The organism is Thioclava sp. NG1, from assembly GCF_003122275.1.
GTDB lineage: Bacteria > Pseudomonadota > Alphaproteobacteria > Rhodobacterales > Rhodobacteraceae > Thioclava > Thioclava nitratireducens.
This window is the reverse complement of the sequence record NZ_QFBB01000007.1, coordinates 1-55314: the sequence shown is the minus strand read 5'-3', so window position 1 is coordinate 55314 and position 55314 is coordinate 1. Positions and strand designations below refer to the sequence as shown.

At 64.2% G+C, this 55314-nt stretch carries 57 protein-coding genes, 1 tRNA gene and 1 pseudogene (1 of these 59 only partly in view); 30 read left to right on the top strand and 29 right to left on the bottom strand.

Features of this window, described 5'->3' with window-relative positions:
- The 5 genes from DEM26_RS14320 to pdxH form a co-directional block, all read right to left on the bottom strand.
- Positions 1–1161: the 5' end (the start) of a vitamin B12-dependent ribonucleotide reductase gene (locus DEM26_RS14320; RefSeq protein ID WP_109172683.1), read on the bottom strand. 2499 nt of this gene lie to the left of the window's left edge; only the first 1161 of its 3660 coding nucleotides appear in the window; its start codon is at positions 1159–1161; its stop codon lies beyond the left edge, outside the window.
- A 523-nt stretch (positions 1162–1684) separates the two neighbouring features.
- Positions 1685–1761, bottom strand: a tRNA-Pro gene (locus DEM26_RS14315).
- A gap of 40 nt (positions 1762–1801) precedes the next feature.
- The gene (locus tag DEM26_RS14310; protein ID WP_109172682.1) at positions 1802–2293 is read right to left on the bottom strand and encodes a DUF192 domain-containing protein; all 492 of its coding nucleotides are present in this window, start codon (positions 2291–2293) and stop codon (positions 1802–1804) included.
- Complete coding sequence (locus DEM26_RS14305; protein WP_075775745.1) at positions 2263–2799, bottom strand: cold-shock protein; 537 nt, start codon at positions 2797–2799, stop codon at positions 2263–2265. Before DEM26_RS14305 ends, DEM26_RS14310 begins: the two co-directional genes overlap by 31 nt.
- 139 nt (positions 2800–2938) lie before the next feature.
- Positions 2939–3562 carry a pyridoxamine 5'-phosphate oxidase gene (gene pdxH, locus DEM26_RS14300; RefSeq protein WP_088720183.1) on the bottom strand — a complete coding sequence of 208 codons (624 nt, stop codon included), beginning with the start codon at positions 3560–3562 and terminating at the stop codon, positions 2939–2941.
- A 165-nt stretch (positions 3563–3727) separates the two neighbouring features.
- On the opposite strand from pdxH, the gene fabI reads away from it, so the two are divergent.
- The 7 genes from fabI to trpE all read left to right on the top strand — a co-directional run bounded on the left by fabI (position 3728) and on the right by trpE (position 10990).
- Positions 3728–4549, top strand: a complete 822-nt coding sequence (gene fabI, locus DEM26_RS14295; protein ID WP_075775648.1) for an enoyl-ACP reductase FabI — start codon at positions 3728–3730, stop codon at positions 4547–4549.
- Position 4550: 1 nt separating this feature from the next.
- Complete coding sequence (locus tag DEM26_RS14290; protein ID WP_075775649.1) at positions 4551–5168, top strand: LysE family translocator; 618 nt, start codon at positions 4551–4553, stop codon at positions 5166–5168.
- Positions 5169–5178: 10 nt separating this feature from the next.
- Positions 5179–5685, top strand: a complete 507-nt coding sequence (gene gpt, locus DEM26_RS14285) for a xanthine phosphoribosyltransferase (RefSeq protein WP_075775650.1) — start codon at positions 5179–5181, stop codon at positions 5683–5685.
- Between the two features lie 3 nt (positions 5686–5688).
- A complete protein-coding gene (locus tag DEM26_RS14280) occupies positions 5689–6207 on the top strand; it encodes a DUF2127 domain-containing protein (RefSeq protein WP_075775651.1) in 519 nt (172 codons plus the stop codon).
- A 172-nt stretch (positions 6208–6379) separates the two neighbouring features.
- On the top strand, positions 6380–7561 hold the full coding sequence (locus tag DEM26_RS14275) for an aminotransferase (RefSeq protein WP_088720182.1): 1182 nt from the start codon (positions 6380–6382) through the stop codon (positions 7559–7561).
- Positions 7562–7625: 64 nt separating this feature from the next.
- Positions 7626–9467: a peptidylprolyl isomerase gene (locus DEM26_RS14270; RefSeq protein WP_109172681.1), complete on the top strand. Its 1842-nt coding sequence runs from the start codon at positions 7626–7628 to the stop codon at positions 9465–9467.
- 11 nt (positions 9468–9478) lie between these two features.
- On the top strand, positions 9479–10990 hold the full coding sequence (gene trpE / locus DEM26_RS14265; protein WP_109172680.1) for an anthranilate synthase component I: 1512 nt from the start codon (positions 9479–9481) through the stop codon (positions 10988–10990).
- 37 nt (positions 10991–11027) lie between these two features.
- Here trpE and DEM26_RS14260 read toward each other — a convergent pair whose 3' ends face one another.
- Positions 11028–12911 (bottom strand): divergent polysaccharide deacetylase family protein, encoded by a 1884-nt coding sequence (locus DEM26_RS14260; protein ID WP_109172679.1) that lies wholly within the window; start codon positions 12909–12911, stop codon positions 11028–11030.
- 181 nt (positions 12912–13092) lie between these two features.
- Here DEM26_RS14260 and DEM26_RS14255 point away from each other — a divergent pair, with 181 nt between their 5' ends.
- From DEM26_RS14255 to lexA, 6 genes are all read left to right on the top strand, one after another.
- Complete coding sequence (locus tag DEM26_RS14255) at positions 13093–13686, top strand: anthranilate synthase component II (protein ID WP_075775655.1); 594 nt, start codon at positions 13093–13095, stop codon at positions 13684–13686.
- An 8-nt stretch (positions 13687–13694) separates the two neighbouring features.
- Positions 13695–14717: an anthranilate phosphoribosyltransferase gene (trpD, locus tag DEM26_RS14250; RefSeq protein WP_075775656.1), complete on the top strand. Its 1023-nt coding sequence runs from the start codon at positions 13695–13697 to the stop codon at positions 14715–14717.
- Positions 14714–15511, top strand: a complete 798-nt coding sequence (gene trpC / locus DEM26_RS14245; RefSeq protein WP_109172678.1) for an indole-3-glycerol phosphate synthase TrpC — start codon at positions 14714–14716, stop codon at positions 15509–15511. The genes trpD and trpC overlap by 4 nt, the downstream gene beginning before the upstream one ends.
- On the top strand, positions 15508–15993 hold the full coding sequence (moaC, locus tag DEM26_RS14240; RefSeq protein WP_075775658.1) for a cyclic pyranopterin monophosphate synthase MoaC: 486 nt from the start codon (positions 15508–15510) through the stop codon (positions 15991–15993). The genes trpC and moaC overlap by 4 nt, the downstream gene beginning before the upstream one ends.
- A gap of 2 nt (positions 15994–15995) precedes the next feature.
- Positions 15996–17180 (top strand): molybdopterin molybdotransferase MoeA, encoded by a 1185-nt coding sequence (locus DEM26_RS14235; RefSeq protein ID WP_109172772.1) that lies wholly within the window; start codon positions 15996–15998, stop codon positions 17178–17180.
- 91 nt (positions 17181–17271) lie between these two features.
- Entirely contained in the window at positions 17272–17988 is a 717-nt protein-coding gene (gene lexA, locus DEM26_RS14230) for a transcriptional repressor LexA (protein WP_109172677.1), read from the top strand.
- Between the two features lie 109 nt (positions 17989–18097).
- Here lexA and DEM26_RS14225 read toward each other — a convergent pair whose 3' ends face one another.
- Positions 18098–20221 (bottom strand): ComEC/Rec2 family competence protein, encoded by a 2124-nt coding sequence (locus DEM26_RS14225; RefSeq protein WP_109172676.1) that lies wholly within the window; start codon positions 20219–20221, stop codon positions 18098–18100.
- 113 nt (positions 20222–20334) lie between these two features.
- Between DEM26_RS14225 and gltX the strand changes: the two genes are divergently transcribed.
- The 7 genes from gltX (at position 20335) to DEM26_RS14190 (ending at position 27375) form a co-directional block, all read left to right on the top strand.
- Complete coding sequence (gene gltX, locus DEM26_RS14220) at positions 20335–21729, top strand: glutamate--tRNA ligase (RefSeq protein ID WP_109172675.1); 1395 nt, start codon at positions 20335–20337, stop codon at positions 21727–21729.
- Positions 21730–21808: 79 nt separating this feature from the next.
- Positions 21809–23104 carry a citrate synthase gene (gene gltA, locus DEM26_RS14215; RefSeq protein ID WP_075775661.1) on the top strand — a complete coding sequence of 432 codons (1296 nt, stop codon included), beginning with the start codon at positions 21809–21811 and terminating at the stop codon, positions 23102–23104.
- A gap of 188 nt (positions 23105–23292) precedes the next feature.
- Positions 23293–23655, top strand: coding sequence for a DUF1284 domain-containing protein (locus DEM26_RS14210; RefSeq protein ID WP_088720176.1), 363 nt, complete (start codon positions 23293–23295; stop codon positions 23653–23655).
- Positions 23656–23878: 223 nt separating this feature from the next.
- On the top strand, positions 23879–24553 hold the full coding sequence (locus tag DEM26_RS14205; RefSeq protein ID WP_088720175.1) for an SDR family NAD(P)-dependent oxidoreductase: 675 nt from the start codon (positions 23879–23881) through the stop codon (positions 24551–24553).
- Positions 24554–24688: 135 nt separating this feature from the next.
- A complete protein-coding gene (gene surE, locus DEM26_RS14200) occupies positions 24689–25474 on the top strand; it encodes a 5'/3'-nucleotidase SurE (protein WP_088720174.1) in 786 nt (261 codons plus the stop codon).
- Positions 25471–26127, top strand: a complete 657-nt coding sequence (locus DEM26_RS14195; protein WP_075775665.1) for a protein-L-isoaspartate(D-aspartate) O-methyltransferase — start codon at positions 25471–25473, stop codon at positions 26125–26127. The genes surE and DEM26_RS14195 overlap by 4 nt, the downstream gene beginning before the upstream one ends.
- 54 nt (positions 26128–26181) lie before the next feature.
- Positions 26182–27375 (top strand): LysM peptidoglycan-binding domain-containing M23 family metallopeptidase, encoded by a 1194-nt coding sequence (locus tag DEM26_RS14190; protein WP_075775666.1) that lies wholly within the window; start codon positions 26182–26184, stop codon positions 27373–27375.
- A gap of 50 nt (positions 27376–27425) precedes the next feature.
- On the opposite strand, the gene DEM26_RS14185 is transcribed toward DEM26_RS14190, so the two are convergent.
- Positions 27426–27851, bottom strand: coding sequence for an Lrp/AsnC family transcriptional regulator (locus tag DEM26_RS14185; RefSeq protein ID WP_075775667.1), 426 nt, complete (start codon positions 27849–27851; stop codon positions 27426–27428).
- 121 nt (positions 27852–27972) lie between these two features.
- Between DEM26_RS14185 and rocF the strand changes: the two genes are divergently transcribed.
- From rocF to DEM26_RS14170, 3 genes are all read left to right on the top strand, one after another.
- A complete protein-coding gene (gene rocF / locus DEM26_RS14180) occupies positions 27973–28899 on the top strand; it encodes an arginase (protein WP_088720172.1) in 927 nt (308 codons plus the stop codon).
- Positions 28899–29954 carry an ornithine cyclodeaminase gene (locus DEM26_RS14175; protein WP_088722554.1) on the top strand — a complete coding sequence of 352 codons (1056 nt, stop codon included), beginning with the start codon at positions 28899–28901 and terminating at the stop codon, positions 29952–29954. The genes rocF and DEM26_RS14175 overlap by 1 nt, the downstream gene beginning before the upstream one ends.
- A gap of 68 nt (positions 29955–30022) precedes the next feature.
- A complete protein-coding gene (locus tag DEM26_RS14170) occupies positions 30023–31333 on the top strand; it encodes an NAD(P)/FAD-dependent oxidoreductase (protein ID WP_109172674.1) in 1311 nt (436 codons plus the stop codon).
- 39 nt (positions 31334–31372) lie between these two features.
- Here the strand turns inward: DEM26_RS14170 and DEM26_RS14165 are convergent, their stop codons facing one another.
- The 4 genes from DEM26_RS14165 to DEM26_RS14150 form a co-directional block, all read right to left on the bottom strand.
- Complete coding sequence (locus tag DEM26_RS14165) at positions 31373–32215, bottom strand: ATP-binding protein (protein WP_075775671.1); 843 nt, start codon at positions 32213–32215, stop codon at positions 31373–31375.
- Positions 32212–33075 carry a twin-arginine translocase subunit TatC gene (gene tatC, locus DEM26_RS14160; protein ID WP_075775672.1) on the bottom strand — a complete coding sequence of 288 codons (864 nt, stop codon included), beginning with the start codon at positions 33073–33075 and terminating at the stop codon, positions 32212–32214. Before tatC ends, DEM26_RS14165 begins: the two co-directional genes overlap by 4 nt.
- A complete protein-coding gene (tatB, locus tag DEM26_RS14155) occupies positions 33072–33686 on the bottom strand; it encodes a Sec-independent protein translocase protein TatB (protein WP_088727732.1) in 615 nt (204 codons plus the stop codon). Before tatB ends, tatC begins: the two co-directional genes overlap by 4 nt.
- Positions 33687–33763: 77 nt before the next feature.
- On the bottom strand, positions 33764–33991 hold the full coding sequence (locus DEM26_RS14150) for a twin-arginine translocase TatA/TatE family subunit (protein WP_075775674.1): 228 nt from the start codon (positions 33989–33991) through the stop codon (positions 33764–33766).
- A 187-nt stretch (positions 33992–34178) separates the two neighbouring features.
- On the opposite strand from DEM26_RS14150, the gene DEM26_RS14145 reads away from it, so the two are divergent.
- The 3 genes from DEM26_RS14145 to DEM26_RS14135 all read left to right on the top strand — a co-directional run bounded on the left by DEM26_RS14145 (position 34179) and on the right by DEM26_RS14135 (position 35921).
- Positions 34179–34571: a helix-turn-helix transcriptional regulator gene (locus DEM26_RS14145; protein ID WP_075775675.1), complete on the top strand. Its 393-nt coding sequence runs from the start codon at positions 34179–34181 to the stop codon at positions 34569–34571.
- A gap of 40 nt (positions 34572–34611) precedes the next feature.
- Positions 34612–35256: a MarC family protein gene (locus tag DEM26_RS14140; RefSeq protein WP_088724853.1), complete on the top strand. Its 645-nt coding sequence runs from the start codon at positions 34612–34614 to the stop codon at positions 35254–35256.
- 71 nt (positions 35257–35327) lie between these two features.
- Complete coding sequence (locus tag DEM26_RS14135; protein ID WP_109172673.1) at positions 35328–35921, top strand: retropepsin-like aspartic protease family protein; 594 nt, start codon at positions 35328–35330, stop codon at positions 35919–35921.
- A gap of 232 nt (positions 35922–36153) precedes the next feature.
- On the opposite strand, the gene DEM26_RS14130 is transcribed toward DEM26_RS14135, so the two are convergent.
- From DEM26_RS14130 to DEM26_RS14085, 10 genes are all read right to left on the bottom strand, one after another.
- Complete coding sequence (locus DEM26_RS14130) at positions 36154–37389, bottom strand: glycerate kinase type-2 family protein (RefSeq protein ID WP_109172672.1); 1236 nt, start codon at positions 37387–37389, stop codon at positions 36154–36156.
- A gap of 194 nt (positions 37390–37583) precedes the next feature.
- Positions 37584–38708 carry a c-type cytochrome gene (locus DEM26_RS14125; RefSeq protein ID WP_075775679.1) on the bottom strand — a complete coding sequence of 375 codons (1125 nt, stop codon included), beginning with the start codon at positions 38706–38708 and terminating at the stop codon, positions 37584–37586.
- Entirely contained in the window at positions 38689–39999 is a 1311-nt protein-coding gene (gene soxC, locus DEM26_RS14120) for a sulfite dehydrogenase (protein ID WP_075775680.1), read from the bottom strand. The genes DEM26_RS14125 and soxC overlap by 20 nt, the downstream gene beginning before the upstream one ends.
- A 59-nt stretch (positions 40000–40058) precedes the next feature.
- Positions 40059–41750 carry a thiosulfohydrolase SoxB gene (soxB, locus tag DEM26_RS14115; RefSeq protein WP_088720165.1) on the bottom strand — a complete coding sequence of 564 codons (1692 nt, stop codon included), beginning with the start codon at positions 41748–41750 and terminating at the stop codon, positions 40059–40061.
- Between the two features lie 155 nt (positions 41751–41905).
- Positions 41906–42766, bottom strand: coding sequence for a sulfur oxidation c-type cytochrome SoxA (gene soxA, locus DEM26_RS14110; RefSeq protein ID WP_088720164.1), 861 nt, complete (start codon positions 42764–42766; stop codon positions 41906–41908).
- Between the two features lie 114 nt (positions 42767–42880).
- Positions 42881–43207, bottom strand: a complete 327-nt coding sequence (gene soxZ / locus DEM26_RS14105; protein WP_075775683.1) for a thiosulfate oxidation carrier complex protein SoxZ — start codon at positions 43205–43207, stop codon at positions 42881–42883.
- 28 nt (positions 43208–43235) lie between these two features.
- Positions 43236–43658 (bottom strand): thiosulfate oxidation carrier protein SoxY, encoded by a 423-nt coding sequence (gene soxY, locus DEM26_RS14100; RefSeq protein WP_075775684.1) that lies wholly within the window; start codon positions 43656–43658, stop codon positions 43236–43238.
- A gap of 37 nt (positions 43659–43695) precedes the next feature.
- Positions 43696–44172 carry a sulfur oxidation c-type cytochrome SoxX gene (soxX, locus tag DEM26_RS14095; protein WP_075775685.1) on the bottom strand — a complete coding sequence of 159 codons (477 nt, stop codon included), beginning with the start codon at positions 44170–44172 and terminating at the stop codon, positions 43696–43698.
- A 234-nt stretch (positions 44173–44406) separates the two neighbouring features.
- Complete coding sequence (locus DEM26_RS14090; RefSeq protein WP_075775686.1) at positions 44407–44961, bottom strand: thioredoxin family protein; 555 nt, start codon at positions 44959–44961, stop codon at positions 44407–44409.
- 25 nt (positions 44962–44986) lie between these two features.
- Positions 44987–45724, bottom strand: coding sequence for a cytochrome c biogenesis CcdA family protein (locus DEM26_RS14085; protein ID WP_233243118.1), 738 nt, complete (start codon positions 45722–45724; stop codon positions 44987–44989).
- 111 nt (positions 45725–45835) lie between these two features.
- Here DEM26_RS14085 and DEM26_RS20690 point away from each other — a divergent pair, with 111 nt between their 5' ends.
- From DEM26_RS20690 to DEM26_RS14070, 3 genes are all read left to right on the top strand, one after another.
- Positions 45836–46321 (top strand): hypothetical protein, encoded by a 486-nt coding sequence (locus DEM26_RS20690; protein WP_233243116.1) that lies wholly within the window; start codon positions 45836–45838, stop codon positions 46319–46321.
- Positions 46322–46533: 212 nt separating this feature from the next.
- Positions 46534–46842: an ArsR/SmtB family transcription factor gene (locus DEM26_RS14075; RefSeq protein WP_075775687.1), complete on the top strand. Its 309-nt coding sequence runs from the start codon at positions 46534–46536 to the stop codon at positions 46840–46842.
- A 42-nt stretch (positions 46843–46884) separates the two neighbouring features.
- Positions 46885–47931, top strand: coding sequence for a YeeE/YedE family protein (locus DEM26_RS14070; protein ID WP_109172671.1), 1047 nt, complete (start codon positions 46885–46887; stop codon positions 47929–47931).
- A gap of 681 nt (positions 47932–48612) precedes the next feature.
- Here the strand turns inward: DEM26_RS14070 and DEM26_RS20885 are convergent.
- The 5 genes and pseudogenes from DEM26_RS20885 to DEM26_RS14045 form a co-directional block, all read right to left on the bottom strand.
- A pseudogene (locus DEM26_RS20885) lies at positions 48613–49614 on the bottom strand (recombinase family protein); the annotation flags it as partial.
- Positions 49615–49620: 6 nt separating this feature from the next.
- Positions 49621–49812, bottom strand: coding sequence for a hypothetical protein (locus tag DEM26_RS20215; RefSeq protein WP_146194465.1), 192 nt, complete (start codon positions 49810–49812; stop codon positions 49621–49623).
- A gap of 280 nt (positions 49813–50092) precedes the next feature.
- Positions 50093–50428, bottom strand: a complete 336-nt coding sequence (locus DEM26_RS14055; protein WP_109172670.1) for a hypothetical protein — start codon at positions 50426–50428, stop codon at positions 50093–50095.
- A gap of 107 nt (positions 50429–50535) precedes the next feature.
- Positions 50536–50976: a hypothetical protein gene (locus DEM26_RS14050; RefSeq protein WP_109172669.1), complete on the bottom strand. Its 441-nt coding sequence runs from the start codon at positions 50974–50976 to the stop codon at positions 50536–50538.
- Positions 50977–51076: 100 nt separating this feature from the next.
- Complete coding sequence (locus tag DEM26_RS14045) at positions 51077–51565, bottom strand: hypothetical protein (RefSeq protein ID WP_109172668.1); 489 nt, start codon at positions 51563–51565, stop codon at positions 51077–51079.
- A 622-nt stretch (positions 51566–52187) separates the two neighbouring features.
- On the opposite strand from DEM26_RS14045, the gene DEM26_RS14040 reads away from it, so the two are divergent.
- Positions 52188–53744: a hypothetical protein gene (locus DEM26_RS14040; protein ID WP_109172667.1), complete on the top strand. Its 1557-nt coding sequence runs from the start codon at positions 52188–52190 to the stop codon at positions 53742–53744.
- A 24-nt stretch (positions 53745–53768) separates the two neighbouring features.
- Here the strand turns inward: DEM26_RS14040 and DEM26_RS14035 are convergent, their stop codons facing one another.
- On the bottom strand, positions 53769–54389 hold the full coding sequence (locus tag DEM26_RS14035; protein WP_109172666.1) for a DNA-binding protein: 621 nt from the start codon (positions 54387–54389) through the stop codon (positions 53769–53771).
- A 243-nt stretch (positions 54390–54632) separates the two neighbouring features.
- Positions 54633–55314: IS3 family transposase (locus DEM26_RS14030; RefSeq protein WP_109172665.1), on the bottom strand; the 682-nt coding region annotated here is incomplete at its 5' end.

Below are 55314 nucleotides of genomic sequence, written 5' to 3'. Positions count from 1 at the left end.
TTCCGAGTCCCAATCGGTGTCGTAGGTCGGGAATTCGATCGAGCTGTAGCCCTGCCGTGCATATTGCAGCACGCGGTTGATGTAGGTCTCCGGGATCATCACGCGCTTGGCGGATTTGATCGCGGCTTTCAGCGCCTCGTTCTGAGTCGGATCGACCGAGGTCTCGTCGGAGCCGTCGAATTCGCGGATCGCGGCGAAGATGCCGTTCAGCTCGCGCTCATGCAGTTTGGAGCCCGCGACCAGCGAGGCCACTTTCTGCTCTTCGATGACCTTCCAGTTGACGAATTCCTCGATATCCGGGTGATCCATGTCGCAGATCACCATCTTCGCTGCGCGGCGCGTGGTGCCGCCCGACTTGATCGCGCCCGCCGCGCGGTCGCCGATCTTGAGGAAGCCCATCAGGCCGGAGGATTTACCACCGCCCGAGAGGCTCTCGCCTTCGGCGCGCAGGCTAGAGAAGTTGGTGCCCGTGCCCGAGCCGTATTTGAACAGGCGCGCCTCGCGGACCCAGAGGTCCATGATCCCGCCCTCTTTCACCAGATCGTCCGAGACCGACTGGATGAAGCAGGCATGGGGCTGGGGATGCTCGTAGGCCGAGGTCGAGGAGGTCAATTTGCCGGTCTTGTGATCGACATAGAAGTGGCCCTGACCGGGACCGTCGATGCCGTAGGCCCAGTGCAGGCCGGTGTTGAACCATTGCGGCGAGTTCGGCGCGGCCATCTGTTCGGCCAGCATGAAGCGCATCTCGTCATAGTAAGCCTGCGCATCAGCTTCCGTGGTGAAGTAGCCGCCCTTCCAGCCCCAATAGCACCAGGCACCGGCGAGACGGTCGAACACTTGCTTGGCCGAGCTTTCGCCCGTGAAGCGCGCCTCTTCGGGGAGTTGGTCCAGCGCCTCTTCATCGGGAACCGAGCGCCACAGGAATTCCGGCACGCCCTTTTCCCTGACCTTCTTCAGCGCCGCCGGGACGCCGGCCTTGCGGAAGTATTTCTGCGCCAGAACGTCCGAGGCGACCTGGCTCCAACCGCTGGGCACTTCGACCGACTCGTTACGGAACACCACCTTGCCGTCGGGATTGCGAATCTCGGATGCGGTCGTCGTGAACTCCAGCGCGCCGTAGGCGCCGGTTTCGTCGGTGGTGAACTTGCGTTCGATCTTCATTGCCCTGTCCCCGTTTGCAGTCAGTCAAATCCGGTGTCGGCGGGAGCCGCAGAGAACAGAAAGCCCGGACCTCGCAGTCGACACCGCGAGGGCTGCGCGCCCCGGATTCGGGGGTGCAATGTCCGAAATCTGTCCCTTGGCCCTAGGCTCCACTACATCTGGTGGGTTGGCCTCCGACACCACACAACCTGCCGTAGGCGCACCGAGCCGTCAACGAAACTTTCACCTTGAGTCAGTCCATTTTTCAGTTGACCGGCCCCAAGGGAAGCGGACTGCACGATTCCTCCACATTTGGTTAACGCTAGGACGCCGCGCTGCGGCACCAATAAGGGCCAAATTTCATTGAGGATTCCCGCGCGTTTGCGGCTCATCTGGGAATTTCAATCCACAGCACGCAATATCTTGTGGATAGCCGCGCCGGCTTTGCGCAAAAAATGGGCAAATTCGCGGATCGTGTCGCTAGTGCCACAATCAAGGCCTGCCACTAGATGTAGTCAGGGCCGGAATCGGCAATTTGGAGGGATGGTCGGGGCGGCGAGATTCGAACTCACGACCTTCTGTACCCAAAACAGACGCGCTACCAGGCTGCGCTACGCCCCGACGCCCTCTCCTTACAAAGAGGTTCGGCACAAGAAAAGGGTCATTCGCAGGGAAATGCGGCTTGTGCCGGATCGACGCTGGGATGCGCAAGCTCCGCACCCGGCGCGATCCCGTAGCGCGCGGCCATCCCGGCATTGATCTCGAGCACGTAGCGTACCGGCGCGCCGGAGGGAATCGGCGTGTCGTCATTGGGAGTGGTGTTCGCCGCGACCTTCACCACGCGCCCTGCCGGATCGATGAAAACCATATCGAGTGGCAGCGGCGTGTCGTGCATCCAGAAGGCGACCTCGCGCGGGCGGTCATAGATGAAGAGCATCCCTGCCCCCGCGTCCATCTCGCGCCGACCCATCAAGCCCTGCGCACGCTCTGCACTGTCATCGGCAATCTCGATGGTGAAATTCACCAACTGGCCATCCGTGCGCAGAATCGCGAGATCGTCGCGGCATTGCGCTCCGTCCGCCGCGGCGATGCCCGGCGCCAAACTCAGAAGAAGGGCGGCGCTCAGCGCCCGGATTTCAAACCAGCATCCCATGCGAGCACCTGTGCCGCCATCCGCCCCCTCTTGCCTTCGATCACCCGTAGGCACACCGCTTCGCCGGGGCTGAGATCGGCGAAGCCCGACCGACGCAGAACTTCCATGTGAATGAAAATATCCTCTTCGTTTTCGAAGATGTTGGCAAAGCCGAATCCCTTGGCCTTTTCAAACCACTTCACCCGCGCCGGTTCCAGCGGCAGGGCCGCGATATCGTCGAAACTGTTGTCACCCAAATCTTCGATCGGCGCGACGGGCTCGCCTTCCGGGGGTAAAATCTCCAAGACCTCGACCGCCTGCGCGCCGCGCGGGGTCAGCTGCATCTGGACACGAATCCGTGCGCGGTCAGCAATCGAGCCCTGGCCGAAATTGCGAAGCACATTCGCGTGTAGAAGGATATCCGGCCCCCCTTCGCCATCGACGATGAAGCCGAACCCTTTGACTGGGTCAAACCATTTAACGGTGCCGGTGACTTCGCGAGGCTCGGCCTCCGACTCCCCCAGCATCTTCCATCCCGTTTGCATACTTCGGGCTTTCCTGTTCGCATTTCCGCCCGCACCTCACTCAGGAGATGCGGTATTCACGCGACACTTCAAGAGAATTCTCAAAGTTTCAAGACCCTATGCAATTCACGAAGCGCGAGTTTCAGGGGTTTAGGCGGGTCACTTCCCACGCATCGGCAAGGGTTTGCCGGCTCCAACGGAAACGATCGTGAAGGCGAAATGCGCCGTCCGCCCAAAATTCCAACTCCAAGGGCTTGATTCTGAACCCTCCCCAGAAAGGCGGTCGTTCCGGATTTGTGCCATGACCCGCGGTCACCTTCGCGACCTCCGCCATCAGCGCGCTGCGCGAGCTCAGCGGCTCACTTTGTCGCGAGGCCCAGGCCCCGAGACGCGATTTCAAGGAGCGCGACTTGTAATAGACATCGGCCTGCGGCCCTTCCTCGCGTTCAACCATACCGCGAACCCGAATCTGGCGGCGCAATGACTTCCAATGCATCACGAAAGCAGCTTTTCCGGCGCTCTCGATCTCCTGCGCCTTCACCGATCCGTAGTTGGTGTAGAAGACGAACGCCCCGCCCGAGGGCATGTCGCGCCCCTCTATTTCCTTGAGGAGAACCATGCGCGCATTGGGCATCCCGTCCGGATCGACCGTCGCCAGCGCTATCGCATTGGGATCGTTGATCTCGGTCTCTTCGGCTTCGCTCAGCCAAGCCTGCGCGATCGCGAATGGATCGTCGCCCGCGAAAATTCCGGTTCTGTCACTCATACTCGCCTCCAGTCTGGCCCGTCGCATGGCACACCGTGCCCAACGCTCCGATCGGCAACACGATCCACACGATCATGCTTGACCGGAGGTCAGTAGCCTTGATGCGTCTTCACCTTTCGCCTAAAGCATTCGGACTTACCAGAGCGAAGCGGGGGACAACCTGACATGTCGAACAACCTGATGGCGGGCAAACGCGGGCTGATCATGGGCCTTGCGAATGACAAATCCATCGCCTGGGGCATCGCCAAGGCCCTCGCGGATGCGGGAGCGGAACTCGCCTTCTCGTTCCAGGGCGAGGCGCTCAAGAAGCGCGTGGGACCGCTGGCCGAACAGCTCGGCTCCGAGATCCTCGTCGAATGCGACGTCGCCAACGGCGACTCGATCAAGAGCCTTTTCGAGACGCTGCGCACGCATTGGGACAGCATCGATTTCGTCGTCCACGCGATCGGTTTCTCCGACAAGTCGGAGCTGCGCGGGCGCTATGTCGACACCTCGCGCGACAACTTCAAAACCACGATGGACATCTCGGTCTATTCCTTCACAGCAGTGTGCAAGGAAGCTGCTGCGATGATGAACGAGGGCGGCTCGCTGCTCACGCTGACCTATTACGGTGCCGAGCAGGTCATGCCGCATTACAACGTGATGGGCGTGGCGAAAGCGGCGCTGGAAGCCAGCGTGATGTATATCGCAGAGGACCTCGGCAAGGACGGAATCCGCTGCAACGCGATCTCCGCCGGTCCGATCAAGACGCTCGCGGCTTCGGGCATCGGCGATTTCCGCTACATCATGAAGTGGAACGAGCTGAACTCGCCGCTGCGCCGCAACGTGACGCAGGAAGAGGTCGGCAAGGCCGCGCTCTACCTGCTCTCCGATCTCGGCTCCGGCACCACCGGCGAGACGTTGCATGTCGACGCGGGCTATCACGTCGTGGGCATGAAAGCGGTCGACGCGCCCGATATCGACGTGGTCACCAAGCGGAAGGAATGAGATGACCCTCGCGGCCCTCACCGCGATCTATTTCGTGCATCTGGCCGCGGCGATGTCGCCGGGGCCAGCTGTGCTGCTGGCCGCGCGCACGGGACTGCGCGACGGGTTCCAGCGCGGCATCTGGCTCGCACTCGGGATCGGCTTGGGCGCGGTTATCTGGGCGGCGGCGGCGCTGTTCGGTCTCGCCCTCGTCTTCAAGATCGCCCCTGCCCTGCTTACCACTCTGAAAATCGCCGGCGCGGCCTATCTGCTGTGGCTCGCATACAAGATGTGGCGCCATGCGGACGATCCGATGGACGATGAGATCCCCGACCTGCCCCGCACCCGCTCGGCTCCGCGTCTGATCTGGCTCGGCATCTCGACCCAGCTCGCCAACCCGAAACCCGCCGTATTCTTCGGCACCGTCTTCCTGACCTTCATCCCGCCCTCGGCGCCCGCATGGGCCTATGCCGCGATCCTCGGCATCGTGATGTTCAACGATGCGGGATGGAACGTCATCGTCGCGCGGATATTCTCGCTCGAGAAGACGCGCGCGGCCTATCTGAACCTGAAAACCGTGATCGAGCGCTGCTTCGGCGGCCTGCTGGCGCTGCTCGGTCTGAAACTCGCTCTGAGCTGAGGAGACCCCGATGTCCGATCGTCTGCCGCATGAAAAAGGCTTCCACGTCAGCTGGGACCAAATCCACCGGGATGCCCGTGCGCTGGCATGGCGTCTCGACGGCAAGGGGCCGGGCGACGGCAGCTGGCGCGCCGTGGTAGGCATCACCCGTGGCGGCCTCGTTCCGGCGGCGATCGTCGCGCGCGAACTGGACATCCGCACGGTCGATACGATCTCGGTCAAAAGCTACAACCATCAGGAACAACGCGAAGCGCAGGTCATCAAGCCCACGCAGGAGAGCCTGATGGAAAACGGCGGCGAAGGCGTGCTGATCGTTGACGACCTCGTGGATACCGGCAACACGCTGAAGCTGGTGCGCGACCTCTTCCCGAAGGCGCAATTCGCGACCGTCTACGCCAAGCCGATGGGCGCACCGCTGGTCGACACCTTCATCACCGAAGTCAGCCAGGACACTTGGATCTTCTTCCCCTGGGACATGGCGCTGCAATATGTGCAACCCTATCGCGGCACGGACTGATCAGTGCGGTTCGGCGCACCCGGAACCCCTCTCGGGCGGTTCCTGCACTGGCTTTTCGAGGTCAGCCTGATCATCAAGGCGATCTTCGAGATTGCGGAAACGCTGTCCGGCCTCGCGCTTCTCGGGCTGCCGAAGAATGCGGTCTTCGACGCCGCGCATTGGCTGACCGCGCGCGAGCTGCGCGAGGATCCCAATGACCGCATCGCCAATGCGTTCCTCAACGCGGCCCATCACTTCTCGATCCAGACTCAGGATTTCTACGGCTTCTACTTCACCAGCCACGGCTTGCTGAAGCTGGTCGTGGTGATCCTGCTGATCCGCGGACTGATCTGGGCCTACCCGATGGCGATCGTGATGATGACCGGCTTCGTGGCCTACCAGATGTATCTCTACAGTCTGAACCATGGCGCGGGCATGCTGGCGCTGACGGTGCTGGATCTCGTGGTCATCGCGCTGACCCTACGCGAGTGGTATGTGCGGCACAGCTTCGCATGGCGCAACCACCATGAGGGACGCAGCTAGGGCGCGCTGCCCCCTTCTCTGCCTCCGTTTGCGCCTCACCCCCGAGATATTCCCGACAAGAGGAAGCGCAGCCCCCATCTTCTCGATCCAAATATCCCTGCCGGAGGCTCCCGCCTCTTGCCAAGCGCGCGGCGCTCTGCTGATCTCGCGCCGATCAGCCAAGAGGACCTTCATGCCCCATCCGCTCAACCCCGCCCTCGCCGCCACCTTCTCGCCCCCGGTCATGGAGGCGCGGCGCTGGCTCGACGGGGTCGAGTTCACCGCCGATCGCCCGCTGATCAATGTCTCGCAGGCAGCCCCCGTCGATCCGCCGCCCGAGGCGCTGCGCCAAGCCATCGCCGAGGCCGCGCTGAACGATCCGCAGGCGCATCTCTACGGCCCCGTTCTGGGCCTTCCCGATCTGCGCGCGGAACTCGCGCATCAATGGTCGCTGGCCTATGGCGGAGAGGTCGCGGCGCGTCAGGTCGCGATCACCCAAGGCTGCAATCAGGCGTTCTGCGCGACGCTGGCCACGCTCGCAGGCCCGGGCGACGAGGTGATCCTGCCGACGCCTTGGTATTTCAATCACAAGATGTGGCTCGACATGGCGGGCGTGCACACGGTGCCGCTCGCCCCCGGCGCGGGGCTACTGCCCGATCCCGAGGAGGCCGCCGCGAAGATCACCGGCAAGACCCGGGCGATCGTGCTCGTCTCGCCCAACAACCCGGGCGGGGCGGAATATCCGGCCGAGCTGCTGCGCGCCTTCGCCGATCTGGCCAAGCGTCACAAGCTCGCGCTAATCGTGGACGAGACCTATCGCGACTTCGACTCGCGCAATGGAGCTCCGCATGACCTGTTCTCCGATCCCGACTGGCCGGACTATTTCATTCATCTCTATTCCTTCTCGAAAGCCTATCGCCTGACGGGGCATCGCGTCGGCGCCATCGTCGCAGGCGAGGCGCGCCTCGCAGAAGTGGAGAAATTTCTCGACACGGTGGCCATCTGCCCCTCGCAGCTTGGTCAGATGGCAGCGCTGTGGGGGATGGTCCACCTGTCGCAATGGGTCGCGGGCGAGCGCGAGGAAATCCTGCGCCGCCGCACCGCGATGGAGGCGGCCTTCGCCGATCTGGAAGGCTGGAAGATGCTGGGCTGCGGCGCCTATTTCGCCTATGTCACCCATCCCGATCCGCGCCCCTCTCCTGATTTCGCGCAGGCTCTGGTGCGCGAGGCGGGCGTGTTGATGCTGCCCGGCACGATGTTCATGCCGCAGGGCGCAAACGGAGCCGCGCAGCAGATGCGGATCGCCTTCGCCAATGTCGACAGTGACGGGATCGCGGCGCTGCGCGACCGGCTGGCGAGCCTCGCGCGCAGCTAGCCTTGCAGGCCAGTAATCAAAGCCCTAAACAGCGCCAAAAGACAATTCCCGAGGAGGACCCCCGATGAAGATGCGCAGCCACGGCAAGAGTGTCGTCGTCTGGATCTTGCTGGCCATGCTGATCCTTGGTCTCGGCGGTTTCGGGCTACGCAGCTTCTCCGGTTCGGCCAAGTCGGTCGGCGCGGTCGGCGAGACCAAGATCACCGTGGACGATTACGCTCGCGCGCTGCGTCAGGAAATGCAGCAGCGCTCGCAGCAGCTTGGCCAGGCGGTGACGATGGCGCAGATGAAGGCGTCGGGCGCGGACCAGCGGGTGCTGGGCAAGCTGATCGGTCAGGCCGCGATCGGTGAGGGCGCGCGGCGTCTTGGCGTCTCGGTCGGCGACAAGCAGCTGCAGCAGAAGATCTACGACATCCCGGCCTTCCAGAACGCCTCGGGCAAGTTCGACCGCGAGACCTACAAGTTCGCGCTGCGCCAGCAAGGCTATTCCGAGCAGCAATTCGAAGCGCAGCTGCGCGACGATCTCGCCCGCTCGATCATTCAGGGCGCAGTCGCGGGCGGCGTGGATGCCCCCAAGCCCGTCGTGGATGCCTATACGCAATATGTCGGCGAGAAGCGCGGCTTCACTTGGGCGGAAGTGACGGAGAGCGATCTGACCAAGGCGATCCCGGATCCGACGGACGAGCAGCTCAAAACCTATTACAACGACCATATCGACCAGTTCACCGCGCCCGAGACGCGTGACATCACCTATGCCTGGCTGACGCCTGAGATGCTGGCCGACAAGGTGAAGATCGACGACGCCACGCTGAAGGCCGAATACGAGCGTCGGATCGACGAGTTCAAGCAGCCCGAGAAGCGCCTCGTGGAGCGTCTCGTCTATTCCGACATGGATGCCGCGAAAGCCGCTAAAGCGAAGCTGGACGGCGGCGCGACCTTTGCCGATCTTGCGAAGGATCGCGGCCTGACGCTGGACGATGCCGATCTGGGCGACGTGACTCGCGACGATCTGGGCAAGGCCGCCGACGCGGTCTTCTCGGCCGAAAACAACACCGTGGTCGGCCCCGTCGAGACCGATCTGGGCCCGGCGCTGTTCAAGGTGAACGGCATCATCGATGCACAGGAGACCTCGTTCGCCGACGCGCGCGACGAACTGGCGGGCGATGCCGAGGCCGAGAAGGCGCGCAACGAGATCGGCAAGATGAGTGAAAACCTGCAGGACCGTCTGGCCGGAGGCGCGACTCTGGAGGAGATGGCCAAGGAAACCGACATGGAGCTTGGCCAGATCGGTTTCACCGCCGACAGCACCGACGGCATCGCGGGCTATGACGAATTCCGCAAGGCGGCGAACGAGGCGACGACCGACGCCTATCCCGAGCTGCAGACCCTGTCGGATGGCGGCGTCTTCGCGTTGCGCCTGAACAAGATCGTGCCGCCCCAGCCCAAGCCCTTCGACGAGGTGAAGGGCGACGTGGCCGATGCGTGGCGCGCCGATCAGGTCGTGCAGGCGGAAGAGGCCCGCGCCAAGGAGATCGTCTCTGCGGTCGAGGGCGGCAAGTCGTTGGGCGAGACCGGCGTGCTGACCACCAAGGTGGCGAGCATCGGGCGCGGCGGCTATTCCGACGAACTGCCGCCGCCCGTGGTCTCGAAGGTCTTCAAGACCGAACCGGGCAAGCCGGCGCAGATCACCGCCAGCGGCAAGGTCTATGTCTTCGTCACCGACAAGGTCATCCCGGCGGATATGGAAGATGCTGACACCAAGCTGATCTCGGGTCAGATCGGCAAACAGCTGTCGAACTCGCTGGCCAATGACCTGCTCAATTTCTACGCGACCGCCGTGGAGTCGGAGGCCGGGCTCGATCTCGACAGCCAGACCGTGACCGCGGTGCAGTCGCAGATGCAGTAAGGAGGCCCGTCGTGGTCGCTCTCTCCCCCTCTTTCGAGGCGTTCGAGGAACGCTGGGCCAAGGGTGAAAATCAGTTGGTCTACGCCCGGCTCGCGGCCGATCTGGACACGCCCGTCTCGCTGATGCTCAAGCTCGCCGAGGCGCAGCCGAATTCCTTCATGCTGGAATCGGTGACCGGTGGCGAGGTGCGCGGACGCTACTCGATCGTCGGCATGAAGCCTGACGTGATCTGGGAGTGCCGGGGCGAACAGGCGCGGATCAACCGCTCGGCGCGCTTCGACGAGGCATGGGAAGATCTTCCGGGCCACCCGTTCGATAGCCTGCGGGCGCTGATCGCGGAGAGTCGCATCGACATGCCCGACGATCTGCCTGCCGCGGCGGCGGGTCTGTTCGGCTATCTCGGCTATGACACGATCCGGCTGGTGGAGAAGCTGCCGAACGTGAACCCCGATCCGTTGGGCGTACCCGACGCGATGCTGCTGCGCCCGTCGGTCGTGGCCGTACTCGACGGGGTGAAGGGCGACGTGATCATCTGCGCGCCGGCCTTCCGGTCGGCCGGTCTGTCGGCGCGCGCCGCGTATGCGCAGGCCGCCGAGCGCGTCTCGGATGCGCTGCGCGATCTCGACCGCACGCCGGTCGAGAGCCGGGATCTGGGCGAGAGCCTGCAGGTCGGCGAGATGCGCTCGAACTTCACCAAGGAGGGCTACATGTCCGCCGTGGAGACCGCGAAGGATTACATCCGCGCGGGAGACATCTTCCAAGTGGTTCCGGCGCAGCGCTGGTCGGCGCATTTTCCGCTGCCGCCCTTCGCGCTTTACCGCAGCTTGCGACGCACGAACCCCTCCCCCTTCATGTTCTTCCTGAACTTCGGAGGCTTCCAGATCGTGGGCGCGTCGCCTGAAATCCTCGTGCGGGTCCGCGAGGGCGAGGTGACGATCCGCCCGATCGCGGGCACCCGCCCGCGCGGGGCTACCCCTGCCGAGGACAAGGCGCTGGAAGAAGATCTGCTGGCCGACAAGAAGGAGCTGGCCGAGCACCTGATGCTGCTCGATCTCGGTCGCAACGATGTCGGCCGCGTCTCGAAGATCGGCTCCGTGCACCCGACCGAGAAGTTCATCATCGAGCGATACAGCCACGTCATGCATATCGTCTCGAACGTGGTGGGCGAGCTCAGCGACGATCAGGACGCGCTCTCGGCGCTGCTGGCCGGTCTGCCCGCGGGCACTGTCTCGGGCGCGCCCAAGGTTCGCGCAATGGAAATCATCGACGAGCTGGAGCCTGAGAAGCGCGGCATTTATGGCGGTGGCGTGGGCTATTTCGCGGCCAATGGCGAGATGGACATGTGCATCGCGCTGCGCACGGCGGTGGTGAAGGACAAGACGCTCTACATTCAGGCGGGCGGCGGCGTGGTCTATGACAGCGACCCCGAGGCGGAATGGCAGGAGACGGTCAATAAGTCCAAAGCGCTGCGCAAGGCCGCCGAGGATGCGGGGCTGTTCGTGGCGACACGCGGCAACGGCTGAGCACCGTCACCACAGGCGAAAAGAGAGAAACGCGGCCTTACTGGCCCGCGTTTTCCATTTTCGGCTCGGTCTCCGGGGCGGGCGCAGCTTGCGTCACGGTATCAAGTGCGAGCGCCGAGACCGGGGTGAGCGTCACCTTGTCCTGCGCGTCAACATACCAATCCTCGATCCCCTGGAACGACTCCGGCCAAGCGGACAGCATTACCACTACCGAGCCATTGCGCTCTGCTTCGAAATCGGCGCGCGCCAGCATCCGCGAGATCACGGCAGCCTTCTCGCGCCCGTCATCGATCACGCGCCAGACCTGCGCGCGCGGCAGATCGGCGGAGATCGCGATCTGGTTGGCGCTGTCGAACCCCTTCTTCTGCGTGACCACGCCCAGCCCGCTGCGCCCGAGCGCCGAGACCATCTGACGCGCGAGCGGACGGTTGTTCTGGAACTGCGGCTCCGGCGGCTCCACGACGGCGACGGCCTCGGGGATCACGTGACGCCACGCCTCGAGCGCCACCTCGACATCCTCGGGGGCGGCATTGGCGGGCAGACCGGACGCAAGGATCGCGACCTCGAACCCCGCCGCGCGGAAGGCTTTGGCATCTTCGGCAGCGCCGTCCCGGGTTGGATCGATCGCGATGGTCATCGGCAGATCGCTCGCCGTGATCGTCGCCGGATCGAGCCCGCCCTTCGCCACGCCCGGATCGATCAGAACCAGCGAAATCTCCGGCTTGTCGCCGGCTGGCGCGGGGGCTGCGAATTTCTCGATCGGGCTCAGGTCAGCCGCATCGACCTGCGCGGTCCCCGGCGCATCCTGCGCGCCGCCGCCGTTAGGTCCGTCCCCGAGGGAGGGCGGCGTCGAAGGCGTCACCTGCGGCAAGCGATCCACCACGACGCCGGGCGCTGATTTGAACCCGCTCGCGGGCTTGCCCGGCATCGAGGGCGCATCCTGCAACGAGAAGATGCGCGGCTTGGTCGGCACCGCATCCCCGCCTTGCGGGAGGGCGCGCCCAGCGGGCAGGTCCGGGCTTGCCGATGGGTCGGTCGAAATCTCGGGTTTATCCGCCTGCGCGGTGTCGATCCCCTCCCCTTCGGACGGCAACCGATCAGGTGCGGGCATGTCCGCCAAGGACGGAGTCGTTTGGGGCTCCGCTTTGGGGGGCGTCAGTTTGGCCCCGGGCAGTGCGGGCATATCGGTCGCGATGACAGCCGTATTCCCCTGATCGGCGGGCGGCGCTGCTTTCTCGGGCGCTTCGGGCGGCTGCAAGCTCACCTCCGGCAAGGCGGGCATCTCGGCTGCGGGCGCATTTTCTGCAGTCATATCCGGCTGCGCCTCGCGGGCGGCGGGCGTCGTCGCAGGTGTGTCCACTGTCGGCGCGCTCATCGCCGACGCGACATTCGGGGCTTCCGGCGATGTCTCGCGCGCAGGCGCGGGCTCGATCACCGGCGCAACCTCGGGTGCGGTGTCGGGCGCAGGCGCACCTTGCAGAGCGGAAGGCGGGGCGCTGTCCGGTTGCGCGCCCGCCTCCGGCGCGACCGGCGCGGCGAGCGCCACTGTCTCGCCTTGCGCTTCGGGACGCGGCTCGGCCATGTCGGTCGACATCTCGGGGCGCGCGGCGCTTTGAATTTCGTCGGCACTGGGCGGCGCGAGGCTTGGCTGCGGCTCTGACACGCGGGGCGCCCGGGTCGGTGCCGAGAGCGGCGCCCCGTCCGGGGTCGGCATCGCGGGCGTTCGATCGGTCGCCGGACGCGAGAAATCGGAGCCCGCGGGCAAGTCCACATTCGCGGGTTCTTCGGGCGTCGGGCTTCCGGCGAGCTTGATCTCCGCGCCGGGCTCTTTCGGGGCCGGGAAGATCAACGACATCACCGCCGTGCCGAAAACCGCGACCAGCAGACCGGCCAGCCCGCCCTTCATCACAGATCGCATCATTGCCTGCCTCCATCTTCACCGCTCTTGATACGCGGCTTTTCCCGGGGACTGCCCTTGACCCCGGCCCTTCGCTGATAGCATCTATAGCCCGACCCGATCCCCGGTTCACCCCCCTTGATAGGCGCATCCGCGCCTGACCGCATCGGGGACGCCGGGGGCCAACAAACGAAAGGGCCCGGCCATGCTGCTGCTCATCGATAATTATGACAGCTTCACCTACAATTTGGTGCACTATTTTGGCGAGCTGGGCGCCGATGTGAAGGTCTGGCGTAACGACGCGCTGAACGTTCAGGACGCGATGGGCATGGGTGCCGAGGCGATCGTACTCTCGCCCGGGCCTTGCGATCCCGATCAAGCCGGCATCTGCCTGCCGCTGGTGATGGCCGCGGCCGAGGCCAAGCTGCCGCTGTTCGGCGTCTGTCTGGGGCATCAGACCATCGGTCAGGCCTTCGGCGGGAAAGTCGTGCGCGCCTCCGAGATCGTGCATGGCAAGATGGGCGAGATCCGCCACGAGGGCAAAGGCTGCTTCAAGGGCCTGCCCTCTCCGCTGAAAGCCACGCGCTACCACTCGCTGATCGTGGAGCGCGAGAGCCTGCCCGACTGCCTCGAGATCACCGCCGAGCTGGATGACGGCACGATCATGGGGCTGCGCCATCGCGAGTTGCCGATCGAGGGCGTGCAGTTCCACCCGGAATCCATCGCCTCCGAGCATGGCCACGCGATGCTGAAGAATTTCCTGACAGAGGCAGGCGTCAGCCTGAAGGTGCCCGCATGAGCCAGCCCATGAGCGAAGCGATGAAGCCGCTGATCTACTCGGCCTCCGAAGGGCCGCTGAGCCGCGCGCAGGCGGAGATGGCCTTCGAAATCCTGTTCAACGGCGAAGCTTCTCCCGCGCAGGTCGGCGGCTTGTTGATGGCGCTGAGGGCGCGCGGGGAATCCGTGTCGGAATATGCCGCTGCCGCCGCCGCGATGCGCGCGAAATGCGTGCCGGTCAAAGCCCCCGAAGGCGCAATCGACATCGTCGGGACCGGCGGCGACGGGATGCACACGCTCAACATCTCGACGGCTGCGGCCTTCGTCGTGGCGGGCGCGGGCGTTCCGGTCGCAAAGCATGGCAACCGCGCGGCCTCGTCGAAATCGGGCACGGCGGATGTGCAGTCCGAGCTCGGCATTGACGTGATGGCGGGGCCGGAGGCGACAGAGCGCGGTCTGGCCGAGGCGAATATCGGCTTCATGATGGCGCAGATCCACCACCCCGCGATGCGTCATGTCGGGTCGGTGCGTCAGGAGTTGGGCTGCAAGACGATCTTCAACATCCTCGGCCCGCTGACCAACCCCGCAGGCGTGAAGCGACAGCTGACCGGGGCCTTCGCGCCCGACCTGATCTTCCCGATGGCCGAGACGTTGCAGATGCTCGGCTCCGAGAAGGCATGGCTTGTCCATGGCTCGGACGGCACCGACGAGATCACCATCTGCGGCACGACCGAAGTCGCCGCGCTGGAAAACGGCCGGATCGAGTCGATCCAGATCCACCCCGAGGATGCAGGGTTGCCCGTCCATCGCTTCCGCGATCTGATCGGCGGCACCGCAGCCGAGAACGCCGCCGCCCTGCGCGCACTGCTCGAGGGGGAGCCCTCGGCCTATCGCGACGCGGTGATCTTCAACGCCGCCGCCGCGCTCGTCGTGGCCGACAAGGTCTCGGACCTGAAATCCGGGGCGGAAATGGCGGCCGAGAGCATCGACAGCGGAAAGGCCAAGACCGCTCTGGAAACGCTGGCCCGCATCACGCAGGAGGTCGCCGGATGAGCACGATCCTCGACAAGATCAAGGCCTACAAGCTTGAAGAGATCAAAGCGGCCAAAGCCGCCCGCCCGCTGAGCGAGGTTGAAGCTCAGGCCATGGCGCAGGCGCCCACGCGCGGTTTTGCCAACGCCCTGACCGCGAAGGCGGAAACGGGCTACGGGCTGATCGCCGAGATCAAGAAGGCCTCGCCGTCCAAAGGACTGATCCGCCCCGATTTCGACCCGCCCACGCTGGCCAAAGCCTATGAGCAAGGCGGTGCTGCCTGCCTATCGGTGCTGACCGATACGCCGTCTTTTCAGGGCGCGCCGGAGTTCCTGAGTGCGGCGCGCGCGGCCTGCTCGCTGCCCGCGCTGCGCAAGGATTTCCTCTATGACACCTATCAGGTCGCGGAGGCCCGCGCCTGGGGCGCCGATTGCATCCTGATCATCATGGCTTCGGTCGAGGATGATCTTGCGGCTGAGCTGGAAGACGCAGCCTTTGGTTGGGGCATGGATGTGCTGGTCGAAGTGCATGACATGGAAGAGACCGAACGCGCGCTCAAACACCTGAGGTCGCCGCTTCTGGGCGTGAACAACCGCAACCTGAAGACCTTCGAGGTCACGCTCGACGTGACCCGCGAACTTGCACCGAGCATCCTCGCCGAGGGCCGCGATCTGGTCTGCGAAAGCGGCATCTTCACCCGCGACGACATGGCCGCGATGGCCGAGGTCGGCGCGCGCCGCTTCCTGATCGGTGAAAGCCTGATGCGGCAGGACGATGTCGCGGGCGCCACCCGGACGCTTCTGGAGGTCGCATGAGTCTGTCGCATTTCGACAAGGACGGTCAGGCCCATATGGTCGACGTCTCCGATAAGGACGTGACCGACCGCATCGCCGTGGCCGAGGGGCGCGTGGTGATGCTGCCCGAGACGCTGGATTATGTCCTGAAGGGCACCGCGAAGAAGGGCGACGTTCTGGGCATCGCGCGGATCGCGGGCATCATGGCCGCGAAGAAGACCTCCGATCTGATCCCGCTCTGTCACCCGCTGCCGATCACCAAGGTCACGCTCGATCTGGAACCTGACGAGGCGCTGCCCGGTGTACGCATCCGCGCCACCGTGAAAACCTCGGGGCAGACCGGCGTCGAGATGGAGGCGCTGACCGCCGTGTCGGCGGCGGCGCTGACGGTCTATGACATGCTCAAGGCGGTCGAGAAATCCATGCAGATCGAGGGTATCCGCGTCGTGCTGAAAGACGGCGGGAAATCCGGCAAATACGAGGCTGAAGGGAGCGCAACATGAGCCTGTTGCCCGTCGAAGAAGCGCTTGAAAAGGTTCTGACGCTGGTCGAACCGCTGGGTACCGAACGCGTGAGCCTGCGTCATGCGCTCGGTCGTGTGATGGCGGAGCCCGCGACCGCGCAATTGACCCAGCCGCCCTTCTCGGGCTCGGCGATGGATGGCTACTGGCTCGACGCGGCCGACCACCTGCCCGGCGCGACGCTGACCGTCGAGGGCGAAGCCGCCGCGGGTCGCGGCTATGAGGACCAACCCAAGCCCGGCCAGGCGGTACGCATTTTCACCGGCGCGCCAGTGCCGGGGCCGAATGGCGTGGTCGTGCTGCAGGAGAACGTGACGCGCGAAGGCGACACGATCACGCTGCCGCAAGAGATTGATAGCAATACCAATATCCGGCCGAAGGGTCAGGATTTCGCGCAAGGCGAGAGCTTCTGCCCCGACCGCCCGCTGACCGCGCGCGACCTCGGGCTGCTGGCGGCGATGAACGTGCCCGCGATCACCGTGCGCCGCCGCCCCATCGTCGCGATCATCGCGACAGGCGACGAGTTGGTGATGCCGGGCGAAGAGCCGGGGCCGGACCAGATCATCTGCTCCAACAGCTTCATCGTCGCGGCGTTGGCCGAGCGCATGGGCGCAGAAGCGCGCATGCTGCCGATCGCTCGCGACGACCGCGACAGTCTGCGCACCGTGTTCGACCTCGCGAAGGGCGCCGATATGGTGGTGACCTCCGGTGGCGCCTCGGTCGGCGCGCATGATCTTGTGAGCGACGTGGCCGAGGAACTGGGGCTCGAACGCAGCTTCTGGAAGATCGCGATGCGCCCGGGCAAGCCCTTGATGGCGGGCCGGATGGGCGAGGCCGCGATGCTGGGCCTTCCGGGCAACCCGGTCTCGGCAACGGTCTGTGCCGAACTGTTCCTGCGCCCGATGCTGCGCAAGCTTTCGGGCCTGTCGCCCGAAACTCGCGTGAAACAGGCAATCCTCGCGACCGATACCGGCCCCACCGGTCCGCGCACGCATTTCATGCGCGCCACGCTCGTGCCCGGCGATCCCCTGCCCCGCGTCACGCCCTTCGACAACCAGGACTCCGCGATGCTGAGCCTCCTGTCGCAGGCCGATTGCCTGCTGATCCGCCCCATCGGCGACGGGCCGCGCAAGGCGGGCGAGACGGTCGAGATCCTGCCGCTCGACTGAGCTGCGCCCGCCTCGGCCGTTGACAGCCCCCGTGAACAAGGGTAGAACAATCCTTGAACATGTGCCTTGACCGGGGAACGGAGGGTCGCGGATGCTGACGCGCAAGCAGCTGGAATTGCTGGAATTCATTCAAAAACGGATGATGAAGGACGGTGTTCCGCCCTCTTTCGACGAGATGAAGGACGCGCTGGACCTGCGCTCCAAGTCCGGTATCCACCGGCTGATCACCGCACTGGAAGAACGCGGCTTCATCCGCCGTCTCGCCCACCGGGCCCGCGCGATCGAGATCGTGAAACTGCCCGAGGCGCTCGAGAAGAAATTCGGCGCGCCAGCGACCGAGGATACAGGAAACTTCGCGCCCAAAGTGATCGAGGGGGACAAGGCCGATCCGCCGCGCGGCGCGATGCCGGTTGACGTGATCCACGCGCTGGAACTGCCGGTGATGGGCCGGATCGCCGCCGGTGTCCCGATAGAGGCGATTTCGGAGGTTTCGCATCACGTCGCCGTTCCGGGCTCGATGCTGAGCGGACGCGGAGAGCATTACGCGCTCGAGGTCAAAGGCGACTCGATGATCGAGGCCGGGATCAACGATGGCGACGTCGTGGTGATCCGCGAACAGGGCACGGCGGATAACGGCGATATCGTGGTCGCCTTGGTCGAAGGCCATGAGGCCACGCTGAAGCGTTTCTACCGTCGCAGCGGAATGATCGCGCTGGAGGCCGCCAACCCGGCCTATGAGACGCGACTCCTGCGCGACGATCAGGTGAAGGTGCAGGGTCGGCTCGTCGGGCTGATCCGCAGCTACTGACATCCATTGAGTTTCTGGAAAAGGGCGTCCTGCGGGGCGCTCTTTTTCATTTTCTGCGCCGGTGGCAGAGGGCGAAGCCTCCGGCGGGCATATTTGCGAAGAGCGAAGGTCAGGGGCGCGTCCAGAGACGGCGCCCCTTGACTTGCGCGGTCGTCGTGATTTCCCCAGCGGCACTGATCGCGACCGCGCCGGTTCCGCGCTGGCGCTGCGCGTCCCACAGATCGCAAGGGCCTGTGGCGCTGTCGAATTTGGCGGAGGTTACGACAATTCCGCCTTTGGCGCAGACCGCAGGCAAGGCGTCTTGCACGGCTTTTCCAGTGATATGGGCAAGCAGCGCCCCGCGAAACTGCGCAATCCGCGCGCCGCGCGGCCCGGAGAATGCAGGCCGCGCGGCCGCCACCTCCAGCGTCGCCGCGTCGCCATCCGCCGCAAGCCAGCGGTCCGAGATGAACCCCGCGCCGGGTTTCGACAGAGCCCGGCCTAGCGGCGTCATCACCCCGACCTGCCGGCCCTCGGGTGCGATCAGAAGTGCAGGTCGCTCGTCGTCGGCGCGCAGCCAAAACACGCAAGCCGTGGCAATCAGGCCAATGCTCGCTGTCCGTCCCGCGCCGCGGGTCAGGATCAGCCCCAAGGCTCCAAGCGCGATCAGCGGCAGCACATAAGGCCCCGGTTGAACGATGGCGAGAACGGAGCCATCGAGGTCGCTGACCCATCGCGCGACGCGCAAGATCCACGCCGTACCCTGCCCCACCGCCCAAAGCGCGGGGCCGCTCACACCGAAGGGGGCCAGCAGCGCCGCGAGGACCCCCATCGGCATGATCACCAGCCCCATTGCGGGCACCGCGAACAGGTTCGCCAGAACCCCGTATTCCGACAGCCGGTGGAACTGCGCGGCCACGATCGGCGCCGTAGCAGCGCCAGCGATGAGCGAGGTCGCGACCAGCATCAACGCGGGCCGCAGAAGCCGCGGCAGATAGCGCGCGGCGCGGGTCCACGGCCCGAGCATCACGATCAGCGCGGTCGTCGCCGCGAAGGACATCTGGAAGCCGGGCGCGGTCAGGCTCTCTGGTTGCCAGATCAGCAAGAGCGTGGCGGCGAGCGCGACGGTGCGCAGGCTCAGCGCACGACGGTCGAAAAGAACGGCGAGGAGCATGATCGACACCATGATCCAGGCCCGCTGGGTCGATACCGCAGGCCCCGCGAGCCACAGATAGGCGCTGGCCGCGATCAGCGCCGCAATGGCAGCCAATTTCTTCGTGGGCCAGATCAGCGCGGGTCGGCCTGCCAGCGCCAGCCCGTAGCGCACGAGACCAAAGACGAAACCCGCGAGGATTCCCATATGCAGCCCCGAGATCGCGATCAGATGCGCGAGGCCGGAGCGGCGCATAACCTCGCGCGAGGCCTCGCTCAGACCCGAGCGGTCGCCGGTCATCAGCGCCGCCGCGACCGCGCCGGGCTGGCCCGCGATCCGCGCCTGAATCGCCGTAGAGAGCCGCATCCGCGCGCGATGCGCCGCCATCGCCCAATCACCGGGATCGGGCGGCGCGACCCGCATCACCGGCGCGCGGGTATAGCCGATCGCGCCGAGGCGATCGAACCAGGCGGTGCGGCGAAAATCGTAGTCCCGGGGCGCGGCTGGCGGCGGCGGGGGCGAGAGATTCGCCGTGAGCATGACCTGCGCGCCGGGTTCCGGGGTGAACTCGCTCTGATCGCCATGCAGCGTGACCCGGACCCGCGCGGGCGTATTTCCGGGGGCGACCCGGTCGATCCGCACCTGATCCAGCGTCAGCCGGATCAGGTCCGAGCGCGCGCGGTCGATCTTCACGATCCGCCCGGCGACGGGGCCGTAATAGCGGTATTGCAGCACCGGCGCTGCGACGAGATGGGCGCGTAGCCCCGCCAGCAGCAGGCCCAGAGCCGCGAGGGCAATGAGTGCCGCCGGCAACCGAAACCATACCGCGTCACGCAGCCAAAGCGTCAGAGAGATCGCGCAGATCGCGAGCGCGGTCAGGTAGATAAGCCAGCCCGGCTCCACCTTGAGCGTGAAATACGCACCGACCCCGCCCCCGAGCGCCACCGGCATCCACAGGAAAAGCTGCGCCCGCGCCCGCGCCAGGGCACCAAGCGGATCGGAGAGGCCAGCGAAAAGCGCCGCGATCAGACGAGAGCTGCGGCCCGCGCCCTTTGCGCCCTCGGGCAGCGCCCAGTCGCCCGGTTCCGCATTGATCGCCATGCTTGTCCTCGGCCCCGTCCCTGCTTATGCATCGAGCCGAGAAAGCCTATGCGCTTGATGGTTTCCGAAAGGTAAAGGCGGGCCGGTGAGAGCCCGCGAAGAAAGGCTCCGACATGTCCGACCAGATTGTCACCCGTTTCGCCCCCTCGCCCACCGGCTATCTGCATATCGGCGGTGCGCGCACGGCGCTGTTCAACTGGCTCTATGCACGCGGGCGCGGCGGTAAATTCCTGCTGCGTATCGAGGATACCGACCGTGAACGCTCGACCCCGGAGGCGACGGCAGCGATCCTGCAGGGGCTCGAATGGCTGGGGCTCGACTATGACGGCGAGGTGGTGAGCCAAGCCGCGGGCGCGGCCCGCCACGCCGAGGTCGCCCATAAGATGCTGGAGAAGGGCCACGCCTACAAATGTTTCTCCACGCAGGAAGAGATCGCGGCCTTCCGCGAGGACCCGGCGAACAAGGGCCAGATGTTCCCCTCGCCGTGGCGCGACGCCGATCCCGCGACCCATCCGGACGCGCCCTACGTGATCCGGCTGAAAGCCCCGCGCGAGGGCACGACCGTGATCCAGGACGCGGTGCAGGGCGAAGTGACGATCCGCAACGATCAGCTCGATGACATGATTTGTTTACGTTCGGATGGCACACCGACCTACATGCTGGCCGTTGTCGTCGATGACCATGATATGGGCGTGACCCATGTGATCCGCGGGGACGACCATCTCGTCAATGCCGCGCGGCAGATGCTGGTCTATCGCGCGATGGATTGGGACGTGCCGACCTTTGCGCATATCCCGCTGATTCACGGTCCCGACGGCAAGAAGCTGTCGAAGCGCCACGGCGCGGTGGGCCTCGAGCAGTATCAGGCGATGGGCTACCCGGCGACGGGCATGCGCAACTACCTCGCGCGGCTCGGCTGGAGCCATGGCGACGACGAATTCTTCACCGACGAACAGGCGAAGGAATGGTTCGACATCACTGGCATCAACAAGGCGCCGGCGCGGCTCGATTTCAAGAAGCTCGAGAATATCTGCGGCCAGCATATCGCGGTCACCGACGAGGCCGAATTGCTGCGCGAAATCGAAGGTTATCTCGCAGCTGCAGAAAAACCGTCGCTGGATGACGCACAGAAATCTGCGCTTATGCGCACGCTTCCCGTCGTAAAGGGCTCAGCGAAAATTCTGCCGCAACTCCTTGAAAAGGCGCATTTCTCTCTGACGCAGCGCCCGATCGAAATCGAAGAGAAAGCGGCCAAGGCACTGGATGATGTATCCCGTGGTATACTGAGTGAATTGACCTTTGCGCTGCAACGCGCTAATTGGTCGCGGGAAGACCTGGAAGCCGCTGTCGGACAGGTTGCCGAAGCGCATGGGCTTGGCCTTGGGAAGGTCGCAGCTCCGATGCGGGCGGCCTTGGCGGGACGTGCGGCAACCCCCAGCGTATTCGATATGATGCTCGTTTTGGGCCGGGAGGAGACTCTGGCTCGACTCGACGATCAGGCGGCCTGAGGCCTGGCCGCCCTCTCCGGACGACTGTCCGGACGCGATAGACCGGCGCGGCCCAGCCGGAGGATGAAAGGGAATTTACATGGCAGACAACTCGAAGACCGCCACGCTCTCGCTTGACGGACAAACCTATGAGCTTCCCGTGCTCTCGCCCTCGGCTGGTCCCGACGTGCTCGATATCCGCAAGCTCTATGGCCAAGCCGACGTCTTCACCTACGATCCGGGCTTCACCTCGACCGCAGCCTGCGAATCCAAGATCACCTTCATCGACGGTGCCAAGGGTGAGCTGCTGTATCGTGGCTATCCGATCGACCAACTCGCGTCGAAGTCGCATTACCTCGAAGTGTGCTACCTGCTGCTCTACGGGGAACTGCCGACCAAGGCGCAGATGGAAGATTTCGAGTTCCGCGTGACGCGTCACACGATGATCCACGAGCAGATGAAGCAGTTCTTCCAGGGCTTCCGCCGCGACAGCCACCCGATGGCGACCATGGTCGGCGTCGTGGGCGCGCTGTCTGCCTTCTATCACGACAGCCTCGACATCTCGGACCCGTGGCAACGCGAAGTCGCCTCGATCCGCCTGATCGCGAAACTGCCGACGATCGCCGCGATGGCCTACAAGTATTCGATCGGTCAGCCCTTCGTCTATCCGAAGAACGAGCTGAGCTACGCCGAGAACTTCCTGCACATGTGCTTCTCGGTCCCGGCCGAAGACTACAAGATCGAGCCTGCGCTGGCCCGTGCAATGGACCGGATTTTCACGCTCCATGCCGATCACGAGCAGAACGCCTCGACCTCGACCGTGCGTCTGGCGGGCTCCTCGGGCGCGAACCCGTTCGCCTGTATCGCGGCCGGCATCGCCTGCCTCTGGGGCCCCGCCCACGGCGGCGCCAACCAAGCCTGCCTCGAGATGCTGCGCGAAATCGGCACCGTCGACCAGATCCCGGAATACATCAAGCGCGCCAAGGACAAGGACGATCCCTTCCGCCTGATGGGCTTCGGTCACCGCGTCTACAAGAACTTCGACCCGCGCGCGAAGGTCATGAAGGAATCGGCAGACGAGGTGCTCGACCTGCTCGGCATCCACGACAACGAGACGCTTCAGGTCGCCAAGGAACTTGAGAAGATCGCTCTGGAGGACGAATATTTCGTCTCCAAGAAGCTCTATCCGAACGTCGACTTCTACTCGGGCATCATCCTCGAGGCGATGGGCTTCCCGACCTCGATGTTCACCCCGATCTTCGCGCTGTCGCGCACCGTCGGCTGGATCTCGCAGTGGAAAGAGATGATCGAGGATCCGACCGGCAAGATCGGTCGCCCGCGTCAGCTCTATACCGGCGCGACCTACCGCGATTACGTCGATCTCGAGAAGCGCTGAGCATAGACCAGATCATTGCGGGCCGGAGGGGAAACCTTCCGGCCCGTTTTCCATTCTGCTACCCCGGTGACAGGGGACGGCGCCCCGCTTGGCTGCGCCGGCCTCCCCCGGGATAATCACGAAAGAGCGAAGACATAGCTGACCGTCTGACATACCGCCCGCATCATTTCCTCTGCTCGCTCGGGTTCGTGGGGAAGGGATATTCGGATGCCTTCACTGCGAACATGACCGAAATCGTCGAGGGGCGACTGCGGCGTGCGGAAGGGGCGGCGGTGGAGATCGAAGTGGTGGGCGCGGCCGATGACATCTGCGGTCCCTGCCCGTCGCGGCGCGGGTCCGGTTGCACCGGGCAGGCGAAGATCGACCGGCTGGATGCAGCCCATGCGAAGGCATTGGGAATTGCGCCGGGCGATGTGCTCAGCTGGGGCGAGGCGCTGGAGCGGATGGCCGCCCTGCCCGCCGATGTCCACCAGACGATCTGCGCCGAGTGCCAATGGCTGAGCGAGGGCATGTGCGAAGCCGCTCTCGCTCGGCTTCAGGGCAAAGCGTAACGCCATTCCCAGCCGGGGGCAGCGCTTCGATTTCGAGGCAGGGTTCCGCCGCGTCTGCGCGGCGCCGACCAGCTACCCGCGACGGCGAGTGGCGCAACCGCCATTGCGCAGCATTGCTAAGCGGGCCGACTCGCCCGCGCGCAAATTCGCAAATCATCGGGAGAGGCGCGGATCGTGCATCTGACGCTTGCGCGAAGGCGGGCGTGGTGGCAAGAAACGCGCCATGAGCACGGATCAGACCCAAGACCCTTCGCAGGGCAAGAAACTGGCGCTAGTCACCGGCGCTTCGCGTGGCCTCGGCGGGGCGATTGCAGAGGCCTTGGCCGAAGACGGCTGGCATATCATGGCCGTCGCGCGGACCACCGGCGCGCTGGAAGAACTCGACGACCGGATTCAGGCGAAGGGCGGCACCGCTTCGCTCGGCCCGCTGGACGTGACCGACCCCGATCAGATGGCGCATCTCGCGCAGTCGATCGGCGCGCGCTGGGGCGGGCTCGATCTCTGGGTGCATACCGCGATCCATGCCGCGCCGCTCTCGCCGACGGGGCATATCGACGCCAAGGAACTGGCCAATTCGGTCAAGGTGAACGTGACCGCGACCGCGCAGCTGATCGGGCTGATCGAGCCGCTGCTGCTCGCTCGCCAAGGCACCGCTCTGGCCTTCGACGATCCGCGTGCGGGGCAGAAATTCTTCGGCATCTACGGGGCGACGAAAGCGGCACAGATGGCGATGCTGCGCTCGTGGCAGGCGGAGACCGTGAAGATCGGGCCGCGCGTGGTCATCGCCGAGCCTGCGCCGATGGCGACCGCCTTGCGCGGGCGGTTCTTCCCCGGCGAGGATCGCGACGCTCTCGCCGATCGCCATGCCGAAGCACGGCGTATCCTCGACACGCTCTGACGCCCCGGCCAAACGCCGCGGAGCGCTTGGCCTGCGGCGCTTTGGCGACACATCCAGGCTGTTGCCTGCCCCCGCTTTACCCTTCATCCACTGCAAGGTAAGCATCGGGTGACGCGACGGGGAACTGGGGGCAACATGCGTATTCTCATCACCAATGACGACGGCATCGACGCGCCGGGTCTGGCCGTTCTTCTCGAGATCGCCGAAGAACTCGCAGGTCCCGATGGCGAGGTCTGGACGGTCGCGCCCGCCTTCGAGCAATCGGGCGTGGGCCATTGCATCTCCTACACCCGGCCGATGATGATCTCGAAGCTGGCCGAGCGCCGTTTCGCAGCCGAAGGCAGCCCCGCCGACTGCGTGATGGCCGGGCTTTACGACGTGCTGGAAGGGCAGCGGCCCGATCTGGTGCTCTCGGGCGTGAACCGGGGCAACAACTCCGCCGACAACGCGCTCTATTCCGGCACGTTGGGCGGCGCGATGGAGGCGGCGCTGCAAGGGGTGCCCGCGATTGCCCTGTCTCAATTCATCGGCCCCGAGGTCTTCAATGCCCCCGACATGTTCGAGGCGGCGCGGGTGCATGGCGCGGGGCTCGTGCGCAAGCTCCTCGATCAGGGCATCTGGGACGATGGCGATTACCGGGTGTTCTACAATGTCAATTTCCCGCCGGTGCTGGCAGCCGACGTCAAGGGCCACAAGGTCGCCGCCCAAGGCTTCCGCAAGGATTGCTTCTTCTCGACCGAGGCGCACCACGCGCCCTCGGGGCGGCGCTTCCTGTGGATCAAGGGTGGCCCGCAGCATACGCCGACGCAGCCGGGCACCGATGCCGCCGTCAACCTCGACGGCTATATCTCGGTCACGCCGATGCGCGCCGATCTGACGGCGCATGACGTGATCGCCGATCTGGAGGCCCGTCTGGGATGAGCGAGGATGCGGAAGAGGATCTGGCCGAGCGCAAGATGCGGTTCCTCTTCGCACTGCGCTCCAAGGGCGTGACCGACGCGCGCACGCTGCACGCGATGGAGGGGATCGACCGCGGCCAGTTTGTGCGCGGTATCTTCGCCGATCGTGCCTATGAGGACATGCCCCTGCCGATCGCCTGCGGACAGACCATCTCGCAACCTTCGATCGTGGGGCTGATGACCCAGGCCGCGGATGTCGGCTCGCGCGATACCGTGCTCGAGATCGGCACCGGATCGGGCTATCAGGCAGCCATCCTGAGTCAGCTCGCCCGACGGGTCTACACGGTGGATCGCCACAAGCGCCTCGTGCGCGAGGCCGAGGGCGTCTTCACGGCGCTGCGGCTCACCAATATCGTTGCGATTTCCGGCGACGGCTCGCATGGGCTGCCCGATCAGGCGCCCTTTGATCGAATCATCGTGACTGCCGCCGCGGAAGACCCTCCCGGGCCGCTCTTGGCCCAGCTGAAGATCGGGGGTATCATGGTTCTGCCCGTAGGCCAGTCGGACACGGTGCAAAGCCTGATCCGGGTGCGCCGGCTCGAGACGGGCTTCGATTACGAAGAATTGCGTCCGGTGCGCTTCGTCCCCCTTGTAGAGGGCGTGGCAAACGACTGAGTGGCAGGCAAGAACGGACCCCGTAGAGGTCTGAGAGACAGTGAGGACGAGCGGATGGCAACGAAGAATTCCCGGCTGCGGCTGATCCTGGCAGGTGGAGTCGCGCTGACGGCGCTGGCCGCCTGTAACCCGAACGGGTTCGATCTGGACATGCGCGGCTACGGCAATGGCGGGCTCGACACGAGCGCGGCTGCCCGGCAGGCCGTACAGGATCGCCCGCGCCCGAATGCGCAGGGCATCATCACCTACCCGAATTATCAGGTCGTCGTGGCGCGCCGCGGCGATACGGTCAACTCCGTCGCACAACGTATCGGCACCGATCCCGGCGCGCTGGCCCGCTATAACGCGGTCGCGCCCGACGCGGTGCTGAACGCGGGCGAAGTGCTGGCCCTGCCCAACAAGGTCGCGACGACAGCCGGCACCGCGGCGCCGGGCAATTCCAGTGCACTGACCTCGGAGACGATCGACATCACCTCGCTCGCGTCGAACGCGATCGACAAGGCGCAGGCGAACCAGCCCGCGAAGGCGACCCCGGCTTCGGCCCCGGTCTCCACAACCAGCCCCGAGCCGATCCGCCACAAGGTGGCGCGTGGCGAGACCGCCTACTCCATCGCGCGCTACTATTCGGTGCCGGTGAAGGCACTGGCCGAATGGAACGGGCTACCCAACGATCTGCGCGTGCGTGAAGGTCAGATGCTGATCATCCCGGTCGCCTCCGGCCGCCAACCTCCGAAGGTCGAGACCGCTACGGCTACGACGGCGCCCGGCACCGGCTCGCCGACCCCGGTGCCGCCCTCCGCGGCAGAGCCCCTGCCCGACAAGACGCCGCCGAAAGCCTCCGAGCCGGTCAAGACGCAGACCCCGGACATGAGCACCGATCGCACCAAGGCATCGGACACGTCGAAGATGATGATGCCGGTTCCCGGCTCGATCATCCGCCCCTACAAGAAGGGCAAGAACGACGGTGTCGATATCTCCGCGTCGGCCGGAACTGCGGTGAAAGCCGCCGAGAGCGGCACCGTGCTGCTGATCAGCCAGGACACCGACGATGTCGCCTTCCTCGCGATCAAGCATCCCGACAATCTGGTGACGGTCTATTACAACGTGACAGGCATCACGGTGAAGAAAGGCGCGAGCGTCAAGCGCGGCCAGACCATCGCGAAGGTCGCGTCCGGCGATCAGGGCTATCTGCATTTCGAGGTCCGCAAGGGCATCGATTCCGTCGATCCGATGCCGTACCTCAACTGATCTTGCGCGGCGGGCCGGAGATATTCCGGTCCGCCCGCGCCCCTGCCCGCCTAGCCCGCAACAGGCGCGAGCAGCAGACAGCTCTCGCTGTTGAGCACCCCCGGAATTTCCCGAATATCGCGCAAGGCCCGGTCGAACTCGCCCAGAGTCTCGGCCCGGATTTCCGCCACCAGATCCCAGTTTCCATTGGTCGCGAAAACCGTCGTGACCTCCGGGATCCGGTGCAGCGCCCGGATCACAGCGCGCGACATCTTGCCCTGTAACTCGACCAGCGTGATCGCACGCACCTGCCCCTCGACATCGGTCTCGGTCTCGATGGTAAAGCGCCGGATCTGCCCCGACGCCACCAGCGCCTCCAGCCGGGCGCGTGCTGTGGTGCGCGACACTCCCACCTGCAGCGCAAGATCAGTCACCGAGAGCCGCGCGTCCGCCCGCAATGCGGTCAGGATCGCGCGGTCCGTATCGTCGAGCTGCATCGCCCCTCCGTTTTGATCAATCAATTAGCCAAACTGATCGAATTTAGTTCCGATTTGCGCAAATTGACAAGCGAAACCTCTGCGCCATTTCGTCAGACTGAGTCCAACAAGGGAGATCACGATGACACGCACAGTATCGATTCTGGGCGCGCCTATTCAAACTGGCGCTTCGCAACCCGGCTGCATCATGGGACCGGCCAGCCTGCGCATCGCCGGGCTGGGCGATATCCTGACCGAGCTGGGCTGGGAGGTGAACGATCTGGGCGACCTGTCGATCCCGGCGCAAGACCCTGTGCCGCACAAGAACCCCGCGATCCACGATCTGGCCGAGACCCGCGCCTGGATCGAGGCGTTGTCGGACGCAGCCTTCGACGCCGCCCAGAAGCACGACCGCCCGATCTTCATCGGTGGCGACCACGCGCTGGCTGCCGGCACGCTGAGCGGGCTGGCACGTCATGCGAAAACCCAGGATCGCCCGCTTTTCGTTCTGTGGCTCGACGCCCACCCGGACCTGCACACGCTGGAAACCACGACCAGCGGCAACCTGCATGGCACGCCCGTGGCCTACGTCACGGGACAGCCGGATTTCGAGGCCTTCCCGCCGCTGGAAGCCAGCATCGATCCCAAGAACTTCTGCATGATGGGCATCCGCTCTGTCGATCCGGCAGAGCGCGAGCGCATCAAGCAGATCGGCTTGGAAGTCCATGACATGCGCGCCATCGACGAAACCGGCGTGCTGGCTCCGCTGCGCGCCTTCCTTGACCGCGTGCGCGAAGCCAACGGCCTTCTGCATGTCAGCTTCGACGTCGATTTCCTAGACCCCGGGATCGCGCCCGCCGTGGGCACGACCGTGCCGGGCGGCGCCACGTTCCGCGAGGCGCATCTGATCATGGAAGAGGTCGGCGACAGCGACCTCGTCACTTCGCTCGACATTGTCGAGCTTAACCCCTTCCTCGACGAACGCGGCCGCACGGCGAAACTGCTGTGCGACCTCGCGGCCAGCCTCTTCGGCCGCCGCGTTCTTGACCGCATGACACGGAGTTTTTGATGGACAAGTCCCCGCTCGCCCCCTCCGAACTGGCCTTCGTGCCCTTCGTTTCCGTCGCCAACATGATGAAGCTGGTGAACGAGATCGGCCCCGAACAGGTGATGCGCGACCTCGCCGCCTATATCGAAGAGGATTTCCGCCGCTGGCCGGATTTCGACAAGACGCCGCGCGTCGCGAGCCATTCTGCGGAGGGCGTGATCGAGTTGATGCCGACCGCGGATAGCGAAAATTACGGTTTCAAATACGTCAACGGGCACCCCAAGAACGGCCGCACCGGGCACCAGACCGTGACGGCGTTCGGTGTGCTGTCCTCGGTCGCGACGGGCTATCCGCTGCTGATGACCGAGATGACGATACTGACCGCACTGCGCACCGCCGCCACCTCGGCGCTGGTGGGCAAATACCTCGCCCCGAAAGGCGCGACGGTGATGGGCATGATCGGCAATGGCGCGCAATGCGAGTTTCAGGCGCTGGCCTTCCGCGCGATCTGCGGCATCGACACATTGCGGCTTTACGACATCGACCCGAGCGCGACCGAGAAAGCCGCGAAGAACCTGATCGCGCAGGGGTTCAACGTCACCAAATGCCGCTCCGGCGAGGAAGCGGTCGAAGGCGCGCAGGTCATCACGACCTGCACCGCCGACAAGCAATATGCGACGATCCTGACCGACAACATGGTCGGCTCGGGCATCCACATCAACGCGATCGGCGGCGACTGCCCCGGCAAGACCGAACTGCATCGCGACATCCTCACCCGCTCGGAGATCTTTGTCGAATACCCGCCGCAGACCCGCATCGAGGGCGAGATTCAGGCGCTCGACGAGGATCACCCGGTGACCGAGTTGTGGAAGGTCATGCGCGGGGAGGCCGAGGGCCGCCGCGACGCGAAACAGATCACGCTGTTCGATAGCGTGGGCTTCGCGATCGAGGATTTCAGCGCGCTGCGCTACATCCATGACCGCGTGAAGGGTGGCGATTATGCGCAGATGCTCGATCTTATGGCAGACCCCGACGATCCGCGCGATTTGTTCGGGATGCTGACGCGGGCGGGCTGAGCCCGCTTGCGCTTGACGCGCGCGCGTGGCACCGAAAGCGAAACGCCCCTTTCAGACGAGAGCGCGACATGACCGACAAGACCCACCCCTATGCGGGCGACGGCAGACACACCGACAGCTACTACGCGGCTTCGGCCAACCCGGCCCCGCTCCGTCCGGAACTGGAAGGCGCGGTGGAGGCCGATATCTGCGTCGTGGGCGCGGGCTTTTCGGGCCTCTCGACCGCGCTGCATCTGGCCGAAAAGGGCTATAGCGTCACCGTCGTGGAAGGCGCACGCATCGGCTGGGGCGCTTCGGGCCGCAATGGCGGTCAGGTCGTCAACGGGCTGAACGCGAGCCTCGACGTGATCGAGAGCCGCTACGGACAGGACACCGCGAATTTCGTCGCCGGTCTGGTGATGGAAGGCGGCGACATCATCCGCGAGCGCGTCGCGACCTACGACATCCAATGCGACCTGAAGCCCGGCAACGTCTTCGCGGGGCTCACCGGCAAGCATATGCAGGAGCTGGAAGCGCGCTGGAAACTCTGGCGCAGCTACGGCATCGAAAGCCAGGAGATGCTGAGCCGCGAGCAGATGCGCGAGCACGCGGCTTCCGACCTCTATGCGGGCGGCATGATCGACCACAAGGGCGGCCATCTGCATCCGCTGAACCTCGCGCTTGGCGAGGCGGCGGCGGTCGAGAAAATGGGCGGCACGATCTACGAGATGTCCCCCGTCAATTTCGTCGACACCGAAGCCACGCGCCCGGTGATCAGGACCGCGAAGGGGCAGATCACCGCGAAGACGCTGGTTCTGTGCGGCAACGCCTATCTCGGCCATGTCGTGCCCACGCTGGAGCGCCGTGTGATGCCCGTCTCGACGCAGGTGATGGCGACCGAGCCGCTGGGCGAGGCCAAGGCACGCGAATTGATGCCGTCAGATGTCTGCATCGAGGACGTTCGCTACATCCTCGACTATTACCGCATGTCCGCCGACAACCGCCTGCTGTTTGGCGGCGGCACGGTCTATGGCGGGGCAGACCCGAAAGACGTCAAGGCGAAGCTCTGGAAGAACCTCGAGAAAGTCTTCCCGCAGCTCAAAGGCACCAAGATCGACTACGCGTGGTCGGGCAATTTCGCGCTCTCGTTCAGCCGCGTGCCGCAGATGGGCCGGATCGGGCAGAACACCTATTTCGCGCATGGCTATTCCGGCCACGGCGTGACCGGGTCGCATACTTTCGGGCGCATCCTGTCGGAGGCGATCAACGGCGACCTGACCCGGTTCGATACGTTCGCGAAACTGCCGTGGATTCCGTTTCCCGGCGGGCGCACTTTCCGCGTGCCCTACTCCGTCGCGGGGTCGTGGTGGTATGCTCTGCGCGATCGGCTGGGGGTGTAAGCCCCCTACCCGCGCCTTGGACGATGCGGAGGGACGCGCTTACAGCGCGATCCCGCGCCGTCCGGCCAGATCAGTGAAATACTGCCATGCCACGCGGCCCGAACGCGCCCCGCGCGTGGCCTGCCATTCGATGGCTTCGGCGCGCAACTCCTCGTCGGAGATCTCTACGCCATAGCTGTCGCAATAGCCGCGGATCATCGTGAGATACTCGTCTTGGCTGCAGGGATGGAAGCCCAGCCACAGCCCGAACCGATCGGACAGCGAGACTTTCTCCTCCACCGCTTCGGAGGGGCTGATCGCAGTCGAACGCTCGTTCTCGATCATGTCGCGCGGCATCAGGTGACGCCGGTTCGACGTGGCATAGAGGATCACGTTCGCGGGCCGCCCCTCGATCCCGCCATCCAGCACCGCCTTGAGCGATTTGTAATGCTGGTCGTCATGACTGAACGACAGGTCGTCGCAGAACAGGATGAAGCGCATCTCCGGCGCGTCGCGCAGATGCGCGAGCAGACGCCCGACGGACGGCAGATCCTCGCGCGCAAGCTCCACCAGTTTGAGCGGCAGCCCCTCGGCCACTGCCGCCGCATGGGCCGCCTTCACGAGCGAGGATTTCCCCATCCCGCGCGCGCCCCAGAGAAGCGCATTATTCGCCGCCGCACCGCGCGCAAACTGCAGCGTGTTGGCCAGCAGCGTATCGCGCGAGCGGTCGATGCCGTGCAGCAGGCTCAGGTCGACGCGGTTCACCTGAGGCACGGGCTCCAGCCGATCCGGCGCGGTGTGCCAGATGAAGGCGCTGGCCGAGGCGAAATCCGGCGCGGGCTGTGGCGCGGGCGAGAGCCGCTCCAGTGCCGTGGCGATCCGGGTCAGCGTCGCGTCATTCATCCCTTGGTATCCTCGTCGTCTTCGTCTTCATCCCATTCGTCGGGATCGATCCAGGTGCCTTCGGCGCGCATTCGAGCTTCACGGGTCTTCTCGATCCGCTTCACGAGTTGGATGGATATCTCGTAGAGACCGTAGACCACCGAGAACAGGATGACCTGGGAAATCACGTCCGGAGGCGTCGCGATCGCGGCCACGACAAGGATCGCGACTACTGCGTATTTGCGCATATTCGCGAGGCCTTGCGAAGAGACCAGACCCGCCTTGCCCATCAGCGACAGCAGGACGGGCAGCTGGAAGCAGATCCCGAAGGCCATGACGAACTTGATCGTCAGGTTGAGATATTCCTGCACCGAGCCCTGGAAGCCGATGGCGGCCATCTCGTTCGCGCCGGACGTCGCGCCGATCTCGCCCTGCTGGAAGCCGAGGAAGAAGTTAAAGGCCAGCGGCAGGATGATGTAATAAGCGAACGCCGCGCCAAGGAAGAACATCACCGGCGAGGCGATCAGGAACGGCAGGAACGCGTTCTTCTCGTTGCGGTAAAGGCCCGGCGCCACGAAACGCCACATCTGGTAGGCGATGATCGGGAATGCCAGGGCGAAACCGCCGAGGAAGGAAATATTGATCGCGACGAAGAAGCCTTCCTGCAGCTTGATCAGATAGAGGCCGCATTGCTCACCGCGCGATTCCAGCGCCGAGCAGACCGGCCGGGTCAGGAAGTTGAAGATCGGATTCCAGACCGTGTAGCAGACCACCATCGCCGCGATGAAGGCCCCCAGCGAATAGAGGATGCGCGTGCGCAGTTCCGCGAGGTGTTCGATCAGCGGGGCGGCGCTGTCCTCGATTTCGTCATGGTCGCTCATGCGTCACCCTTCTTCGCGGCGGGTTTCTTCGCCGCCGTCTTCTTGGCCGCCGGTTTGGCACCGGTTTTCGCGGCAGGTTTACTGCTCGACTTGGTCGCCGGCTTGGCGCTGGATTTCGCTGCGGTCGAAGCGCCCGTCTTCGCGCCAGTCTTGGCTGCGGTCTTCGACGCGGCTTTTTTCGCAGCGGGCTTGGCCGCCGGCTTGCTTGCCGTCTTGGAAGTCTCGGGTTTGGCCGTCTCGGCCGGGGTCGCCTCGGGTTGGGCAGCCTCGGGCTTGGGCGGCTCCGCCTCGGGATCGGGCTTGAGCGAGGTCCGCTCGGACCGGCCCGGCTCCCATTTCTCGAAAGCGTCGGTCGCCTTTTCCAGCGCGTCGAGCCCGAGCGACTTCTTCGAGGCCAGCGATTTCAGGTCGCGCACGGAGCCCGCGGCCTCGTCGAGCCCGGTATCCTTCGCCGCATCTTCCATCGCCCGCGAGAATTCGCGCGCCATCGACTTGGCCTTCGCGGTGATGCGGCCAAGCTGGTGGAACATCTTGGGCAGATCCTTCGGCCCCACGACGATCAGCGCCACGACGCCGATCAGCAGAAGCTCGCTCCAACCGATGTCTAACATGAGTGCTCAGGCCTCCGGCCAAATGAGGACGCAAAGGCAAACGGGCATCAGCCCGCAACCCCTAAAAGCGATCAGGCTCAGGCCTTGTCTTTTTCTTTCTGAACTTCGTCAGCCGGGGTCACGTCGCGTGCCTCGTCGACGGAGCCGTCTTCGATTTCCTTCGTGCCGTCGCTCACGCCTTTCTTGAAAGCGGTGATGCCTTTGCCGACTTCACCCATGAGCGAGGAAATCTTGCCGCGGCCGAAAAGAACCAGAACCACGACGGCGATCAGAAGCAGACCGGGAAGGCCGATATTGTTGAGCATTGTTGTCTCTCCTCTGGTCACGGGCCCGCCGCCCGCGCCTTATGTCGGTCCCGAGTTTTAGGATCATGCGGGCCTCAATCCTAGACCGATTCCGCCCAAACGGCGCTGTGAGGCGCAGATTACTGACAGTTCATTGTCAGTTGCCCCGCCCCGCGCTACCCTTAGCTTGACCTGCCGGGAGAGACCGATGACCCGCGACGAGCGGCTGCAACAGATCATCGCCATCCTGCGCGACGGCAAGATGCACCGTGCCAGCGATCTGGCTGAGCGGCTGGGAGTCTCGGTCCGCACGATCTGGCGCGACATGGCGGAAATCTCGGCTTATGGCGTGCCGGTCGAGGGCGAACGCGGCGTCGGTTATATCCTGCGCCGGGCGGTTGGCTTGCCGCCTCTCGTGCTGACCCGCGAGGAGTTGGCCGCGCTCGATCATCTGCTCGATCTCGCCGAAGCGATGGAGGATCCGCGCCTTGCCGGAGGCGCCGCGAGCCTGGCCGCTAAGATCCGCGCCGCCCTGCCCTCCGCGCCGCCCGAGCCGTCTGCCGAAGACGCCGGGGAAGGGCTGGCGGGCGGTCGGGGATGAGGCTAGGCTCGACTGCGAAACTTGGAAGGGATGCCCCTGCGTGATCGGTGCCGAATACATCACTGCTTTCGTGACACTTTTCGTCATCATCGATCCGATCGGGCTGGCCCCGGTCTTCATCGCACTGACCTTGGGCGAAAGCCATCGCGCGCGACTGCGCATCGCCCTGCGCGCCCTCATCATAGCCGCCGTGCTGCTGACCTTGTTCGGCATTTTCGGTGACAAGATCCTCGCCGGGATCGGCATCTCCATGCCCGCATTCCGCATCGCGGGCGGGGTGCTGCTGTTCCTCACCGCGCTCGACATGCTGTTCGAACGCCGCACCAAACGCCGCGAGGCGCAGGGCGAGGAGCACGAGGCCGACCCCGAAACAGACCCTTCCGTATTCCCTCTGGCGACCCCGCTTCTCGCCGGGCCCGGCGCGATGGCGACGATGATCCTGCTGGCCGGCCGCGAGGGCGGCGACTGGCTGCATGTCGTGGTCATCATCGCGATGATGCTGCTGGTGCTTTGCTGCGTCTTCGTGATGTTCCTGCTCGCCACGCCGATCGAGCGCGCGCTGGGTCGCACCGGCACGATGGTGGTCACCCGGCTTCTGGGGATGCTGCTGGCGGCGCTGGCGATCCAGTTCATCCTCGACGGGCTGCATGGCGCGGGGCTGATGGGCGGGGGCCCGGTAAGCTGAGGCAATCCGCCCTCTGGGAAAGCCGCGCAGGCGATCCTATCTGAATGAGGTTGGTAGGGGTAACGAGGATCATGGTCGAGACGATCATCAGCGAGAATTGGGGACGGCTGGTCTATCTGAGCCTCCTGCTCGTCGCCGTGGGCGGGTATTTCCTGCTGGAAATCCGCCGCCGTCCGGGTCGCACGCTGCAACAGGCCGCGATCTGGGGGCTTATCTTTCTCGGCACGCTCGCCGCCGTGGGGCTTTGGACCGACATCCAGCGACAGGTCTCGATCCCCGATCAGGCCGTGATGCGCGATGGGCGGATCGAAGTACCGCAAGCGCCCGACGGGCATTACTACCTCACCGCCGAGGTCAACGGCACGCCGATCCGCTTCGTCGTCGATACCGGCGCGAGCCAGATCGTCCTGACCCAGCGCGCCGCCGAACGCGCGGGCATCAAGACCGCCGATCTCGCCTATATCGGGCAGGCGCGCACAGCCAACGGCATCGTCGCGACCGCGCCGGTGCGGCTGGAGCGCTTCGATTTGGGCCCGATCCACGACAGCAACCTGCGCGCCGTGGTCAATCGCGGATCGATGGACACGTCATTGCTGGGGATGACCTACCTCACCCGCTTCGCGAAAGTGGAATTCGCGCGGGGCACGCTGATCCTCGAACGCTAAGCGGACCCGGCCCTCAATCGCCGTGATCGTGCCTTTTTTGCGCCTCAATCTTTGTCGAGGGTCCCAAGGTGGCCGCCGTTCAAGCTCGGCTATCCAGGCTTCGTTACGAGGAAAACGCCCATGGTTGCCTTCGACACCCTCGCGCTTGCGATCATCACCGTCGCCGTCATCCGCGAAGCCTATCTCCGTCTGCGCCCGATGATGCGCTCTGCCGAAGCAGAGCGCGGCTAAGCTAGCCTTTCACCAGAACCGCGAGATCGGCCACATTCGTGCCGGTCGCCCCCGTCATCAGCAGCGCATCCGCCGCCTGCAGGACGTGATAGCTGTCATTGCGGGCGAGCGCCGCGTCGCAATCGACGCCAGCCGCCCGCGCCGCCGCGCAGGTCCCCGGCCCCACCAGACCGCCCGCCGCATCCGTCGGCCCATCGCGGCCATCGGTACCGCCCGACAGGAAGCGCCAATCACCCTCGAGACCCGCCGCCTCCGCGGCACAAGCCACCCGCAGCGCGAGTTCCTGATTGCGACCGCCCAGCCCGTCACCCTTGATCGTCACGGTGGTCTCCCCGCCCATGACCAAAGCGCCTGAGGGCATATCGCGCAGCAGAGCCACGATCTGCGGCGCAAGGTCGGCCACGTCCCCGTCGAGCGCGAAGGGCGCGGCCTCGGCTCCGGCCGACACCATCGCCGCGACCGACAGCCCGTTCGCCCCGATCAGACGGTTGCGCGCCGCAGGCAGAGCTGGCTCCGCGCCGGAGGCTTCCAGATGCGCCCGCACAGGCGCGGGCAAAGCGTCCCAAATCCCGAGATCACGGCACAGCCGCGCTGCCCCGGCCCGCGTGCCGATCGGCTCGACAGTCGGCCCCGAGGCGATGACGCGCAGATCATCGCCCGGCACATCTGAAAGGATCAGCCCCGTCACGGGGGCCGCGCAGGCCAACAGCCAGCCGCCGCCCTTGAGCTGCGACAGCTGCTGGCGGATCAGGTTCATCTGCGTGATATCGGCCCCGCAACCGAGGAGAAGTCGGCTGACCTCGGCTTTGTCCGACAGGCTCAGCCCCTCTGCTGGTGCGACCGCGAGCGCGGAGCCGCCACCGGAAATCAGCGCCAGAACGCGATCCTCCGGGCCACAGGCTTGCAGGCACTCGAGGATCGCGCGCCCGGCCCGTTCACTGCCCTCCCCCGGCACAGGGTGATCGCCCGCGATCAGCGTGACACCCGCACGAGGCGTGGCCGCTTCGGCATTCTCGGGATTGGTCACGACGAGCGCTTGCGCATCTTCGGGCAAAGCCTCCAGCGCCGCAGCACTCATAGCCAGCGCCGCCTTGCCGAGCGCGACCACCTGCCAGCGCCCGCCCGGCCCCGGCGGGGTCTCCATCGCCCATCCCATCGCGCGGGACACACCCGCCGCTGGATCGGCCGCCTTCACTCCGATATCGAACAGCTCGCGTGCGCGTGCATCCAGATCCATGCCCTCTCCCTTCGCTTTTGCCCAACTATGCCCGGGGGGCGCCGGGGTGCAAGTGCGCCAGGCGAAGGCAGTCCTCGCGGTGGCGCAGAAACGAAAAGACGCCCGCGGGGAGCGCGGGCGTCGAAACACGATCAGGCGGAAGGGCCCTGTCGGTTTAAGTGAGCGGGAGCCGAGGCCCCCGCCCGGGGAGGGTCTTAGCCACCTTGGCTTTCGATATAGGCGAGCACCGCCTTGACGTCTTCGGGGTCCTTCAGGCCGGCGAAGGACATCCGGTTCTTCGGAATGTAGCCCTTCGGGTCGGCGAGATATTCCTCGACCGTCTGTTCGGTCCAGATCAGACCGTCTTCACCGTGCTGCTTCATCGCGCTCGAGTATTTGAACCCATCAGCCGTCCCGGCCTGACGACCGATCAGGTTGTTGAGCACCGGGCCGACGCGGTTCTTCGCATCTTCGCCGACTTGGTGGCAGGCCTTGCACTTCTTGAAGACCTTCTCGCCAGCCTCGACAAGCGCCGGATCGGCAGAGAGCGTCTCCTTCGGCTCGGAGGTGGTTTTCTCCACCTGCGCCGCCGCCGGAGCGTCCTGCGCCATCGCCTCGGCCGCGTCGCTCTGGGTAGCGTCGCCTGCGACGACGACGTCGGCCGGAGCGCTATCGTCCGCAGCCGCCGTATCTTCGCCGCCGCCTTGGTTGGGCGTCACGTCGAGCACGGTGGCTTTCTTGGTGATGTGCACGTCGGTCTTACAGTCGCTCATGCAAGCGGCTTCCGAAAACTTCGGCACTTCGACCTCGTCGCGGTTATCCACGATGAACCCGTCCGCGTTCGGCATCTCCACGTCGAGGAAGTTATCCTTCGTGAGGACGAAATCGTCTTCCACGAGGTAGTTCGAGTAGAGAATGTAGGCGACGATGGCATAGGTCTCGTCGACGGTCAGCGTCTGCGCGTTGCCGAACGGCATCGAGCGGTGCGCATAGTCCCAGACGGTGGACAGGTAGGGCCAGTAGGAACCGACGGTTTTCACCGGATCCTTGTTGGCCAGCGTCCCTTCGCCCCCGGCCAGTTTCGGCCAGTTGTCGACGCCCTCGGCGAAGTCGCCATGGCAGACCGCGCAGTTGTCGGCGAAGATCTTTTCACCGTCGGCGACCGAACCCGAGCCTTCGGGAAGGTTCTTGCCATCGGGGAAGACCTCGACGGTCCAGGCGTTGATTTCCTCGGGCAGCGCTTCGCGTCCCAGACCGAATTTCTCGGCCAGGGCGGGCGTCGCGACGAGCGGAGCGGCCAGAAGCGTGGCCAGCAGCAGATTACGACGACACTTCGACATTCTCGGACTCCCCGTTTTCCTTGACCCACCAGGTCTGGATACCGTTGTTGTGATAGACCGAATTCTCCCCGCGGATCGCGCGCAGCGCGTCCTTGGTCGGCTGAACGTAGCCGGTGGAATCGGTAGCGCGGGACTGCAGGAGCATTTCCGAACCGTCCCAGTCGATCTCGAGATAGAAGCGCGAGACCGCCTTGTCGGCGCCCGGCTCGGCCAAACGGGCCTCTTGCCAGTTCGCGCCGCCGTCGAGCGAAACGTCGACCTTGGTGATGTGACCGCGACCCGACCAGGCCATGCCGGTGATGACCAGCGGACCCTTGCCGTGCTTGATCGGCATCTGCGGGCTGGGCGAGGTGACGACCGATTTGGCGTCCATGACCCAGGTCCACTTGCGCGACGTGCCGTCGGCGAGCGTGTCGGTGTATTTCGAGGTTTCTTCGCGCGACTGCACGGCCTCGTCGGTGACTTCGAGACGACGCAGCCACTTCACCCACATGTTGCCTTCGAAACCCGGAACCACGAGGCGCACCGGATAACCGTGCTCCTTGCGCAGCGCCTCGCCATTGGCCTTGATGGCTACGAGACAGTCGTCGAGCGCTTTCTCCAGCGGGATCGAGCGGCCGTTCGAGGACGCGTCGGCGCCTTCGGCATAGACCCACTTGTCCTTGATCTGGTCGCCGAGATTGGTGATCCCCGCTTCTTCGAGCAGCGTCCGCAGCGGGATGCCCGAATATTGCATGTTGTGGATCATGCCCTGGGTGAACTGCGCGCCATTGAGCTGCGCACCGGCCCATTCCATGCCCGAGTTCGCGGCGCATTCGAGGAAGTAGGTGCGGTTCACACGCGGGAAACGCTCCAGATCCTCGTAGGTGAAGACCAGCGGCTTGTCGACGAGGCCGTTGATCATCAGACGGTAGTCTTCCTTCTTCAGTTCGATCGCGCCCGAATGGTGACGCTCGAAGGCGCAGCCGGTGGGCGTGATCGTGCCGTCGAGGGCGTGGATCGGCGTAAAGTTGATCGACGAGATCACGTCCGCGGTCAGCCAGCCGACATTGCGGCGGATGACGTCATCTTCGAATTCGATCGGCAGGCCGTAGGGGGTGGCATCGACGCCGTCGCCCCAGCCCGAAGCCCAAGGCTGAACTTCGGTGATCAACGGATCGGGTTGCTGTTCTGCGCGCGCGGCACCAGCCCCTGCGGCCATCGCACCGACCGCAGCCCCTGCGCGGAGGAATCCGCGGCGGCTGAGGGCGGCATTGGTGGCCGGGTTGCCCTGGCGTTCCTTGTCGTCCATGTGTTTTCCTCCAGTCTCTAACCCCCTGCGGGGCGTAATCATCGACGGGCGGGACCGGCTCAGATGCCGGTCACGACCACCGAGTCATTCGGTTTCAAGTCAACGGTTTTGATCTTGCGCAGGTGATCGGCGATCACGTCCCAGATCTGCGGCCCTTCGGTACCTTCGTTGACCGAGGCCCAGCCCGTCACGACATAGTTGCGTGCCGGGTCGATATCGGAGCCGTCCTTCAGCAGCGTCATGTTGGAAATCCGCTCGCCGATCGGCTTCGAAACGTCGATGTGGTAGCCCATGCCACCCACTCGAACCATGTCCCCGCCCTGCTGGTAGTAGGGGTCGGAGTTGAAGATGTTGTCGGCCACGTCCTCGAGGATGGTCTTGATCATCTCGCCCGACATTTCGGAGCGATAGTTCTCGCCATAGGTCATCGAAGTGGCGTTGAGCACGTCTTCCATGGTGATTTTCTGACCGGGGATCAGCGACGGTCCCCAGCGCACGCCCGGGCTCATCGCGATCTCGGCGTCACGCTCTTCGAGCATCGCCTCGCAGATCAGGTCGTCCCAGGTGCCGTTGAAGTTGCCGCGGCGATAGAGCAGCGAGTTGGTCTCGCCCACGACTTCCTCGAGTTCGGCCTTGTAGGGCTCGCGATGGCCCATGATGACGTCGGTCATCTCCTTGTCGGGCTCGATCACGTCGGAGAAGATCGGGATCAGCTTGTGGCGGAAGCCCATCATCTTGCCGTCGCGCACGTCGAGATCGACGCGGGAGACGAATTTGCCGTTCGAGCCCGAGGCGATCAGGATCGTCTCGCCTACGAGGATCGGCTCCGGAACGGCGTCGTGGGTGTGACCGGTGAGGATCACGTCGATGCCCTTCACGCGGCTCGCCATCTTGTGGTCCACGTCGAAGCCGTTATGCGACAGGCAGACGACCAGATCGACGCCCTTCGCACGAACCTCGTCGACCATCGCCTGCATACGCTCTTCGCGGATGCCGAAGGAGTAGTCGGGGAACATCCAGCCGGGGTTCGCGATCGGCATGTAGGGGAAGGCCTGACCGATGACCGCGATCTGCGTGCCGTTGCGCTCGAAGATCTTGTAGGGCTCGTAGGCGGGCTCGTCCCATTCGGCGTCGAAGATATTCGCACCGAGGAAGGGGAAGGGAAGGCCGTCGACGATCTCGTTCACCCGGTCCTGGCCATAGGTCCATTCCCAGTGCGAGGTCATCGCTTCGACGCCGAGCTTGTTCATGATGTCGACCATGTTCTGGCCCTTGGTCTTCAGCGCGACCATCGAACCGTGCCAGGTGTCGCCGCCATCGAGGATCAGCGCGTCGGGGCGTTCGGCCTTGATCGCCTTCACGACGGTCGCCACACGGTCCATCCCACCCATCTTGCCGTAGCTCTTGGCGAGATCGGTGAAGTTCTCGTAGGTCAGCGCATATGCGTCGGGCGTGTTCGGCTCGATGTTGAACATCTTGAGGAAATCCGCGCCGGTCACATGCGGCGGACGTCCCTTCGCCTCACCCACGCCGAGGTTGATTTCCGGCTCGCGGAAATAGATCGGCATCGCTTGCGCGTGGATGTCGGTGATGTGGATCAGCGTGACATTGCCCAGCGGCTCGAACTGCAGGAGCTGGTCTTGGGTAATCGACTGCTGCGCCATGGCGCGCGACCAGCGCGACAGGCCCGAAGCACCGAGGATGGTCGAGGCGGCCAAGCTCGCCTGAAGAAATTCCCGCCGGGATATCATGCGATGTGTCTCCTTCTTCTCACCGGGCCAGTGCGCCCGGCGGTCGTTTCATTCGGGTAAATAGACAAACGAATTCAGACAGATATGAAATTTTGAATATGTTGAAACGAAACGCGCGGGACAGGGAGGCCCTGCCCCGCGCATCAATTCACAGGTCAGGGACGGACGCCGCCACCCTCGATGTCGAGACCCAGGCCGCGCGAAGCGACGTAGAGCTCGAGATTACGGAACTCGTCCGAACCGGGGCTGTAGGTTTCCGCGCGCGTGTCGCGGATGCAGCCCTTGAAGCGGTTGTGGATCGACACGACGCCCGCGTTCTTCAGACGGTAGGTCGGGAAGCCCTGGATCTGGCCTTGGCTAAGATGGTCAGCGCGGATGTAGTTGCCGTAGTTCTCTTCGTGGCACGACGCGCAGGACAGCTCGAGCTGGCCATAGCGGGTGTAGTACATCTCCTTGCCTTTCTCCCAGAAAGGCTTGGCCTCGCCGTCGATCTTGACCGCGACCGGCATGCCACGCGACTCGACCGCGATCGCGGTGGTCATGTTGTGCATCGGAGCGCTGTCCCAACCCCAAGCTTCGGCGCCCATGCGGTTGGTGCGGCAATCGTTGATGTAATCCTCGACCGACCACAGCTTGCCGGCTTCGTTCACCTTAGGCATCGAGGCGCGCACGCCCTTCATGCCTTCGCTGATGTCGCCGTGGCAATCCGCGCAGGATTTGCCCTCGGAGCCGTCGGCGGTCGACCAGGTTTCCTGGCCCTGCTCGGCAAAGATCATGATCGGGTTGTCGAAGTCGTCCTGTTCCATCGCGCGGGTCTCGTCCGTGCGGAAGAGCCAGCCGGAATAGACCTCGTCGAGATGCCCTTTGAGGTGATCGGCGGCGGGCGCCTTCACCGTGATCGGGGTGTCGCCGTTGATGACGAGCTCGTCATCCGCCATTTCGGCGTGCAGCGCCGCGGTGCTGAGCGCGAAGGCTGCAGTGGCGGCAAGGATGGTGCGGCTGGTGCGCAACGTCATATTCTGTGTCCTCCCTGGGTGTGCCCCGCGCCCATCGATCTCCCCAAACAGGCGCGGTTCTCTGTTCTTGGTGAGGCGGCGCGCTCCCTCACGCGCCGCTGGCCGTTCGGCCGATCAGCTCACTTCGATCTTCTGGCTGTCTTCGTAGGTCGAACCGTCATCATCGTACCAAGTGAACTTGAACTCACCCGATTCCGGGACTTTCGCCTCGAATTCGATGTAGGGGTTCGTCGAGATCGCCGGCTCGAGGGTGACGTCGATGACGTTCTCGCCGTTGAAGTCGCAGGTGAAGCGATTGATGATCTCGCGCGGGATGACGTTGCCATCCTTGTCCTTGCGCTGACCCGATTCCATCGGGTGCGAGATCAGGGTCTTGATGGTGATCGTGTCACCGGCCGAAGCTTTTTTCGGCACTTTTACGCGGGGTCTCACGCCTTTCATGGTCTTGTCTCCTCAGATACCGAAAAAATTAGCCGCCGCAGCCGCCGATGGTGACCTTCACGGTCGATTTCGCCTGGACGTAGCTACCGTCGGCCATCTTGGCGACAGCGATGACGTCCTGGGTCTTCGAGAGGCGAATCCGGGTCGAGGCCATCTGCGAGCCGGCCAGCGGACCGAACTTGAAGGTCACGACGTCGGGCGTCGGGTTGCCGGGCGCGAAGACCGCGATCTCGGTTGCGCCGGGCGCATCGACGGAGATCGGAACGGTATTCCCGTTCTCGGCGATTTCCGGCGCGGTCAGGGTGACGCCGTCACCCATTGCGGCATCTGCGCCGCCGGTGAACTTGGCGATGGCGTCAGCACCGGCATCGGCCAGCGCGGGCAGCGGCAGCATGGAAGCGGCAACGCCGCCCATCGCCAGCGCCAGCGCGTCACGTCTGGTCATGGTCATGTTGTATCTTCTCCTCTCGGGTTTGTCGTTCAGAGGGTCACTCGTCCTTGAGGGTCATCAAGAAAGCGACCACATCCTCAACCTGTTGTGCATTCAAGATCGGCGGCAGATCGGCAGGCGCAGCCTTGCCGGTGTACCCGTCGCCGGGGCGAATGAAGGGACCGGTTTTGTACATCGCCGGCATTACCGTGCCTTCGAAGGTGTGCTTGGCGTCGACGACGATGCCGCGCAGCTGCGACTCGTCCCAACGGTCGCCCGCGCCGTTCAGCTCCGGGCCGACATTACCTTGGAACGACGCGTCGAGCGCCGAGACCTTATGGCAGGCCACGCAGTTGCCCAGCGACTTGGTCGCCGCGACTTCTGCGCCCTTTGCGGGATCGCCCGGCTGACCGGTCAGCGACTCGGTCACCGCGCCCACATCGGTGAATTTGACATCCATCGGCGCGGTTTCTGCGATCGCGGCGCTGGCTGCGAAGGTGGCGGCCATTGCGGCCCACGCAACGTGGCGTTTCATAGAAGTCCTCCCAAATTCTCTCCCTGACTCACTTTTAAGCGAGCGCGTCACAGCGGCGCAATGGATAAATTCAAAAATCCGCATATTTTCCAATATGTTCTCCGGAACATATCGGCGCATACCGCAGCATACCCAAGATTTCTTAAGCGAAATCAGAAATATTCGCGGGCGCAGCACGAATGCTGCGCCCGCGAGCAAGAGATCACGACTCTGTCAGATTCGCGAAACTCGCGATCACTTCGCCATAACTTTGTCGGCAACGTACTTCTGAAAATTCACGCCACTCTCGTAGCCGTGAGTCTTTACCCACTCGAGCAAGGCCATCGTCGTACCCTTGCCGAAAGCGCCCGGCATCTGTGCAACGGCCTGCTTGTTGGCAGGCTGATCGGAGGCCTCTTCGGGGAAGAACATCATGGTCGGCGTGAACATCACGCCCCACTTCATCGCCATCTCTTTTTCGGGCAGAGCCTCGCCGTCGAAATCGGTCACTTCAACATCGCCGAACAGGTTCATCTGCACGACATAGTAGTTGTCGGTGATGTATTGCGCGATTTCGGGATCGGAGAAGACCTCCTCGTGCATCTTCTTGCAGTAGAGGCAGCCGCGCTGCTCCCAGATGACCATGAAGCGCTTGCCCTCGTCATTGGCCGTTGCGAGATCGTCCGACATGTCCTTGAACGTGTCGTGGAACCACGGCTCCTTGTGCAGCCCGTCATCGCCCATCTCGGCGGCGTGACCCGGCAGGGCCAACATCGCCGCGGTGAAAGCGGCAGTCAGAAAATGACGCATGATCGTCCTCCCTTGAAACAGATCCTCAGCCAAGACTCCCGCTCGGCATGACGTCGATCAGAAACTCACCAATGTAGCGCAGCCCCCCGGTCACGATGAGAACCGCGAACAGGATCAGCATAACCCCCATCGCCTTCTCGACATAGCCGAGCTTGGCGCGGTGCTTTGCCATGAGCGCGAGGAAGGGCCGCGTGAAGAAGGCCGCGATGATGAAGGGCAAGGTCATCCCGATCCCGTAGGCAAAAAGCAGCAGCCCGCCCTTCGATATATCCCCCATCCCCGACGCCACCATAAGGATGGCGGCGAGCGCCGGGCCCACACAGGGCGTCCAGCCGAAGCCGAAGGCGAGCCCCATCACGTAAGCGCCAAGGAAGGTCGTCGGATCGGTCTTCGCCTCCATCCGGGCCTCGCGATAGAGGAATGGGATCCGGATCACGCCGAGGAAATGCAGACCGAAGACGAGAAGGATCGCGGCTGCCACCCAGCTCAGCGGTCCCATCCATTCGCGGAACGCGGCCCCGAGCGCAGTGGCTCCCATCCCCATCAGCACGAAGATCGTGGTCACGCCCAACGCGAAAGCGACCGAAGAGGCGACCATCCGCGCCTGCGCACCGGGGGCGATCTTGCCGTCACCGCGCAGCTCCGACATCGACAGCCCGGCCATGTAGGACAGGTAGAACGGCACCATCGGCAAGATGCACGGCGTCAGAAAAGACAGCAGGCCGGCAAAAAACGCCCCGCCATAGGTAATATCGATCGGCACTGTTTCCTCCCTCGTGACGCGCCCTAGCCTATATGGCCTCGGTCTCCCAACCGTCCTTGAAGGGGGCCGTCAAACACATTACGATCTTTATATGTAAAAAGGGGTCCGTCAATGTTCCGCATTGTTTGGCATACGATTTCCATGGCTGCGGCGCTGGCGATTTCGCTGAGCGCGACGGGCCACGCCTCATGGGCCGACGCCGCGGGGGCCGACGCCACGTCGCAATCCGCCGAGACGACGACCGATGTCGGCTCCGCGACCGAAGAAGCCAAGGCCGAGAGCGAGTTTCGCCTCCTGATGGTCGAGCAGGTCGGCTGCGTCTATTGCCGCATGTGGAACAACGACCTCGCGCCGATCTACCCCAAGACCCCCGAGGGCAAGACCGCGCCCCTGCAGCGGGTCGATCTGCACAAGCCCTTCCCTGACGACATCACGATCACCGGGGGCAAACCGCTCTTCACACCGACCTTCATCCTGCTGCAGGACGGGGTCGAAGTCGCCCGCATCGAAGGCTATGCGAGCGAGGACTTCTTCTGGGGGCTGCTGGATCAGGCCCTGAAAAAGAATGGCGCGGACTATCAGCCCCCCTCAAACTGAGGTTTGATGTGCGTGCTTTTGGCCCGCCCCGTGCGGGTTTTTGTTCTCTCGGGCTTTGTTCCGGCGAATCGTCATGCTAAAGCCTGAAACATTCGATTAATACGGTCGCGCTGCGCGCGGCTCCAAGGAAGGACGATGCGGTGCGGCATCTGGTGCCTGACGGTCATGCCGAAAAGCTTGCCTCTGCCACGGCCGAGTCGAGATGTGCCCGCATGGATGCAGAAGAGCTACTCGATCGCGCACAAGACGCCTCCAACCTCATGAAGGCGCTCGCCCATGAGGGACGGCTGATGATCCTGTGCCATCTCAGTTCGGGCGAGAAATCGGTGACCGAGCTGGAAAACCTGCTGGAATCGCGCCAGGCCGCGGTCAGCCAGCAATTGGCGCGGCTGCGTCTCGAGGGGCTCGTCAGCGCGCGCCGCGAAGGCAAGGCGATCTACTACACGCTCTCGGACCCGCGCGCGCGCCGCCTTGTCGAAACGATTTACGATATGTTCTGCGCCACCGACGGAACGCGGTGAGCCATGAGACCGGACGCTGAGTGATCCGGGGGGAGAAGGGCAATGGAACAGATTCCGATGGGCGCCATGGCGGCCCTGGTCGGGGCGCTCGGCGGTGTGATTCTCGGCCTCGCCGCGCGTCTGGGCGATTTCTGCACCCTCGGCGCACTGGAAAGCGCCGCCTATGGCGATGACCAGAGGCGTCTGCGCCTCTGGGGCGTGGTGCTGGGTGTCGCGATCTCCGGCGCCTTCCTAGCCGAGGCTCTGGGTTATGCCGACATCACCCACAGCTTCTATCAAACGATCAAGTGGTCGCCCTTGGCCTCGATCGTGGGCGGGCTGGTCTTCGGCTACGGCATGGCGCTCGCCGGAAATTGCGGCTTCGGGGCGCTGGTGCGTTTCGGCGGCGGCGACCTGCGCTCGATGGTGATCGTCGTCGTGATGGGGATTTTCGCCTTCGTGACGCTGTCCGGCCCCCTCGCGCATCTGCGCCTGCTGATCTTCGACCAGCAGGCCGCCACCTCCCCTCAAGGCATCGCGCATTGGCTCTCGGCGCGGACCGGGCTGCCGCCGCTGACCTTCGCCCTGCCCGTCGCCGCAGGCTTCCTCGCATGGGCGCTGAACTATCAGCCGCTGCGCGCAGACAAACGCAGGCTCGCCTGGGGCGTGGCTGCGGGCCTTGCCGTGGTCTGGTGCTTCGTCGGCACCTCCTACCTCTTCAGAGAGAGCATGGGCGCGACAGGCGTCGAGGCCCCCTCCTTCACCGCCCCGCTTGGGCGCACGATCCTGTATTTCATGACCTCCACCGCGGGAGGGCTCACCTTCTCCGTCGGGCTCGTCGCGGGCGTTCTCGGCGGGGCCTTCCTCGGCTCGGCCATTCGCGGCCTCTTCAAATGGGAAGCCTGCGAAGATCCCCGCGAACTGGGCCGTCAGGTCAGCGGCGCCGCCCTGATGGGCATCGGCGGCACGATCGCCGTCGGATGCTCCATCGGCCAGGGGGTAAGCGCGATGGCCGTGCTCGCCTTCTCCGCGCCCGTCACGCTGGCCTCCATCGTGATCGGCGGGTTGATCGGCCTGCGCCAGTTGATCCACGGCTTCCAGCCCGAATAGGCCGGAGCCGCACGTCCCCCTCCCGTTTTTGGCTTGGCCGAAATGCCCCGGGGGTGAGGCGCGGACGCGTCGAGGGGGCAGCGCCCCCAATTTGACCGTTATTTGCTGCCTCTCGCGGAATACGTCGGTGAGCACTTTCGGCTGTCCTGCTGCAGAAAGTAAATCGCCGAGATCTATCGAGATCTCGGCGTTCATACGACTTCCGTCATTTGGGTCGGGTAGCAGCGTCACCCTCCCTATCAGCGCTGATAAGTGCTCGTTTGCGAGATGCACCCAGTTAGGATCGCTCAGCGTCTCTTCGAGTCCACAGAGAACCTGCTCAAGGGCCCGAGGGGCGCTCTCGACGAGAGGTGCCGTCGGCTTTCCGGTGCTGAGGCGAGAGATTTCTTCGGTCAATTTCAGCTGCTGTGCCTCGAGTTCGTTCATACGCGCCTTTAGTTGGGCAAACGGTGCTCCTTCCTCCAACGAGCGGACGAGTGTGCGCAAGCCCTTCTCTGTTCGCGCCAGTGCAGCACGTTTAGCGGTTAGCTCCGCATCTGGCGGGTTTTTGCGAAGCTCCTGAATCTCTTGCTTCAATGCGGCGTCGAACGCCTTGGAAAGGCTTTCCGAAGCGAGCGGTGCCCGGAGCGCCGCAAAGACGCGCGCTTCGATCTCTTCGCGCTTGATGTACGATCGGTTCCGGCAGGCTCCCTTGATGTTCTCAGCGCAGCCGTACGCCTCTTTCGACCGCATGACGAAACTCCGCCCACAGCAGCCGCATTTGAGCAGCCCGCTCAGGAGGTATTTCTTACGCCGTGCACCCTCCGGATTATTGCGAGTGGTGACTTTGCGTCGGGTTTTCGCGGCGCGCGCCTGTACTGTTTCCCAGAGATCATCAGGGATGATCCTGAGCGCCGGGATCTCGATTTCTTCAACCCGATCGGGCGTCGCTTCGATGATGCTCGCTTCTGTCTCGGGATGGACCCGCTTCGTCGTACGAAACATCAGCACGCGCCCGGTGTAGATCGGGTTGTGCAGAATTCCCTCTTGGCGCGCGAGGTTGCCGCGGATCGTCCGGGGTTCCCAGGTGCCGCCGCGCGGCGCGGGGATACCCTCGGCATTCAGCCTCCGCGCGATAGAGAGCGCGGACTGCCCGTCGGCGAACGTCTGAAAAATCCGACGCACTATCGTAGCCTGCACGGGATCGACCTCTCGGTTATGGCCGCCAGCACCCTCTGATTTCCGGTAGCCGTAAGGGCGCATATGGAACGTCCCGCGCTTGAGCGCCGCTTGCATACCGCGCTTCGTATGAATGCTCACGTTGTGCGAATATTCGCGCGCGCCCCAAGCCGTAAGCATGACCGACATGAAGTTCTGGGGGCCCTCGGCCAATGAGTGCAGTTCAACGTTTGCGAAGCTCATCAGATCGAAGACTTGCAGCGCGTGGGTCACATTCCGTGTAAGCCGGTCGATCGCTTCGACGACGACGACATCGACTGCGTTCCGTCGGATCGCTTCGCGCAGCTCCAGAAGACCGGGGCGCTGGCCGAGGCGCCCGGATATTTCCGAGTCCGAAAAGCGCTGTGTCACGGTCCAGCCCTGTCTCTGCACAAACCGCTCCGCCATGTCGAACTGATCGTCGATCGAGGTCGGTTTTTGAAGTTTCGAGCTGTACCGTGCATAGACTGCGACCCGTTTAGTCATCGTCGTTTACTCCTGAATTCGGCCCGGACCCGGAGCTGCATTCTCATTTGCCGCGTGCAGACGATGCGCTTCGACGCGTGCGAGGAAGCGGACGAATAGCTCCGCCGATACGATCTGCGAGAGGTCAACTGATGCGGGGGTGTCACCGTTGTCGTTCGCTGCGAAGCGGGTGGTGAAATCGCGGGGGTGAAAGGACATTTTTCGCTCCAGAAAATTTATTCTGGATTCAATATTCGTTCGACCAGTTGGAGCGACTCCATCAAGGCCGAAGAAAATTTTTAGCCCCTTGTTTTTATTAGGCTTTCAGATTTCATGTGAAATTCTTCTTCAGCAGATGGCCGAGGTTGACTGGCCTTGAGAGGAAAGTCGGGCGCGCCGGTACCGGTTGAGTTTGGAGCATATGCGGAAAGGATTTGTTGGCGCGCCCGGGCGGGGTACCACCGCCATCTCTTCGACGCCGTTCGGCGTCATATTTCAATCATGCGGCGCGCTGGATGCTGGTCACGCGCTCGGCGCCGAAAGCTACGGCCATGCTATAGGAGGCATTGATTGCGTCCCGCAGTCGACGCATCGCGCTGTCGAATTCGCGTGCAAATCGTTCTTCGGGTTCAATCCTTGCGAGGTGGCGCAGGATCTCCGCGCCCGCTTCGCGAAATTCCTCACCAAAGACGTCGCCCTTGACCACAAGTCGCTCGCAAAAATCCCGATCGCACTCTGCGCCCCGGAGCGCGTCAGCTGGCAGCGCATCGAGAGCGTCGATTGCCTCGCGTGCCAGCGTGTTCACATCGTCAATCAGGCTCGGTTGCTGAAACATCGGACATCCTCTCATAGCTGAACTGCAGGCGCTGCGGCCCTCATCGAGGGGCCGCAGCGGTTGCGGTTCAGCCGATCCCATTAGGATCATTCTGCGCGACTGCGAAATCAGGCATCGCAGCGCATCTCGCCAAGCGCATCGAGCGCTTTTTGCGCCCAGAATGCCTGTCCATCGAGTTGCGTGCGGATCCCTCTCAGATCGGTCGCGACGGCGCGCATCGCGAGATGCGGCGGGGCCTCTTCGACGGAAAACCGCGGTCCGAGCCGCATGTATCCGTCTTCGAGAAATGCCCAATCGAGCTCTTCATCGAGCGCGATGAGAGCTCGCGTGATCAGCGTTCGGGTGCGGCCGTTTGCTTCCGTCAATCGTCCGATCAGCGAAATGTCTTCGAAACCGGTGAAGAGCAACCAGTCGTCGAGAAGCGGCGCATTCTCGAGATCTTTCGGCGACGGCTTCGCGGTCGCTCCGTGAACGACGTTTGCGAGCACAACACGCTCTTTGCGAAGCTCTTCGGGGGTGAGTTCAGACGGGTGTTTATCGTGAGTCATGTATTACCTTTCGAAGAAATTGGGGACAGGCAGGGCTGCAAGATCCGTCCGCCTCGGTGAGAAGGCGGACGGACGCTGCAGCCCCGATCGGGGGCGCGCCTTAGGGTTGGATGAGAGGTTTCGGGCGGTAGATCGCGACACGCGGTCTCAGCCGAGACCGGACTTCACGCGGTGCGGTTGCGAGCATCGTCTGGACCGCCTCGAATTGTTCGCGCTGCGCGGGACCGAGGCGCCCGATGCGGGCGTTGCGCTCGAACAGGTCGGACCCCGTCGCGATGAAGAGCCGATGCGAGGCGCGGAACATCGTCGGGCGATAGAGCCCGCAAGCGGCAGCTTGATCGTCATCAGCAATGACGATGTCATCTTCCCGCAGCAGCCGGCCCTCCGGGCTGACACCGGGCGCGACGATGTTCATCGGTGTATCGCCGATCAACCCGCGCGAGAGGAGCAAGCAAGGACGCGTGCCAGGCGGGATATCGAACTCGCCGTCGCGCCTGCGATCGGAGCCATAAGGGAAGCGCATGAGGAAGATATCGCCCGGTTTGAGCTGGCCGCCCGGAAGCAGCCGAAGGTATCGGTCGTGGAGCATGAGTGCCTCGTGTCGTTGATAAGAAGAACGACGCGCGGAACCTCACCAACAAACCCCGATACGCGGCCTCGGGGCGTGGCTTGATTGCGTGCGTCAAAGACGCTGCACGCAAGCAAGACATGCGCCGAGGCCGCTTCCCTCATATGTGCAATCAATCGCCCGCCTGCGGGCAAGATTGCGCGGGTGCCGGGGAGAGCGTCGAGAGGGGTGACATCCCTCTCGACCCGCCGGAGGCGCCGGGAGAGTTCGGAGAGGGCGGCGAGCGCCTCTTCGATCTGTCGGAAGGACGCCGAGAGGGTCCGGGGAGATTGGCGAAGGTCTCCCCGGTCCGCCGGACGGCGCCTTAGGGTGCAGGGAAAGTGGCGAACGATCCCTGCCCTGGGGGTTTGGGGGATGTGGAGCTTCCCCCATGCGGCGCGCAGCGGCGCCGGGGGGGTGTCCAGAGGGGGGCTACGCCTCACTTTGGCCGACACGTATTCGAAGCCCTGCGAGAATACGTATAGTCGGACCCTATAGCCTGTTGTTACAGCGCCCGCGGCACGCGGCGGCGCGCGCGTTTTTTGATCCCTCTCGATTGTCCCTAATTCCCCCGCATCCATCAACCGGGCGCGAGAAAATCGGGATGCAGGGTTACCAATTCGGACATGTCGAAACGTGGTCGCAGCAGGGAGCGACGAGGTCCAGTGGCAAGGTCGGCCGCGTGCGTAAAAACGGCCAGCGCGCGTGGCGTGCAGAGCAGGTTCTCGACGAAGCCGAGCGTGCGGAGGGGAGTTGTGATCATGTGCTCCGCCCGGACCGGACACCGCGGATCATTCCCGGCTCGTGTGGGTCTTTCGACGAGCTTCGCGCTGCACATGAGCAGGCCACGAATGTCACGCAAAGCTTTCCGTATACGGATCCGAAAACCGGCTCGAAGACGACGCGCAAGCGCAAGCTCCGGAAAGATGCGCACACGCTTTATTCGAGTGTGTTCTCGCTTCCGATCACGAGCGCGGAAGCGCGCGCTGATCCGGCTTTGATGAGCGAGTGCCGCGCCGTCTTCGACGCGTTCGTCGCCTTCGAGAAGGATCGGATCGAAGCTGCGGGTGGGGAGTTTGCGCTCGCTGTTATTCACACTGATGAAGCGCAGATGCACATTCATCTCTTCGCGCTCGATCGGGAGCGAGGATCGGTCATTGATTTGCATCCGGGACGCGCGGCTTTTGAAGACAGCAGACGGCATCTGCGAGCCTGCGGGCGCGAGCGGTCGTTATCGAAAGAAGCGGGCGACAAGCTCTACAAAGAAGCGATGAGAGAGTGGCAGGACGATCTCTATGAGGCTGTCTCGCGCCATGCGGGATTGCTGAGATTCGGTCCCCGGCGCGAGCGGCTGTCTCGCGCAGAATACCGTAGCCGCATGGCGGCCCGTGAACAGAACGCAACGGATGAGATGCGGGCGGCGGAGGCTCGGAAAGCACGCGAGGCGGCGGAAGGTCTCAAACGTGCCGCTGACGACCTTTTCGAACTCGGCAATGAACAACTCGCGGAGATTGCAGAGGCGCGAGCCGCGGTCAACGAAGAGAAGGAGCGCGACGAAATTTTGCGCCGAGAAAACGCGTCTCAGGCGGAAGCGAATGCGGCGCGCGCACGCGAACTCGATGCCCAAGAACAGAGCCTGCGGGATGCGCGCGAAGATTTCGTCGCTCAGAAAAAAGAGATAGCGGAGAAAGAGAAGATGGCGGATCGAAAATATCGATCTGCGGATGCCGTTCTCGCGACAGCGGACCTGCTCAAACCAGGAGAATATACACCAGATCAGGTGGCTGAAATGCTGAAGGACGCGCCGTTGCAGGCGAACGAAGACGTTCGTGCGAAACTGGTCCGTATGAGACGCGCGCCCCATGCAGCGGTGCGCATGGCAGAGATGTTCGGCGCAGCGCTGACGCGTCTAAAAACGATCGCCCAGTCCGAGGCCGAGGCCTCCGTCGAGTGTGAGCGCCGTGAGCTCGCTGATGGCCTCGACGCCGTGGCCCGCGTGACCGAATTTGCGGCGCAACTGATCGCGCGTTTCGTGCCGCCAGCGAGCCGTGAAAACGAACACGGCAAACTCAGAAAACTGCTCATGAACGTCGCGCGGGTCAAAACACGAAACGAGCGAAGAAAGCGGGACGACAAGGACCGGGGCGGCGATGAGCGGTGAGTGCCGCACCGGCCGTCGCGATCTTCAAGCTTCGGGAGTGTCGTCGCGGTCGAAACCGGAATTGTTCTCGCGCTTTGAGCCCCGACCCGGGGTCGGCTGCGTGATCTCTGCACGCAGGCTTTCGAGCAATGCAGCACGTTCAGCGAGGCGGCCGTTGAGCGCGGAGATCTCGCGATCTGCCGTCTCGAGCCGACACTCGAGAGTACGGATCTGCTTCTCCGCGCCGTCGGCACGGTGGCGCTCGGTATCAAGCGCTTCCTCAAGATCATCGATTACGTCTTCCAGATCTGCGAGTTCCGCACGCTGGCTCGCTTCGCGTTTACCCTGCAAAGTGCGGAGTGCCTCAATCTCGGAATTTGCGATCTCGCACGCGGCTTTCCAAGCCGCCTGCGCGAGGCGATCGGTCGCATCGCTCACAGTCTCCGGCATCTCGGGCAGTGCCGCAAGAGCGGTCTGTTCTTCTCGGATACGCTGGATCACTCGCTTCGCGACCGGATTGAGATCGCGCATCGAACCGCCGAGGGTTGCGAGCAAATTACGCCGGCTGGGAAAGTGTCCGTCGTGTTCGGACACGTAATGCCGAACAGCGCGTTCGACCTCGATCTCGAAATCAGGTTTCATATCGGCAGGGGCGACAGTCTTCATGCTTCATCTCCTGGTAACAGGTAACAGTGGTAACGCCGTTACCGAGAGCTCCCGGCCCGACGCGAAAGCAAAGATTGGCCTCAGCGAGAAAGCACGAAGGGGATTTCTTTTGCGCCTTTGTTTGCAATCGCGTAGGGCGTGCGGATTAGGTCGGTTGGCAGGTCGCCGTGGTGTGGATAGAGCAACAGAACATCGCGTCACCGCAATCGCGTCCCTTAGGGCCCTTGACCTGCCACTGAACTTTCATCCAGCCGCGACCGGAGCCCGGTTGGTGTTTACGCCGATCGGCGCAGGTTGAGCAATCGCCCGACGCGCGGAGCTATCATCTCGCGCAGCGGGGCGGGCGATTGCGGAGGTCAGGGCCCGCGCGTAGTCAGCCGGTGTCTGGTAGTCCAAGGCCGAGTGCGGGCGTTCGGTATTGTAGTCGGCAGCCCAGGCGGCGATCACGATCCGCGCGTGGGCCAGGTTTCGGAACATGGTCTCGTTGAGCAGCTCGTCCCGCATCCGCCCGTTGAAGCTCTCCACGAAGCCGTTCTGCATCGGCTTGCCCGGGGCGATGTAGTGCCACTCGATCCGGTGCGCGGTAGCGAAGGTTAAGATTGCGTTACTGGTCAGTTCGGTGCCGTTGTCAGAGACGATCATCCCCGGCTTTCCGCGGCGCTCGATCAGGGCAGTCAGTTCACGAGCCACACGGCGCCCCGAGATCGAGGTGTCGGGGATCGCCGCGAGGCACTCCCGGGTGACATCGTCGACCACGTTGAGCACCCGGAAACGCTGACCGTTGGCGAACTGGTCGTGAACGAAATCCAACGACCATCGCGCATTGGGCCGCGCCTCGACCAGGATCGGGGCTCGCGTTCCGACAGCCTTGCGCCGTGCCTTTCGTTTGCGCACCGTCAGGCCTTCTTCGCGGTAGAGCCGGTAG

What these genes read in the sequence shown, in the direction of transcription:
- soxC (WP_075775680.1), bottom strand. Translation starts at nt 39,999, where the DNA reads ATGGACGACAAGGAACGCCAGGGCAACCCGGCCACCAATGCCGCCCTC.
- DEM26_RS14090 (WP_075775686.1), bottom strand. Translation starts at nt 44,961, where the DNA reads ATGCGTCATTTTCTGACTGCCGCTTTCACCGCGGCGATGTTGGCCCTG.
- lexA (WP_109172677.1), top strand. Translation starts at nt 17,272, where the DNA reads ATGCTGACGCGCAAGCAGCTGGAATTGCTGGAATTCATTCAAAAACGG.
- gltX (WP_109172675.1), top strand. Translation starts at nt 20,335, where the DNA reads ATGTCCGACCAGATTGTCACCCGTTTCGCCCCCTCGCCCACCGGCTAT.
- DEM26_RS14145 (WP_075775675.1), top strand. Translation starts at nt 34,179, where the DNA reads ATGACCCGCGACGAGCGGCTGCAACAGATCATCGCCATCCTGCGCGAC.
- pdxH (WP_088720183.1), bottom strand. Translation starts at nt 3,562, where the DNA reads ATGAGTGACAGAACCGGAATTTTCGCGGGCGACGATCCATTCGCGATC.
- DEM26_RS14050 (WP_109172669.1), bottom strand. Translation starts at nt 50,976, where the DNA reads ATGACTCACGATAAACACCCGTCTGAACTCACCCCCGAAGAGCTTCGC.
- gpt (WP_075775650.1), top strand. Translation starts at nt 5,179, where the DNA reads ATGTCCGATCGTCTGCCGCATGAAAAAGGCTTCCACGTCAGCTGGGAC.
- DEM26_RS14175 (WP_088722554.1), top strand. Translation starts at nt 28,899, where the DNA reads ATGGACAAGTCCCCGCTCGCCCCCTCCGAACTGGCCTTCGTGCCCTTC.
- moaC (WP_075775658.1), top strand. Translation starts at nt 15,508, where the DNA reads ATGAGTCTGTCGCATTTCGACAAGGACGGTCAGGCCCATATGGTCGAC.
- DEM26_RS14290 (WP_075775649.1), top strand. Translation starts at nt 4,551, where the DNA reads ATGACCCTCGCGGCCCTCACCGCGATCTATTTCGTGCATCTGGCCGCG.
- DEM26_RS14205 (WP_088720175.1), top strand. Translation starts at nt 23,879, where the DNA reads ATGAGCACGGATCAGACCCAAGACCCTTCGCAGGGCAAGAAACTGGCG.
- DEM26_RS14270 (WP_109172681.1), top strand. Translation starts at nt 7,626, where the DNA reads ATGAAGATGCGCAGCCACGGCAAGAGTGTCGTCGTCTGGATCTTGCTG.
- soxZ (WP_075775683.1), bottom strand. Translation starts at nt 43,207, where the DNA reads ATGAAAGGCGTGAGACCCCGCGTAAAAGTGCCGAAAAAAGCTTCGGCC.
- soxX (WP_075775685.1), bottom strand. Translation starts at nt 44,172, where the DNA reads ATGAAACGCCACGTTGCGTGGGCCGCAATGGCCGCCACCTTCGCAGCC.
- DEM26_RS14255 (WP_075775655.1), top strand. Translation starts at nt 13,093, where the DNA reads ATGCTGCTGCTCATCGATAATTATGACAGCTTCACCTACAATTTGGTG.
- DEM26_RS14070 (WP_109172671.1), top strand. Translation starts at nt 46,885, where the DNA reads ATGGAACAGATTCCGATGGGCGCCATGGCGGCCCTGGTCGGGGCGCTC.
- tatC (WP_075775672.1), bottom strand. Translation starts at nt 33,075, where the DNA reads ATGAGCGACCATGACGAAATCGAGGACAGCGCCGCCCCGCTGATCGAA.
- gltA (WP_075775661.1), top strand. Translation starts at nt 21,809, where the DNA reads ATGGCAGACAACTCGAAGACCGCCACGCTCTCGCTTGACGGACAAACC.
- DEM26_RS20215 (WP_146194465.1), bottom strand. Translation starts at nt 49,812, where the DNA reads ATGTCCTTTCACCCCCGCGATTTCACCACCCGCTTCGCAGCGAACGAC.
- rocF (WP_088720172.1), top strand. Translation starts at nt 27,973, where the DNA reads ATGACACGCACAGTATCGATTCTGGGCGCGCCTATTCAAACTGGCGCT.
- DEM26_RS14135 (WP_109172673.1), top strand. Translation starts at nt 35,328, where the DNA reads ATGGTCGAGACGATCATCAGCGAGAATTGGGGACGGCTGGTCTATCTG.
- DEM26_RS14130 (WP_109172672.1), bottom strand. Translation starts at nt 37,389, where the DNA reads ATGGATCTGGATGCACGCGCACGCGAGCTGTTCGATATCGGAGTGAAG.
- DEM26_RS14195 (WP_075775665.1), top strand. Translation starts at nt 25,471, where the DNA reads ATGAGCGAGGATGCGGAAGAGGATCTGGCCGAGCGCAAGATGCGGTTC.
- trpC (WP_109172678.1), top strand. Translation starts at nt 14,714, where the DNA reads ATGAGCACGATCCTCGACAAGATCAAGGCCTACAAGCTTGAAGAGATC.
- DEM26_RS14275 (WP_088720182.1), top strand. Translation starts at nt 6,380, where the DNA reads ATGCCCCATCCGCTCAACCCCGCCCTCGCCGCCACCTTCTCGCCCCCG.
- soxY (WP_075775684.1), bottom strand. Translation starts at nt 43,658, where the DNA reads ATGACCATGACCAGACGTGACGCGCTGGCGCTGGCGATGGGCGGCGTT.
- DEM26_RS14310 (WP_109172682.1), bottom strand. Translation starts at nt 2,293, where the DNA reads ATGGGATGCTGGTTTGAAATCCGGGCGCTGAGCGCCGCCCTTCTTCTG.
- DEM26_RS14305 (WP_075775745.1), bottom strand. Translation starts at nt 2,799, where the DNA reads ATGCTGGGGGAGTCGGAGGCCGAGCCTCGCGAAGTCACCGGCACCGTT.
- DEM26_RS14040 (WP_109172667.1), top strand. Translation starts at nt 52,188, where the DNA reads ATGCAGGGTTACCAATTCGGACATGTCGAAACGTGGTCGCAGCAGGGA.
- DEM26_RS14185 (WP_075775667.1), bottom strand. Translation starts at nt 27,851, where the DNA reads ATGCAGCTCGACGATACGGACCGCGCGATCCTGACCGCATTGCGGGCG.
- DEM26_RS14075 (WP_075775687.1), top strand. Translation starts at nt 46,534, where the DNA reads ATGGATGCAGAAGAGCTACTCGATCGCGCACAAGACGCCTCCAACCTC.
- trpD (WP_075775656.1), top strand. Translation starts at nt 13,695, where the DNA reads ATGAGCGAAGCGATGAAGCCGCTGATCTACTCGGCCTCCGAAGGGCCG.
- DEM26_RS14055 (WP_109172670.1), bottom strand. Translation starts at nt 50,428, where the DNA reads ATGTTTCAGCAACCGAGCCTGATTGACGATGTGAACACGCTGGCACGC.
- DEM26_RS14170 (WP_109172674.1), top strand. Translation starts at nt 30,023, where the DNA reads ATGACCGACAAGACCCACCCCTATGCGGGCGACGGCAGACACACCGAC.
- DEM26_RS14125 (WP_075775679.1), bottom strand. Translation starts at nt 38,708, where the DNA reads ATGTCGAAGTGTCGTCGTAATCTGCTGCTGGCCACGCTTCTGGCCGCT.
- DEM26_RS14035 (WP_109172666.1), bottom strand. Translation starts at nt 54,389, where the DNA reads ATGAAGACTGTCGCCCCTGCCGATATGAAACCTGATTTCGAGATCGAG.
- DEM26_RS14190 (WP_075775666.1), top strand. Translation starts at nt 26,182, where the DNA reads ATGGCAACGAAGAATTCCCGGCTGCGGCTGATCCTGGCAGGTGGAGTC.
- DEM26_RS14045 (WP_109172668.1), bottom strand. Translation starts at nt 51,565, where the DNA reads ATGCTCCACGACCGATACCTTCGGCTGCTTCCGGGCGGCCAGCTCAAA.
- DEM26_RS14225 (WP_109172676.1), bottom strand. Translation starts at nt 20,221, where the DNA reads ATGGCGATCAATGCGGAACCGGGCGACTGGGCGCTGCCCGAGGGCGCA.
- DEM26_RS14260 (WP_109172679.1), bottom strand. Translation starts at nt 12,911, where the DNA reads ATGATGCGATCTGTGATGAAGGGCGGGCTGGCCGGTCTGCTGGTCGCG.
- DEM26_RS14165 (WP_075775671.1), bottom strand. Translation starts at nt 32,215, where the DNA reads ATGAATGACGCGACGCTGACCCGGATCGCCACGGCACTGGAGCGGCTC.
- DEM26_RS20690 (WP_233243116.1), top strand. Translation starts at nt 45,836, where the DNA reads ATGTTCCGCATTGTTTGGCATACGATTTCCATGGCTGCGGCGCTGGCG.
- soxB (WP_088720165.1), bottom strand. Translation starts at nt 41,750, where the DNA reads ATGATATCCCGGCGGGAATTTCTTCAGGCGAGCTTGGCCGCCTCGACC.
- tatB (WP_088727732.1), bottom strand. Translation starts at nt 33,686, where the DNA reads ATGTTAGACATCGGTTGGAGCGAGCTTCTGCTGATCGGCGTCGTGGCG.
- DEM26_RS14150 (WP_075775674.1), bottom strand. Translation starts at nt 33,991, where the DNA reads ATGCTCAACAATATCGGCCTTCCCGGTCTGCTTCTGATCGCCGTCGTG.
- surE (WP_088720174.1), top strand. Translation starts at nt 24,689, where the DNA reads ATGCGTATTCTCATCACCAATGACGACGGCATCGACGCGCCGGGTCTG.
- soxA (WP_088720164.1), bottom strand. Translation starts at nt 42,766, where the DNA reads ATGACGTTGCGCACCAGCCGCACCATCCTTGCCGCCACTGCAGCCTTC.
- fabI (WP_075775648.1), top strand. Translation starts at nt 3,728, where the DNA reads ATGTCGAACAACCTGATGGCGGGCAAACGCGGGCTGATCATGGGCCTT.